General features: G+C 61.9%; 54 protein-coding genes and 1 tRNA gene (2 of these 55 only partly in view). 29 read left to right on the top strand and 26 right to left on the bottom strand.

Features of this window, described 5'->3' with window-relative positions; translation table 11 throughout:
• Both AMC88_RS16380 and AMC88_RS16375 read left to right on the top strand, forming a co-directional pair.
• A protein-coding gene (locus AMC88_RS16380; protein WP_012484839.1) for an amino acid ABC transporter permease crosses the window boundary here: on the top strand, window positions 1-80 show its 3' end. The gene continues 628 nt to the left of window position 1, outside the view; only the last 80 of its 708 coding nucleotides appear in the window; its start codon lies off the left edge, out of view; it ends in the stop codon at window positions 78-80.
• A gap of 18 nt (window positions 81-98) precedes the next feature.
• Window positions 99-791 (top strand): amino acid ABC transporter permease, encoded by a 693-nt coding sequence (locus AMC88_RS16375; RefSeq protein ID WP_012484838.1) that lies wholly within the window; start codon window positions 99-101, stop codon window positions 789-791.
• A gap of 59 nt (window positions 792-850) precedes the next feature.
• On the opposite strand, the gene AMC88_RS16370 is transcribed toward AMC88_RS16375, so the two are convergent.
• From AMC88_RS16370 to xylF, 5 genes are all read right to left on the bottom strand, one after another.
• Window positions 851-2,041, bottom strand: coding sequence for an MFS transporter (locus tag AMC88_RS16370; protein WP_012484837.1), 1,191 nt, complete (start codon window positions 2,039-2,041; stop codon window positions 851-853).
• Window positions 2,034-2,110, bottom strand: a tRNA-Arg gene (locus tag AMC88_RS16365). Before AMC88_RS16365 ends, AMC88_RS16370 begins: the two co-directional genes overlap by 8 nt.
• 198 nt (window positions 2,111-2,308) lie before the next feature.
• Complete coding sequence (locus tag AMC88_RS16360; RefSeq protein ID WP_012484836.1) at window positions 2,309-3,091, bottom strand: ATP-binding cassette domain-containing protein; 783 nt, start codon at window positions 3,089-3,091, stop codon at window positions 2,309-2,311.
• 14 nt (window positions 3,092-3,105) lie between these two features.
• On the bottom strand, window positions 3,106-4,419 hold the full coding sequence (locus AMC88_RS16355; protein ID WP_004671313.1) for a sugar ABC transporter permease: 1,314 nt from the start codon (window positions 4,417-4,419) through the stop codon (window positions 3,106-3,108).
• Between the two features lie 259 nt (window positions 4,420-4,678).
• Complete coding sequence (gene xylF / locus AMC88_RS16350; RefSeq protein ID WP_012484835.1) at window positions 4,679-5,719, bottom strand: D-xylose ABC transporter substrate-binding protein; 1,041 nt, start codon at window positions 5,717-5,719, stop codon at window positions 4,679-4,681.
• A gap of 228 nt (window positions 5,720-5,947) precedes the next feature.
• Between xylF and AMC88_RS16345 the strand changes: the two genes are divergently transcribed.
• Window positions 5,948-7,171 (top strand): ROK family transcriptional regulator, encoded by a 1,224-nt coding sequence (locus AMC88_RS16345; protein WP_012484834.1) that lies wholly within the window; start codon window positions 5,948-5,950, stop codon window positions 7,169-7,171.
• 327 nt (window positions 7,172-7,498) lie between these two features.
• Here the strand turns inward: AMC88_RS16345 and iolG are convergent, their stop codons facing one another.
• Window positions 7,499-8,491: an inositol 2-dehydrogenase gene (gene iolG, locus AMC88_RS16340; RefSeq protein WP_012484833.1), complete on the bottom strand. Its 993-nt coding sequence runs from the start codon at window positions 8,489-8,491 to the stop codon at window positions 7,499-7,501.
• 198 nt (window positions 8,492-8,689) lie between these two features.
• Here iolG and AMC88_RS16335 point away from each other — a divergent pair, with 198 nt between their 5' ends.
• Entirely contained in the window at window positions 8,690-8,974 is a 285-nt protein-coding gene (locus tag AMC88_RS16335) for a hypothetical protein (RefSeq protein ID WP_012484832.1), read from the top strand.
• On the opposite strand, the gene AMC88_RS16330 is transcribed toward AMC88_RS16335, so the two are convergent.
• Both AMC88_RS16330 and AMC88_RS16325 read right to left on the bottom strand, forming a co-directional pair.
• Window positions 8,975-9,436, bottom strand: coding sequence for a hypothetical protein (locus tag AMC88_RS16330; RefSeq protein ID WP_012484831.1), 462 nt, complete (start codon window positions 9,434-9,436; stop codon window positions 8,975-8,977).
• Window positions 9,437-9,585: 149 nt separating this feature from the next.
• Window positions 9,586-10,590, bottom strand: coding sequence for a LysR family transcriptional regulator (locus AMC88_RS16325; protein WP_012484830.1), 1,005 nt, complete (start codon window positions 10,588-10,590; stop codon window positions 9,586-9,588).
• A 271-nt stretch (window positions 10,591-10,861) separates the two neighbouring features.
• On the opposite strand from AMC88_RS16325, the gene chvE reads away from it, so the two are divergent.
• The 8 genes from chvE (at window position 10,862) to AMC88_RS16285 (ending at window position 19,948) form a co-directional block, all read left to right on the top strand.
• Complete coding sequence (gene chvE / locus AMC88_RS16320) at window positions 10,862-11,926, top strand: multiple monosaccharide ABC transporter substrate-binding protein (RefSeq protein ID WP_004668889.1); 1,065 nt, start codon at window positions 10,862-10,864, stop codon at window positions 11,924-11,926.
• Window positions 11,927-12,026: 100 nt separating this feature from the next.
• Window positions 12,027-13,565: a multiple monosaccharide ABC transporter ATP-binding protein gene (gene mmsA, locus AMC88_RS16315; RefSeq protein ID WP_004668891.1), complete on the top strand. Its 1,539-nt coding sequence runs from the start codon at window positions 12,027-12,029 to the stop codon at window positions 13,563-13,565.
• Window positions 13,562-14,773, top strand: a complete 1,212-nt coding sequence (gene mmsB / locus AMC88_RS16310) for a multiple monosaccharide ABC transporter permease (protein ID WP_012484828.1) — start codon at window positions 13,562-13,564, stop codon at window positions 14,771-14,773. Before mmsA ends, mmsB begins: the two co-directional genes overlap by 4 nt.
• A 116-nt stretch (window positions 14,774-14,889) precedes the next feature.
• Window positions 14,890-15,885: an AraD1 family protein gene (gene araD1 / locus AMC88_RS16305; RefSeq protein ID WP_012484827.1), complete on the top strand. Its 996-nt coding sequence runs from the start codon at window positions 14,890-14,892 to the stop codon at window positions 15,883-15,885.
• Between the two features lie 68 nt (window positions 15,886-15,953).
• Window positions 15,954-17,387 carry an aldehyde dehydrogenase family protein gene (locus AMC88_RS16300; protein ID WP_004668895.1) on the top strand — a complete coding sequence of 478 codons (1,434 nt, stop codon included), beginning with the start codon at window positions 15,954-15,956 and terminating at the stop codon, window positions 17,385-17,387.
• Window positions 17,388-17,449: 62 nt separating this feature from the next.
• Window positions 17,450-19,189 carry an L-arabinonate dehydratase gene (araD, locus tag AMC88_RS16295; RefSeq protein ID WP_012484826.1) on the top strand — a complete coding sequence of 580 codons (1,740 nt, stop codon included), beginning with the start codon at window positions 17,450-17,452 and terminating at the stop codon, window positions 19,187-19,189.
• A 109-nt stretch (window positions 19,190-19,298) separates the two neighbouring features.
• The gene (locus AMC88_RS16290; protein ID WP_004668898.1) at window positions 19,299-19,541 is read left to right on the top strand and encodes a type II toxin-antitoxin system Phd/YefM family antitoxin; all 243 of its coding nucleotides are present in this window, start codon (window positions 19,299-19,301) and stop codon (window positions 19,539-19,541) included.
• A complete protein-coding gene (locus tag AMC88_RS16285; RefSeq protein ID WP_010012665.1) occupies window positions 19,538-19,948 on the top strand; it encodes a type II toxin-antitoxin system VapC family toxin in 411 nt (136 codons plus the stop codon). Before AMC88_RS16290 ends, AMC88_RS16285 begins: the two co-directional genes overlap by 4 nt.
• 106 nt (window positions 19,949-20,054) lie before the next feature.
• On the opposite strand, the gene AMC88_RS16280 is transcribed toward AMC88_RS16285, so the two are convergent.
• Genes AMC88_RS16280 through AMC88_RS16270 form a run of 3 tightly spaced genes read right to left on the bottom strand, consistent with a single transcriptional unit; the run spans window position 20,055 to window position 23,242 of the window.
• Window positions 20,055-20,879 carry a transglutaminase family protein gene (locus AMC88_RS16280; RefSeq protein ID WP_012484823.1) on the bottom strand — a complete coding sequence of 275 codons (825 nt, stop codon included), beginning with the start codon at window positions 20,877-20,879 and terminating at the stop codon, window positions 20,055-20,057.
• Window positions 20,880-20,891: 12 nt separating this feature from the next.
• Window positions 20,892-21,833 carry an alpha-E domain-containing protein gene (locus AMC88_RS16275; RefSeq protein ID WP_012484822.1) on the bottom strand — a complete coding sequence of 314 codons (942 nt, stop codon included), beginning with the start codon at window positions 21,831-21,833 and terminating at the stop codon, window positions 20,892-20,894.
• Window positions 21,833-23,242 carry a circularly permuted type 2 ATP-grasp protein gene (locus AMC88_RS16270; RefSeq protein WP_041683734.1) on the bottom strand — a complete coding sequence of 470 codons (1,410 nt, stop codon included), beginning with the start codon at window positions 23,240-23,242 and terminating at the stop codon, window positions 21,833-21,835. Before AMC88_RS16270 ends, AMC88_RS16275 begins: the two co-directional genes overlap by 1 nt.
• Before the next feature lie 531 nt (window positions 23,243-23,773).
• Between AMC88_RS16270 and AMC88_RS16265 the strand changes: the two genes are divergently transcribed.
• Entirely contained in the window at window positions 23,774-24,676 is a 903-nt protein-coding gene (locus AMC88_RS16265) for a DMT family transporter (protein ID WP_012484820.1), read from the top strand.
• 54 nt (window positions 24,677-24,730) lie between these two features.
• Here the strand turns inward: AMC88_RS16265 and AMC88_RS16260 are convergent, their stop codons facing one another.
• From AMC88_RS16260 to AMC88_RS16250, 3 genes are all read right to left on the bottom strand, one after another.
• Window positions 24,731-26,413, bottom strand: coding sequence for a DEAD/DEAH box helicase (locus tag AMC88_RS16260; RefSeq protein WP_049772062.1), 1,683 nt, complete (start codon window positions 26,411-26,413; stop codon window positions 24,731-24,733).
• Window positions 26,414-26,658: 245 nt separating this feature from the next.
• Window positions 26,659-27,774: a DNA alkylation repair protein gene (locus AMC88_RS16255; protein ID WP_012484818.1), complete on the bottom strand. Its 1,116-nt coding sequence runs from the start codon at window positions 27,772-27,774 to the stop codon at window positions 26,659-26,661.
• 20 nt (window positions 27,775-27,794) lie between these two features.
• The gene (locus tag AMC88_RS16250) at window positions 27,795-28,823 is read right to left on the bottom strand and encodes a LacI family DNA-binding transcriptional regulator (RefSeq protein ID WP_012484817.1); all 1,029 of its coding nucleotides are present in this window, start codon (window positions 28,821-28,823) and stop codon (window positions 27,795-27,797) included.
• Window positions 28,824-28,985: 162 nt separating this feature from the next.
• Between AMC88_RS16250 and AMC88_RS16245 the strand changes: the two genes are divergently transcribed.
• Both AMC88_RS16245 and AMC88_RS16240 read left to right on the top strand, forming a co-directional pair.
• The gene (locus AMC88_RS16245; protein ID WP_012484816.1) at window positions 28,986-29,933 is read left to right on the top strand and encodes a dihydrodipicolinate synthase family protein; all 948 of its coding nucleotides are present in this window, start codon (window positions 28,986-28,988) and stop codon (window positions 29,931-29,933) included.
• 200 nt (window positions 29,934-30,133) lie between these two features.
• Window positions 30,134-31,519, top strand: a complete 1,386-nt coding sequence (locus tag AMC88_RS16240; RefSeq protein WP_012484815.1) for an MFS transporter — start codon at window positions 30,134-30,136, stop codon at window positions 31,517-31,519.
• A 110-nt stretch (window positions 31,520-31,629) separates the two neighbouring features.
• On the opposite strand, the gene AMC88_RS16235 is transcribed toward AMC88_RS16240, so the two are convergent.
• Window positions 31,630-31,938, bottom strand: a complete 309-nt coding sequence (locus tag AMC88_RS16235) for a hypothetical protein (RefSeq protein WP_012484814.1) — start codon at window positions 31,936-31,938, stop codon at window positions 31,630-31,632.
• A 336-nt stretch (window positions 31,939-32,274) separates the two neighbouring features.
• Here AMC88_RS16235 and AMC88_RS16230 point away from each other — a divergent pair, with 336 nt between their 5' ends.
• On the top strand, window positions 32,275-35,682 hold the full coding sequence (locus tag AMC88_RS16230; RefSeq protein ID WP_064825515.1) for a response regulator: 3,408 nt from the start codon (window positions 32,275-32,277) through the stop codon (window positions 35,680-35,682).
• A 26-nt stretch (window positions 35,683-35,708) separates the two neighbouring features.
• Here AMC88_RS16230 and mnmC2 read toward each other — a convergent pair whose 3' ends face one another.
• The gene (gene mnmC2 / locus AMC88_RS16225; RefSeq protein ID WP_041683732.1) at window positions 35,709-36,437 is read right to left on the bottom strand and encodes a tRNA (5-methylaminomethyl-2-thiouridine)(34)-methyltransferase MnmC2; all 729 of its coding nucleotides are present in this window, start codon (window positions 36,435-36,437) and stop codon (window positions 35,709-35,711) included.
• Here mnmC2 and AMC88_RS16220 point away from each other — a divergent pair.
• From AMC88_RS16220 to AMC88_RS16185, 8 genes are all read left to right on the top strand, one after another.
• On the top strand, window positions 36,436-37,614 hold the full coding sequence (locus AMC88_RS16220; RefSeq protein ID WP_041683731.1) for an NAD(P)/FAD-dependent oxidoreductase: 1,179 nt from the start codon (window positions 36,436-36,438) through the stop codon (window positions 37,612-37,614). The two genes, mnmC2 and AMC88_RS16220, sit on opposite strands and share 2 nt — an antisense overlap.
• A 114-nt stretch (window positions 37,615-37,728) precedes the next feature.
• Complete coding sequence (locus tag AMC88_RS16215; RefSeq protein WP_012484809.1) at window positions 37,729-38,436, top strand: DUF1045 domain-containing protein; 708 nt, start codon at window positions 37,729-37,731, stop codon at window positions 38,434-38,436.
• 112 nt (window positions 38,437-38,548) lie between these two features.
• Window positions 38,549-39,472, top strand: coding sequence for an allantoinase PuuE (puuE, locus tag AMC88_RS16210; RefSeq protein WP_012484808.1), 924 nt, complete (start codon window positions 38,549-38,551; stop codon window positions 39,470-39,472).
• Window positions 39,472-39,972: a 2-oxo-4-hydroxy-4-carboxy-5-ureidoimidazoline decarboxylase gene (gene uraD / locus AMC88_RS16205; protein ID WP_012484807.1), complete on the top strand. Its 501-nt coding sequence runs from the start codon at window positions 39,472-39,474 to the stop codon at window positions 39,970-39,972. The genes puuE and uraD overlap by 1 nt, the downstream gene beginning before the upstream one ends.
• On the top strand, window positions 39,969-40,331 hold the full coding sequence (locus tag AMC88_RS16200; protein WP_012484806.1) for a HepT-like ribonuclease domain-containing protein: 363 nt from the start codon (window positions 39,969-39,971) through the stop codon (window positions 40,329-40,331). The genes uraD and AMC88_RS16200 overlap by 4 nt, the downstream gene beginning before the upstream one ends.
• Before the next feature lie 5 nt (window positions 40,332-40,336).
• Complete coding sequence (locus AMC88_RS16195) at window positions 40,337-40,837, top strand: ureidoglycolate lyase (RefSeq protein ID WP_012484805.1); 501 nt, start codon at window positions 40,337-40,339, stop codon at window positions 40,835-40,837.
• Window positions 40,834-41,190, top strand: a complete 357-nt coding sequence (uraH, locus tag AMC88_RS16190; protein WP_012484804.1) for a hydroxyisourate hydrolase — start codon at window positions 40,834-40,836, stop codon at window positions 41,188-41,190. Before AMC88_RS16195 ends, uraH begins: the two co-directional genes overlap by 4 nt.
• Entirely contained in the window at window positions 41,191-41,931 is a 741-nt protein-coding gene (locus tag AMC88_RS16185) for a metallophosphoesterase family protein (protein ID WP_012484803.1), read from the top strand. It abuts the gene before it with no gap.
• Window positions 41,932-41,939: 8 nt separating this feature from the next.
• Here AMC88_RS16185 and AMC88_RS16180 read toward each other — a convergent pair whose 3' ends face one another.
• The 4 genes from AMC88_RS16180 to AMC88_RS16165 form a co-directional block, all read right to left on the bottom strand.
• Window positions 41,940-43,661 carry a flotillin family protein gene (locus AMC88_RS16180; protein WP_012484802.1) on the bottom strand — a complete coding sequence of 574 codons (1,722 nt, stop codon included), beginning with the start codon at window positions 43,659-43,661 and terminating at the stop codon, window positions 41,940-41,942.
• Complete coding sequence (locus tag AMC88_RS16175; protein WP_064825513.1) at window positions 43,658-44,305, bottom strand: OB-fold-containig protein; 648 nt, start codon at window positions 44,303-44,305, stop codon at window positions 43,658-43,660. The genes AMC88_RS16180 and AMC88_RS16175 overlap by 4 nt, the downstream gene beginning before the upstream one ends.
• Before the next feature lie 5 nt (window positions 44,306-44,310).
• Window positions 44,311-45,450 carry a PspA/IM30 family protein gene (locus tag AMC88_RS16170; RefSeq protein ID WP_225880685.1) on the bottom strand — a complete coding sequence of 380 codons (1,140 nt, stop codon included), beginning with the start codon at window positions 45,448-45,450 and terminating at the stop codon, window positions 44,311-44,313.
• A 159-nt stretch (window positions 45,451-45,609) separates the two neighbouring features.
• On the bottom strand, window positions 45,610-46,218 hold the full coding sequence (locus AMC88_RS16165) for a CDP-alcohol phosphatidyltransferase family protein (protein ID WP_010024661.1): 609 nt from the start codon (window positions 46,216-46,218) through the stop codon (window positions 45,610-45,612).
• 199 nt (window positions 46,219-46,417) lie between these two features.
• On the opposite strand from AMC88_RS16165, the gene AMC88_RS16160 reads away from it, so the two are divergent.
• The 3 genes from AMC88_RS16160 (at window position 46,418) to AMC88_RS16150 (ending at window position 49,978) form a co-directional block, all read left to right on the top strand.
• Window positions 46,418-48,202 carry a bifunctional alpha/beta hydrolase/class I SAM-dependent methyltransferase gene (locus AMC88_RS16160; RefSeq protein ID WP_012484799.1) on the top strand — a complete coding sequence of 595 codons (1,785 nt, stop codon included), beginning with the start codon at window positions 46,418-46,420 and terminating at the stop codon, window positions 48,200-48,202.
• 67 nt (window positions 48,203-48,269) lie between these two features.
• On the top strand, window positions 48,270-49,541 hold the full coding sequence (locus tag AMC88_RS16155) for a phosphatase PAP2/dual specificity phosphatase family protein (RefSeq protein WP_012484798.1): 1,272 nt from the start codon (window positions 48,270-48,272) through the stop codon (window positions 49,539-49,541).
• Window positions 49,538-49,978: a hypothetical protein gene (locus AMC88_RS16150; RefSeq protein WP_012484797.1), complete on the top strand. Its 441-nt coding sequence runs from the start codon at window positions 49,538-49,540 to the stop codon at window positions 49,976-49,978. The genes AMC88_RS16155 and AMC88_RS16150 overlap by 4 nt, the downstream gene beginning before the upstream one ends.
• A gap of 71 nt (window positions 49,979-50,049) precedes the next feature.
• Here the strand turns inward: AMC88_RS16150 and AMC88_RS16145 are convergent, their stop codons facing one another.
• From AMC88_RS16145 to AMC88_RS16125, 5 genes are all read right to left on the bottom strand, one after another.
• Window positions 50,050-51,192 (bottom strand): alpha-hydroxy acid oxidase, encoded by a 1,143-nt coding sequence (locus tag AMC88_RS16145; RefSeq protein ID WP_064825512.1) that lies wholly within the window; start codon window positions 51,190-51,192, stop codon window positions 50,050-50,052.
• 78 nt (window positions 51,193-51,270) lie between these two features.
• Window positions 51,271-51,648 (bottom strand): helix-turn-helix domain-containing protein, encoded by a 378-nt coding sequence (locus AMC88_RS16140; RefSeq protein WP_012484739.1) that lies wholly within the window; start codon window positions 51,646-51,648, stop codon window positions 51,271-51,273.
• Window positions 51,641-51,961: a type II toxin-antitoxin system HigB family toxin gene (locus AMC88_RS16135; protein ID WP_041683720.1), complete on the bottom strand. Its 321-nt coding sequence runs from the start codon at window positions 51,959-51,961 to the stop codon at window positions 51,641-51,643. The genes AMC88_RS16140 and AMC88_RS16135 overlap by 8 nt, the downstream gene beginning before the upstream one ends.
• Window positions 51,962-52,004: 43 nt before the next feature.
• Window positions 52,005-53,315, bottom strand: coding sequence for a guanine deaminase (guaD, locus tag AMC88_RS16130; RefSeq protein WP_064825511.1), 1,311 nt, complete (start codon window positions 53,313-53,315; stop codon window positions 52,005-52,007).
• A complete protein-coding gene (locus AMC88_RS16125) occupies window positions 53,312-54,550 on the bottom strand; it encodes a urate hydroxylase PuuD (protein WP_010019521.1) in 1,239 nt (412 codons plus the stop codon). The genes guaD and AMC88_RS16125 overlap by 4 nt, the downstream gene beginning before the upstream one ends.
• A gap of 124 nt (window positions 54,551-54,674) precedes the next feature.
• Here AMC88_RS16125 and AMC88_RS16120 point away from each other — a divergent pair, with 124 nt between their 5' ends.
• Together AMC88_RS16120 and AMC88_RS16115 are read left to right on the top strand one after the other, a co-directional pair.
• Complete coding sequence (locus tag AMC88_RS16120) at window positions 54,675-55,361, top strand: Type 1 glutamine amidotransferase-like domain-containing protein (RefSeq protein WP_064829996.1); 687 nt, start codon at window positions 54,675-54,677, stop codon at window positions 55,359-55,361.
• A gap of 162 nt (window positions 55,362-55,523) precedes the next feature.
• Complete coding sequence (locus AMC88_RS16115; protein WP_012484734.1) at window positions 55,524-55,856, top strand: hypothetical protein; 333 nt, start codon at window positions 55,524-55,526, stop codon at window positions 55,854-55,856.
• A 55-nt stretch (window positions 55,857-55,911) separates the two neighbouring features.
• On the opposite strand, the gene gcvA is transcribed toward AMC88_RS16115, so the two are convergent.
• A protein-coding gene (gene gcvA, locus AMC88_RS16110) for a transcriptional regulator GcvA (RefSeq protein ID WP_064825509.1) crosses the window boundary here: on the bottom strand, window positions 55,912-55,917 show its 3' portion. 891 nt of this gene lie beyond the right edge of the window; the window shows 6 of its 897 coding nt (coding positions 892-897); its start codon lies beyond the right edge, outside the window — the gene reads right to left on this strand; the stop codon is at window positions 55,912-55,914.

Genomic DNA, 55,917 nt, shown 5'->3' with positions numbered 1-55,917 from the left:
TCCGCTTCTTCGAGCTTCGTTCTGCGAAGTTCGCGCCAAGCGTGACGCCTGCAAGAACCGCACTGATGGCCAGCGTCTGATCGAGGGAAGGAAACATCATGTTCGATATCGAAGTCCTTCTTCCCGATCTCTGGGACATCCTCGGCGCCGTGCCGCTGACGCTTGCCATGGCTCTCGTCATCTTCGTTCTCTCGACGATCATCGGCAGCCTGTTCGCCATGGTCGAATACCGCCGGATACCGGTGCTCCGGCAGCTTGTCGTCGCCTACAAGGTCGCCTTCAAGGGGGTTCCGATGGTGGTGGTGATCTTCCTCGCCTACTACGGTCTTCCTTCGACGCTGCAATTCCTCACGTCGCTTGTTGGCGGGGAGTACAATGGCCATTCGACACCGAACTGGGTGACCCTGATCGTCGCCCTGACCGCCTGTGTCGCTGCCTTCCAGGCCGAAGTAGTGAAAGGCGCTCTAAACTCCTTCGATACCGGGCAAGCCGACGCCGCTTATTCTCTTGGCTACAGGAAGAGCCAGCTTTTCCGCCGGGTCATGCTGCCTCAGGTGGTTGTCGCCGCCATTCCAGACCTTGCGAACTCCTTCATGGTGATCATGAAGGCGCTGTCGCTCGGGTTCGCGATCGAGGTGGTCGATATCTTTGCCCAGTCGCAATTGACCGCGGCGTTGAACTTCTACTACCTCGAGGCCTTCCTCGTCGCAGTCGTGATCTACATGGTGATCGCCTATGCCGTAACCCAGATCGCCGATAGGACGGAGCGAGCCCTTAGGGTACGGACCTAGGGGCGTGCTCATGCCGGGCTCGAGTGAGGTGGAGCGGCGGCCCGGATTGGGTATCTCCCTCAGCGTTCCTCCGGCGGTTTGTGGTGCCGAAACTGCAAAAGCAATAGCAAATCGTAGACGATCTTTAATGTGCCGCAAATAAGGAGCGGCCAAGCGCGAAAAGATGTCGCGAACAGAGCACCAGCAAGCGCGGGGCTCGCCGCCGCGGCAAGGCTACGCGGTACCGACGTGAAACTCGCGGCCGCGGCCCGCTCTGCCTCAGTCACAACCGCCATCACATAGGAGGAGCGCGTCGGCACGTCCATCTGCGAGAGCGCGGCGCGGATCATCAGCAGTATCAGAACCAAAGGCAAGGTGGGCGCGAAAGCCGCCAGCATCAGCGCGATGCTGGAAGGTATGTGGGTGAACACCATGGTGTTGATGAGCCCGATCCGCCGCGATAGCCATGCCGCGATAGGGAACGAGAATGCTGACAACACGCCCGTCCAGAAGAAGAACACCCCAACTTCTGAGAGCGATAGGTCGAATCGCTCGAATAGCCAGAGAGCGAGCAGCGACTGAACGACGAAGCCGCCTGCGAACGCGTCGAGGCTGAATAGGGCTGCGAGTTTCAGGACGATGGCGCGCGAGGGACCGAGCGCCGTGGCGGCTTCGGGGGCCTCCCGGTTTGGCAAACGTGTCGGGATGCGGGAATAAAGAAGGGCACCGGCCACGCCCACGATCGCATAGAGCACGAACATCAGTTTGATAGCGGTCAGTTGTCCAAGTCCGACGAACGCCCTGGCGTCGGGCAGTGCCGCCGCAAGTGCGCCAAGCGTGCTTGCGAGCGCCCCGACGAGGCTGTAGCGCGCGAACATCCGCGTCCGATCGGCATCGCCGACTTCTCGAGCGAGGACTGCGTGCTCCAGCGGCACGAAGATGCTGACGCTGCCGGCGGACGGATTGACCGTGCCGGCGCATGCGACGACCAGCAGAAGCGCGTAGTCGGTGACGACGGACATGGCAGTACCCGTGGCAACCATCAGGCAGGCTGCGGCCAGAAGCAGGCGGCGCAGATCATGGCGCACCCCGAGTATCCCCACGGCGATAGTCAACAGCGCGGAGCCCAAAAGGGACGCCGTCGCGAGCACACCGACCTGCAACGGCGAGAAGCCCAAAGCAAGCAGATAGACCGGCAACAGGATGGTCACAAAACCATCGCCAAAATCCCGCAGGGCGCGGGCAGCAAAGAGATATGACGTTTGGCGCACCCGACAGGATTCGAACCTGTGACCTTTGGAATCGGAATCCAACACTCTATCCAGCTGAGCTACGGGTGCATGCCTGAGGCGGTTTGAATCGCCTGTCCGATGGGTGGTTCTTAGCCTAGCTTGCGGCCGGCTTCAATCGCGAAATTCTCAGAAATACCGATGCTTGCGGTTTGCAGGGTGTTTTTATTCGTCGGCCTCGGGATTGAACGAAAAACTCCGCCGGCCTTGCGGGCGGCGGAGCGGTCGTCGGGCGATGAGCTTGGCGGCTCAGATCTGCATGGCGCCGGGGCCGGGGATGGCCTTCGGCGGTACCTTGCCGAGGATGATCATGCCGAGCACCTCGTCCTTGGTCACGTCCTCGGTGCGGGCGTGGCCCACCACCTGGCCGTTCTTCATCACCGAGACGCGGTCGGCAAGGTCGAAGACGTCGTGGATGTCGTGGCTGATGAGGAAGATGCCGATGCCTTCCTTCTTCAGCTGCTTGATCAGCTCGCCCACCTGCGCCGTCTCCTGGGGCCCGAGCGCTGCCGTCGGCTCGTCCATGATCAGGATGCGGGCGTTGAAGAGGATGGCGCGGGCGATCGCCACCGATTGCCGCTGGCCGCCCGAGAGCGCCTTTACCGGCTCCTTGAAGCGCTTGAAGTTAGGGTTCAAGCGCCCCATCACTTCGCGCGCCGAAGCTTCCATCGCCACGTCGTCGAGCGTGCCCCAGCGAGTCTTCAGCTCGCGGCCGAGATAGAGGTTGGCGGCGGCGTCGACATTGTCGGCGACGGCGAGCGTCTGGTAGATCGTCTCGATCCCGTATTTCTTGGCATCGCGCGGATTGCGAATGTCGGCCGGCTCGCCGTTGATCAGGATCTCGCCGGAGTCGCGCTTGTAGGCGCCGGAGAGGATCTTGATCAGGGTCGACTTGCCGGCGCCGTTGTGGCCGAGAAGGGCGACGACTTCGCCGGGGTAGAGATCGACCGAGGCATTGTCCACGGCGTGGATGCCGCCGAAGGAGATCGAGATGTTTTTCAGTTCCACGAGGGGAGTGCGGTGATCAGTCATGTTTGAGGCTCCTCTCACTTGGCACGGGCGCGATAGACGGTGTCGAGCCAGACCGCCACGACGAGGACGGTGCCGACGACGACGCTCTGCAGCGGCGTGTCGACATGGGCGAGAACCATGCCGGATTGCAGCGATTGCATGACGAGCGCGCCGAGCATGGCGCCGGCGATCGTGCCGGTGCCGCCCGCCAGCGAGGTCCCGCCGATCACGGCAGCGGCGATGGTGTAAAGCTCGTCGAGCGTGCCCTGCGAATTGGTCGCCGCGTTGAGGCGGGCGGTGGAAATCGCCGCCGCGATGGCTGCGAGAACGCCCATCAGCGCGAAGATACGCACCGTCACCCAGCGGGTCTTGATGCCGGCAAGCTCGGCAGCCTCAGGGTTGCCGCCGATCGCGAAGACATAGCGGCCGAAGCGCAGGCGGGTGGCGATGAAGGTCATGATGATGCCGACGACGATCGCTATCAGCACCGGCACGGCGATGCCGTAGGGAATATCGAGGCCGGTTTCGGGCCAGGGGATGTTGTTGGTCTCGGCATATTTCTTGGCGATGTTGATCGGCCAGTAATAGCTGTTGGCGATCGAGACGGCGCCGAGGATCAGCACGCAGCTCAGAATGGCGAGGAAATATTCCGCCCACATCGGCCGGCGCGGAAAGCCGAAGCGGCGGCGCTGGCGGCGCGAGCCGACGATGCTGGCGATAACGAAGAGGCAGGCGGCGATGCCGACGATCCAGCTCCAGGTGGCGCCGATCGAGCCCTCCGCGCCGCCGCCCATGATGCGGAAGGTCTGGTCCATGGGGGCAACCGTCTGGCCGCTGGTGACGAGCCAGGTCGCGCCGCGCCAGACGAGCAGGCCGCCGAGGGTGACGATGAATGAGGGAACGTTGAGGAAGGCGATGATCATGCCCTGGAAGGTGCCGATCAGGCCGCCGGCGATCAGGCCGATCATCAGCGTGATCACCCAGGTGAAGGGGCTGTCGAAGCCGATATACTCAGGCAGGATCTTCGCCTGGGTCACGCCCATGATCATGCCGCAGAGGCCGAGCACGGAACCGACCGACAGGTCGATATTGCGGGTGACGATGATCAGCACCATGCCCGTCGTCATGATCGCGATATCGGTCGTCTGGACCGAGAGGTTCCAGAGATTGCGCGGGGTCAGGAACAGGCCGCCGGTGATGATGTGGAAACCGATCCAGATGATGATGAGCGCGCCGATCATACCGAGCAGGCGCGTGTCGATCTCGGTTGCGCGGAAGAAGCGGGTCACCGGATTGGCTTCCGCCGTTCGCGGCCCGCTTGATGTGGTGGATTTTACCATTTCGGCCATGGGTTTGCCGTTCCCCCATTGTGTTTGGACGGCTGCGCCGGCGTGCCCGGGTTGTGGGCGGCGTCATCGTCCGTTCTTCAACTGACCATCGTGATGCTTCCGGAAACCGGTCGCCTGGCGTCGCGACACCCTTCCGGCAGGGAATGCAAGTCCGCGATGGTGCGGCGAAGCGGAGGAACTGCATCCTTGGAGTTCTCTTCCGCATCCGGCGCCGCAACGGTGGTGCGTTGCGGCGCCGGCATTTCAGTTTCGAGCTTGCTTACTTGCAGGCGGCGACCGTGCCGGCCTTCACACCCTGGCAGGCTTCAGCCTTGGAGATCCAGCCGGCGTCGATGACGACGTTCAGATTGTCTTTGGTGATCGCGAGCGGCTTCAGGAAGACCGACTGCATTTCGACGCCCTTCGGGCCGCCCTTGAAGGCCTGTGCGCCGTCGATCTTGCTCATGTCCTTGCCGCCGGCGAGGTCGAGAGCGATTTCGGCTGCGCGCTTGCCGAGTTCGCGGCTGTCCTTCCAGACGGAAACCGTCTGCGTGCCGAGAGCGATGCGGTTCAAGGCCGCCTTGTCGCCATCCTGCCCGGAAACCGGAACGGAGCCGGCGAGGCCCTGGGCGTCGAGTGCTGCAATCGCGCCGCCGGCCGTGCCGTCGTTGGAGGCGACGACGGCGTCAACCTTGTTGTTGTTGGCGGTCAGGAACTGCTCCATGTTGCGCTGGGCGTTCTCCGGCAGCCAGCCGTCCGTATAGGCTTCGCCGACATTCTTGATCTTGCCGGCGTCGATCGCGGCCTTCAGCACTTCCTGCTGGCCCGAGAACAGGAAATCGGCGTTCGGGTCGGAGGACGAGCCCTTGATGAAGACGTAATTGCCTTCCGGCTTCGCCTTGAAGACGCCCTGAGCCTGCAGGCGGCCGACTTCCTTGTTGTCGAAGGTGATGTAGAAGGCGGCCGGATTTTCGATCAGGCGGTCGTAACCGACGACCGGGATGCCTTCAGCGGCGGCCTTTTCGATTGCCGGGCCGATCGCGTCGGAGTCCTGGGCGAGGATGATCAGCGCGTTGGCGCCCTGCGAGATCAGCGATTCGACGTCGGTCAGCTGCTTGGCGGCAGAAGACTGCGCGTCAGCGGAAATATACTTGGCGCCCTTGGCTTCGAGAGCCTTCTTGATGGCGGCTTCATCCGTCTTCCAGCGCTCTTCCTGGAAATTCGACCAGGAAACGCCGACGACGAGGTCTTTAGCCATGGCAACGGTATGCACGGAAACGAGGATGGCGGCGCCTGCCATCAATTTCAAAATAGACTTCATAATGTCCTCCCGAGTGAGTTGCGACCGGCCCAGCCCATGCTTCCTCCGGCCACCGCGATAAGCCTGTCGAGGAAAGTTCGGATTATTTTCTCGACAGTCGAGAAATTTGATGTCAGAGATTTTTTCAGCTGTCAACACTGGACTACCGGCTTCCGCCCCTTGCGCAGCGACCGCCGGAGATGCAGTGGAAATCAGGGATAGGGCAAGCAGGAGGAGAGGGCGGCATTCATGCTGACCAAGTCGAGCACGGAGCTGGTCCGGCAGAGAAACAGCGTGCTCGTGCTGTCCGTGCTGCGCCGTCACGGCGCGCTCGCCCATACCGAAATATCCGATTTCACCGGCCTTTCCTCGGCCACCATTTCGGCGATCACGGCGGATCTGGAACGCGCCCAGATCATCGAAAAATCCGAGCAGCAGGCGGCGAGCGGCCGCGGCCGGCCGCGGGTGCTTTTGCGCCAGCGGCGCGATTGCGGCTATCTCATCGTCGTCATCATCTCCTCGGATGCCGTGCAATATTCGCTGGTCGACTATGCCGGCAAGCTGATCGACCGCTTCAGCGAGGAGCGCTCGCATGATCCCTCGGGGGCGGGCCGCTTTATGGAAGGCGTGCGCGCGGGGCTGTCGCGCATTCTCGACCGCTCCCGCATTTCCCAGGAAAAAGTGCTGTTGATCTCGATCAGCAGCAAGGGCCTGGTCGATTCCACCGAGCCGGTGCTCCTCTGGTCGCCGATCTTCGGCGGCGACCGGATCGATTTCGAATCGGCGCTCCGGCCGGATTGGCAGGCCAAGGTCATTCTCGATAACGAGACTCTGCTGGTCGCCGCCGCTCTCGGGGCGCGCGAGGAGGTCGTCAAGGGCGCCGATTTCCGCTCGCTCGCGGCGCTGTCGCTCGGCCACAGCATCGGCCTCGGCATCGTCCGGCGGGGAGGGCAGACGGGACAGGAGGTCTCGGCGCCGAATTTCGGGCATATGCTGCACATGGCGGGTGGCGGCCTCTGTCGCTGCGGCACGCGCGGCTGTATCGAGGCCTATGCCGGTTTCTACGCCATCCTGCGCAGCGCCTTCGAAGTGCCGCTCGATACGATCCCCGCCAAATTCGTGCCCGTTGCTGAACTCGACAAGATCGCCGCCAAGGCTCGCCAGGGCCACCGCACCTCCGCCTTCGCCTTCCGCCAGGCGGGCCTGGCGCTCGGCAACGGCCTGTCGCGTATGCTCAGCCTCACCGAACGCATGCCGATTGCCATCACCGGCCCCGGCACGCGCTATTACGACCTGCTGCGCCAGGGCATCGAAGAGGGCCTCGGCCAGTCGCATATCGTGCGCATGGAAGGCATGGCGGAAATCCGCATCGTCCCCGAAGAACCCATCCTCGTCTTCGAAGGTCATCTCAACCGGGCGCTCTCGGTGATCGACCAGGACATAGTGGTCTCGGGCGTTCAGGGCGGGGAGTAGCGGTTCCCCCTTCGCCCCAGCGGGGGGAAGGTGTCCGAAGGGTGGATGGGGGGCCACAACCGCCGACAGAGATTTCTTTAAGTCTCTGTCATAATACTGTTTTAGGCCTTGGAGCAGCTGGTAGCTTGGACCGGCCGGCCTTGTATCCGCGGCCCCCTCATCCGACCCTTCGGGCCCCTTCTCCCCACTGGGACGAAGGGGCCAGGCTCCGTCGAATTCTCCCTTTTCCCTGTGAGGAGGGGTCTTTTTGAGCCTACCCCACAAACGCAAAACGGCCGGGCGTCTGCCCGGCCATCTCATGCATGGCTGCCGGTCGGGAGAGGACCGTCAGCCAATCTTGATCAACCTGCCTTCCTTGACCGACTGCACCGCGGCGTCGGCGAGCGCCAGCGCTGCGAGACCATCGGCGCCCGACGGCGAGATCTTCGAGCCCTTCTCGATCGCGGCGATGAAGGCGGCGATCTCGTTGGCGTAGGCTTCGGTGTAGCGGGTCATGAAGAAGTCATGCAGCGGCGGGCGGGTGTAGCCGTCGCCGTTCGCCACTTCGATCGAGACCGGGCGCTGGTTTTCGGCCGCCGCCATGCCCTTGGCGCCGTGCACTTCGATGCGCTGGTCGTAGCCATAGGTGGCGCGGCGCGAGTTGGAGATGACGGCCTGCTTGCCGGAGGCGGTCTGCAGGATCACCGAGACGCTGTCATAGTCGCCGGCTTCGCCGATCGCCTTGTCGACGAGGACGGCGGCGGTCGCCAGCACCGAGACCGGCTCTTCGCCGAGCAGGAAGCGAGCCATGTCGAAATCGTGGATCGTCATATCGCGGAAGATGCCGCCCGAGCGCTTGATATAATCGACCGGCGGGGCGCCGGGATCGCGCGAGGTGATCGTCACCATTTCGACATCGCCGATCTTGCCGTCGTCGATCACCTTGCGGACCGCCATGAAATGCGGGTCGAAGCGGCGGTTGAAGCCGACCATCAGCTTGGCGCCGGTCTCTTCCACCACCTTGATGCAGGCCTTGACGCGGGCGACGTCGAGATCGATCGGCTTTTCGCAGAAGATCGCCTTGCCGGCGCGGGCGAAGCGCTCGATCAGGTCGGCATGGGTGTCCGTCGGCGTGCAGATGACGACGGCGTCGATATCCTTGGCGGCCTCGATCGCCTCGATGGTGCGGACCTCGCAGCCATAGGCCGAAGCGATCGCTTCCGCCGCTTGCGGAAAGGCGTCCGCGACCGCAACCAGCCTCGCATTGGCGTCGCCGCTGACGGCCTTGGCGTGAACCTTGCCGATACGGCCGGCGCCGAGAAGACCGAATCTCACTGTCATTTCAACCTCCCTTGAATTCGGAACAAATAAACCGAATTACCAAAAAACTGGAATTTTCATTCCATCTTCTCTGCGTCGCGTCAAGCCCGCGGCTCTTTCACATTTGCAAGATTCGAACTAAAGACAAACGCGACACAGGCCATGGGCCATGCGATGCATGCCGGGGGCATGCGTGACTTATCCGACCGCGGAGCAGGAATGCAACTCATCGATCCGAAACATCCGGCATACCAGCGCCTCTGGGTGCGAATTGCCATTGTCGCCGTCTGCTTCGGCTGGGCCGCGGTCGAGATCGTCGGCGGCGATCCTTTCTGGGCGGTGCTTTCTGCCGCGGCAGGCGCCTATGCCTTCTATATGCTGTTCTGGACCTTCAAGCCCCAGCCGGAGGCCGCATCGCCGGCGGCAGCACCCGACGCCGACGACGAGGAAGAGCCTGCAGCGCCGGCCGCGGAAACGCCTTCGAAGGACGGGCATGCGAAGTAATCAGCGCAATCGGCGCAGCGCTTCGTCGATCAGGAGATTGGCGAGCATCATCCGCTTCGTCGCGTTGTCGCGGAAGGGCAGGGCGACGCCGTCGGGGTGGTTCAGGCGGGCAAAGGCGCGGCGCTTGTCGCTCAGCGTCATCGGCGTATCGGCCGCCGAGATCGCCAGTTCGGCGGCAACGTCCTGCGGCGTCGTGCGGCTGAGATGATCCGGCATGACCGGTGCGGGCGCAGCGACCGGCTTTTCCGTAAGGTGCGCGGCGGCAGCGAGATCGAGATGGTCGAAATAGGCCTCGCCGACGCGGTGTGCGGCGACCGAGATACCCTGCATCACGTCGAAGGCGAGCCCGGTGCTGAGGCCGGAGACGCGGTGGACGGCTGGCGCTTCGGCGTCTTCCACCGTCTCATCCTCCGCCTTCAGCCGCTCGAGGACTGATTGAAACACCGACTGTCCGAACAGCATCCCGTTCCCTCAAGAGCCATCGGCCGTCTTCGAATGACGGAAGTGCTCTATTTTTTTACGCAATTTCCGGACGCAGAAACGCGGCGCATTCTGCTGGAATTGCTCCAGCGCCTATTAAGGCCGGCCAAGATGGCGCCGGCCTTGCGTGGCTATCGCGCCTGCTTCAGGCTTTCCTCCAGGATGATATCGTAGAGCAGCCTCGCGCTCGGGGGCAGTGCCCGCTCCCTCGCCGCGATCAGGCTGTAGGGCTTGACGTTGATGTCGAAATTGATCGGCAGCACGCGCACGTCGGAGGCCTTGGCGCCCTGGCTGGCCAGGAAATGGGCGACGTCGACGGCGACGGGGGCGATCGCATCGGTCTCGCAGATGATGGCGCAAGTGAGCAGCAGCGAGGAGGTGTTGACGATATTCTCCGGCAGCGCCACGCCTTGCGACAGGAAATAGTCCTCGATCGTCCGGCGCAGGAGCGTGCCCGGCGGCTGGAACACCCAGTCGTAATCCCTGACGTCTGCAAGGCTACTCACCTTCTGCTTTAACAGCGGATGGCTCTTGCGCACGATCAGGCATGCCCGCTCGATGCCGATCTCCGTCACCTCGAACAGGCGCGGGTTGAGGTCATCGGGGATGCGGCCGATGATGAAGTCGTGGCGGGCCGCGAGCAGTTCACGGGCGAGCACGTTGCTGGTCTCCACCTGGATGTTGATCTCGATGCCGGGATAGGCCTTGCGCACCTTGTTGATCGCCGGCACGACGAGGCTCATGGCCGGCGCCGTTACCGCGCCGATAAAGACCGAGCCGCCCTTGCCGCTCTTCAATTCACCGATCTCGCGGCTCGCCTCGCGCAGTTCCAGAAGGATCTTGCGGGCGCGTCTCGCGAGGGCCGCGCCGAAGGCCGTCAGCACCACGCCGCGAGCCACCCGCTCGTAGAGCTGAGTCTTGGTGATTGATTCCATTTCGGACAGCATGCGCGACGCGGCGGGCTGCGAGATGTTGAGGACTTCCGCGGCTGCGGAAATCTGTCCGCTATCTTCGATTGCGACGATCATGCGCAGGTGATTCAGCTTAAGTCCTGCCCGTAAAAGGCTGTCGTCGCCGAAATTGTCGCTATGGATATCGACGTGATCCATGGAAATGGGCTCTGAAACGATCGTCATGGTTGCAGCCTCCCCGCTGCGCTCCATCAAAAGTAATACTTTTTAACGATATACCAAAATTGTTATGCACTTTACCACTTATTCTATTTGACAGTTATAGGAATCCATACCAGTTTGCCGCCGTGTGCTGGTTGGCACTCAACACGTGTGAGATCGTGGAGGAGACCTACTTCGTTTCTCACCATCTGAAGTAACTATCCAATACGGAACCTGCCACAGTTTCGGGGCGGGCGGTTTTCCGTCCGCTGCTCTATTAACAAGGGAGAGAGAAATGAAATCCATTATCTCATTGATGGCTGCGGCTGCCTTCGGCGTCGCTTCGTTCGTTGCACCGGCTATGGCCGCCGACAAGGGCACTGTCGGTATTGCCATGCCGACCAAGGCTTCGGCCCGCTGGATCGACGACGGCAACAACATCGTCAAGCAGCTCCAGGCTGCCGGTTACGGCACGGACCTGCAGTATGGCGACGACGACATTCCGAACCAGCTTTCGCAGATCGAAAACATGGTCACGAAGGGCGTCAAGGTTCTCGTCATCGCTTCGATCGACGGCACCACGCTTTCCGACGTTCTCCAGAAGGCTCACGATGCCGGCATCAAGGTCATCGCTTATGACCGTCTGATCCGCGATTCGGGCAACGTCGACTACTACGCCACCTTCGACAACTTCCAGGTCGGCGTTCTCCAGGCCAACTCCATCGTTGACGGCCTCGGCCTCAAGGACGGCAAGGGCCCGTTCAACATCGAACTCTTCGGCGGTTCGCCGGACGACAACAATGCCTTCTTCTTCTATGACGGCGCAATGTCCGTCCTGCAGCCCTACATCGACTCGGGCAAGCTCGTCGTGAAGTCCGGCCAGACCGGCATGGACAAGGTCGGCACCCTGCGTTGGGATCCGGCAACGGCCCAGGCCCGCATGGACAACCTGCTCTCGGCTAACTACACCGACGCCAAGGTCGACGCCGTCCTGTCTCCCTATGACGGCCTCTCGATCGGCATCATCTCCTCGCTGAAGGGCGTTGGTTACGGTACGGCTGCCCAGCCGCTCCCGATCGTCACCGGTCAGGACGCTGAAATCCCGTCGGTCAAGTCGATCATCGCTGGCGAACAGCACTCCACGATCTTCAAGGACACCCGCGAACTCGCCAAGGTCACGGTTGCCATGGTCGATGCGGTCATGTCCGGCAAGGAGCCTGAGGTCAACGACACCAAGACCTACGACAACGGCGTCAAGGTCGTTCCGTCCTATCTGCTGAAGCCGGTTGCCGTCGACAAGACCAACTACAAGCAGATCCTCGTCGACAGCGGTTACTACACCGAAGACAAGCTGAAGTAAGAAGTTAAGCAGGAGGCCGGAGCCCGCGCTTGCGGGTTCCGGTCTTCGATTTTATGATCGCCAGGCCGCTCGGCGGCTGAAGGCGCTGGAACTTTTGACTATGGACAATACCATCCTCGAAATGCGGAGCATCACCAAGACGTTCCCGGGCGTCAAGGCGCTGGAGAACGTGAACCTCAAGGTTCGCAAGGGTGAAATTCACGCATTGGTCGGCGAAAACGGGGCCGGCAAATCGACCCTGATGAAAGTCCTATCGGGCGTCTATCCGACCGGAAGTTATGAAGGCGACATCGTCTATGAAGGCGAGACGCGCAACTTTAGGGTCCTGAAGGACTCCGAAGAAATCGGCATCGTCATCATTCATCAGGAACTGGCGCTGGTGCCGTTGCTGTCGATTGGAGAAAATATCTTCCTCGGCAACGAAAATGCCAAGAGCGGCGTCATCAGCTGGGACGAGACGTTCAACCGCACCAAGCAGCTGCTCAAGAAAGTGGGCCTGTCGGAATCTCCGAACACGCTGGTCACCGACATCGGCGTCGGCAAGCAGCAGCTCGTCGAGATCGCCAAGGCGCTGTCGAAGAGCGTCAAGCTGCTCATCCTCGACGAACCCACTGCTTCGCTCAACGAAAGCGATTCCGACGCGCTGCTCAATCTGCTGATGGAATTCCGCAACCAGGGCATCACGTCGATCATCATCTCGCACAAGCTGAACGAGATCCGCAAGGTCGCCGACCAGATCACCGTGCTGCGTGACGGCATGACGGTCAAGACGCTCGACTGTCATGCGGACGAGATCAGCGAAGACATCATCATCCGCAACATGGTCGGCCGCGATCTCGAGGATCGTTACCCCCCGCGTTCGGTGCCGATCGGCGAAACCATTCTCGAAGTGAAGAACTGGAACGCCTATCATCAGCAGCACCGCGACCGTCAGGTTCTGCACAATATCAACGTCACCGTCCGCAAGGGCGAAGTCGTCGGCATCGCCGGCCTGATGGGGGCAGGGCGCACCGAATTCGCCATGAGCCTGTTCGGCAAATCCTACGGCCACAAGGTGTCGGGCGAAGTGCTGATGCACGGCAAGCATGTCGATGTCAGCACCGTGCGCAGGGCGATCGATGCCGGTCTTGCCTATGTCACCGAAGACCGCAAGCAGCTCGGCCTCGTGCTCAACGACACGATCCTGCACAATACGACGCTCGTCAATCTGAAGGCGGTGTCGAATGCGTCGGTCATCGACAGCGTCAAGGAATCGCGGGTCGCGACCGACTATCGCTCGAAGCTGCGCATCCGCTCTTCCAGCATCTTCCAGGAAACGGTCAACCTGTCCGGCGGCAACCAGCAGAAGGTGGTGCTGTCGAAGTGGCTGTTCTCCAATCCCGATGTTTTGATCCTCGACGAGCCGACGCGCGGCATCGACGTTGGCGCAAAATACGAAATCTATACTATCATCAACCAGCTCGCGGCAGACGGCAAAGCCGTTCTGATGATCTCGTCGGAAATGCCGGAACTGCTCGGCACGTGCGACCGCATCTACGTCATGAATGAAGGACGGATCGTTGCGGAACTGCCGAAGGGAGAAGCGAGCCAGGAAACCATCATGCGCGCCATCATGCGCTCAGGAGAGAAGAAACAATGACGCCGATCAATCAACCCATCACTGAGCAGGGGCGTGTCGTCTCCATCGGCGACTATGTTCGCGGCAACATCCGGGAATACGGCATGTTCATCGCGTTGATCGCGATCATGGTGTTCTTCCAGATTTCGACCGGTGGCGTTCTCTTCCGTCCGCTCAACCTGACCAACATCATTCTGCAGAACTCGTTCATCGTCATCATGGCGCTCGGCATGCTGCTGGTCATCGTCGCCGGCCATATCGATCTTTCGGTCGGCTCGGTCGTCGGCTTCATCGGCGCCATCGCCGGCGTGATGACGGTGCAGTGGCACATGAATTACGTGCTGGCGGGTGTCGTCTGTCTGGCTCTCGGCGCGCTGGTCGGCGGCCTGCAGGGCTATTTCGTCGCCTATCACAAGATCCCTTCCTTCATCGTCACGCTCGCCGGCATGCTCGTCTTCCGCGGCCTGACGCTGTTCGTCATGACAGCGTCGGGAACCGGCACCAGCATCGGTCCCTTTCCGCCGGAATTCCAGCTGATCAGCATCGGCTTCCTGCCGAATCTGTTCGATATGGGCGGCATCAACTCGACCTCGATCATTCTGACCGTGATCGGCGCCCTCGCCCTCTTCTACATGGCATGGCGCAAGCGGCTGTCGAACGAGCGGCATGGCAACGACGTCGAGCCCATGGGCTTCTTCCTCGCCCAGAACATCATTGTCGCCCTCGCCATTCTGGGGCTCGGCCTCCAGCTGTCGATCTATCGCGGCTTCCCGAACGTGCTTGTCGTCATGCTGGCCCTGGTTGCCGCCTACGCCTTCATCACCCGTCGCACGACGATCGGCCGGCGTATCTACGCCATGGGCGGCAATGAGAAGGCGACTAAGCTTTCCGGTATCAACACCGAGCGGCTGACCTTCCTGACCTTCGCCAATATGGGTCTGCTCGCCGGTCTCGCGGGCCTGATCGTCGCGCTGCGCCTCAACTCGGCGACGGCCAAGGGCGGTTTCGGCCTCGAGCTCGACGTCATCGCCGCCTGCTTCATCGGCGGCGCGTCGGCCCAGGGCGGCGTCGGCAAGGTGACGGGTGCAGTCATCGGCGCGCTGATCATGGGCATCATGAACAACGGCATGTCGATCCACGGTCTCGGCACCGACTCGCAGCAGATGGTCAAGGGTGCGGTGCTTCTCGCTGCCGTGTTCTTCGACGTCTACAACAAGAACAAGGGCTGAGCGCTCAAGCGCAGCCCCGGCATTCGCAGTCATATGAATGATGGATTCCGGCTCCTGATGGAGCCGGACAGGCGGAGCTTTTCCTGAAGCTCGCCGGAACGAGAAGGATCGAAGTCGTGCTTATTTCCCAGATCAAGGATGCCAACGGAGAGATCGTCGTCGCCGTGCGCGAGCCGGGCGGCGCAGCCAGGTCGGTCAAGAATGCCGGCAGCGTCTATGCGCTGGCGATGGAAGCCGCCGATGGCGGCAAGTCGCTGGCCGCAGTCATCGAGGCGCATGGCTACGGCGAAACCGTCGATCTCGAACAGGCTTATGCGGACGGCCGCTTCCTGCCGCCGATCACCCATCCGGATGCTGCCCACCTGCATCTGACCGGCACCGGCCTGACGCATCTGGGTTCGGCCGCCACTCGCGATTCCATGCACAAGAAAACCACCGAGGCGGCCGAGGAAACGCTGACCGACTCGATGAAGATGTTCAAGATGGGCCTCGAGAACGGCAAGCCGAAATCAGGCGAAAAGGGCGTGCAGCCGGAATGGTTCTACAAGGGCAACGGCTATGGTGCGGCCGCCCCCGGCGCGCCGCTCGTTTCGCCCTCCTTCGCGCTCGACGGCGGCGAAGAGCCTGAAATGGCTGGCATCTACGTCATCGCCAAAGACGGAACGCCGTTCCGCATCGGCTTTGCCCTGTCGAACGAGTTTTCGGACCACGTCACCGAACGGATGAACTACCTCTATCTGGCCCACTCGAAATTGCGCCCGGCCGCCTATGGTCCGGAAATCCGCATCGGCGCCGCCCCCGACGATATCCGCGGCACATCGCGCATCAAGCGCGGCGACAAGGTGATCTTCGAAAAGCCGTTCCTGTCGGGGGAGGCGAACATGTCGCATACCTTCGCCAATCTGGAATACCACCATTTCAAATACGGCCTTTTCCGGGTTCCAGGCGATGTGCATGTCCATATGTTCGGCACGGCGACCCTTTCTTTCGCCGAGGGCGTCAAGACCGATGAAGGGGACGTCTTCGAGATCGAAGTCGCCGAATTCGGCCTGCCGCTGCGCAACCCGCTGAAGGTGGCCGCCGAGGAAGAGATTTCCGTCAAGCAGCTCTAATTTTCGAGGCCTGGCTGCGTCCGCGACCGGGCCGTGTTTGTAAACGGTAAAGGAGGCTTGTTCAGCCCATGACCATTTATCAAAACCTGATCGCCGGCGAATGGGTCGGCACGAACGCGACGAAGAACATCAACCCGTCCGATACGAACGAAGTCGTCGGCCTCTATGCCGACGGCAGCGCCGAAGACACCAAAAACGCCATCGCCGCCGCCAAGGCCGCCTTCCCGGCCTGGTCGCGCTCGGGGATCTGGGAACGCCATGTCATCCTGAAGAAGACCGGCGACGAGATCATGGCGCGCAAGGACGAGCTCGGCGCGCTGCTCGCCCGCGAGGAGGGCAAGACCCTGCCGGAAGCGACCGGCGAAGTCATCCGCGCTTCGCAGATCTTCGAATTCTTCGCAGGCGAAGCGCTGCGGCTTGCCGGCGAGGTCATCCCGTCGGTGCGCCCGAACATCGGCGTCGAGATCACCCGCGAGGCGCTCGGCGTCATCGGCATCATCACGCCCTGGAACTTCCCGATCGCCATTCCGGCCTGGAAGATCGCGCCGGCGCTCTGCTACGGCAACACCATCGTCTTCAAGCCGGCCGAACTGGTGCCGGCCTGCTCCTGGGCGATCGTCGACATCCTCAACCGCGCAGGCCTGCCGAAGGGCGTGCTGAACCTCGTCATGGGCAAGGGCTCGGTCGTCGGTCAGGCGATGCTGGAAAGCCCCGATGTTGCCGGCATCACCTTCACCGGCTCCACCGGCACCGGCCGGCGTGTCGCCGCCGCCTCCATCGAGCATAACCGCAAGTTCCAGCTGGAGATGGGCGGCAAGAACCCGATGGTCGTGCTCGACGATGCCGATCTTTCCGTCGCTGTCGAAGCCGCCGCCAATTCCGGCTTCTTCTCCACCGGCCAGCGCTGCACCGCGTCCTCGCGGCTGATTGTCACCGAAGGCATTCACGACAAGTTCGTCGCCGCATTGACCGAGAAGCTGAAGACGCTGGTGGTCGACAACGCGCTGAAGGCCGGCACCCATATCGGCCCGGTTGTCGACGAGCGGCAGCTGAAGACCGATACCGACTATATCGAGATCGGCAAGAACGAGGGCGCCAAGCTCGCCTTCGGCGGCGAGGTGATTTCCCGCGAGACGCCCGGCTTCTACCTGCAGCCGACGCTGTTTACCGAAGCGACCAACCAGATGCGGATTTCGCGCGAAGAGATCTTCGGACCTGTCGTCTCGGTGATCCGGGTCAAGGATTACGACGAGGCGCTGGCCACCGCCAACGACACGCCGTTCGGCCTTTCGGCCGGTATCGCCACGACCAGCCTGAAGCATGCGACGCATTTCAAGCGGAATGCCGAGGCCGGCATGGTCATGGTCAACCTACCGACGGCAGGCGTCGACTTCCATGTGCCATTCGGCGGCCGCAAGGGTTCGTCCTATGGTCCGCGCGAGCAGGGCAAATATGCGAGCGAATTCTTTACCGTGGTCAAGACGGCCTACACCCTGGCTTGAGACATAGCCGATGACCCGGGCCGTACGAGGCGGCCCGGCAATTCACCTGAAGGACAGAGAAAATGAAAAAGAAAGCGGAATGGCCGCGCAGGCTGAGGTCGCAGGAATGGTATGGCGGCACGAGCCGCGACGTGATCTATCATCGCGGCTGGCTTAAGAACCAGGGTTATCCGCACGACCTGTTCGACGGCCGGCCGGTGATCGGCATCCTCAACACCTGGTCGGACATGACCCCGTGCAACGGTCATCTCAGGGAACTCGCCGAGAAGGTGAAGGCGGGTGTCTGGGAGGCCGGCGGCTTCCCACTTGAGGTGCCGGTGTTCTCGGCCTCCGAAAACACCTTCCGCCCGACCGCGATGATGTACCGCAACCTCGCCGCACTCGCCGTCGAAGAAGCGATCCGCGGCCAGCCGATGGACGGCTGCGTGCTGCTGGTCGGCTGCGACAAGACCACGCCGTCGCTGCTCATGGGTGCCGCCTCTTGCGATCTGCCGTCGATCGTCGTCACCGGCGGGCCGATGCTAAACGGCTATTTCCGCGGCGAACGCGTCGGCTCCGGCACGCATCTGTGGAAATTCTCCGAAATGGTGAAGGCCGGCGAGATGACGCAGGCCGAATTCCTCGAAGCTGAAGCTTCGATGAGCCGCTCGTCGGGCACCTGCAACACGATGGGCACCGCTTCGACGATGGCGTCAATGGCCGAAGCGCTCGGCATGGCGCTGTCCGGCAATGCTGCCATCCCCGGCGTCGATTCCCGCCGCAAGGTCATGGCGCAGCTCACCGGCCGGCGGATCGTGCAGATGGTCAAGGACGATCTGAAGCCTTCCGAGATCATGACGAAGCAGGCTTTCGAGAACGCCATCCGCACCAATGCGGCGATCGGCGGATCGACCAATGCCGTCATCCACCTTCTCGCCATCGCCGGCCGCGTCGGCATCGATCTTTCGCTCGACGATTGGGACCGGTGTGGTCGCGACGTCCCGACGATCGTCAACCTGATGCCGTCGGGCAAGTACCTGATGGAAGAGTTCTTCTATGCCGGTGGTCTGCCTGTGGTGCTGAAGCGCCTCGGCGAGGCCGGCCTCCTGCACAAGGACGCGTTGACGGTCTCCGGCGAAACCGTCTGGGACGAAGTCAAGGACGTCGTCAACTGGAACGAAGACGTCATCCTGCCCGCCGAAAAGGCGCTGACCTCGTCGGGCGGCATCGTCGTGCTGCGCGGCAATCTCGCGCCGAAGGGCGCGGTGCTGAAGCCTTCGGCCGCCTCGCCGCATCTCCTGGTGCACAAGGGCAGGGCAGTCGTGTTCGAGGATATCGACGACTACAAGGCCAAGATCAACGACGACAATCTCGACATCGACGAAAACTGCGTCATGGTCATGAAGAACTGTGGGCCGAAGGGCTATCCCGGCATGGCCGAAGTCGGCAACATGGGACTGCCGCCGAAGGTGCTGAAGAAGGGCATCCTCGACATGGTGCGCATTTCCGACGCCCGCATGTCCGGCACGGCCTATGGTACCGTCGTGCTGCACACCTCGCCGGAAGCGGCGGTCGGCGGCCCGCTCGCGGTCGTGAAGACCGGCGACATGATCGAGCTCGACGTGCCGAACCGTCGTCTGCATCTCGACATTTCCGACGAGGAACTGGCGCGGCGGCTTGCCGAATGGCAGCCGAACCACGATCTGCCGACGTCGGGCTATGCCTACCTGCACCAGCAGCACGTCGAAGGCGCCGACACCGGCGCCGACCTCGACTTCCTCAAGGGATGTCGCGGAAACGCAGTCGGCAAGGACAGCCACTGACGAGGCGAACTTTGAAATTGAAGGCGGGGCATTGCCCCGCCTTCTTCTTTTGAGCTTGAACGATGGGGAATGGCTATATATTTTGTATATGTGTACAGGAGATATGGCCATGTATAAGACGGTCGGCGCAGCCGAGTTCAAGGCGAAATGCCTGAACCTTATCGACCAAATGCAGAACGACGACGAAGCCATTGTGATCACCAAGCGTGGCAGGCCGGTTGCCGTTCTTTCACCGGCACGCGATCCGAACCAGCGGAGGAGTATTATCGGTGCGATGAAGGGCAGCGTCCTGCGTTATGACGATCCGCTGTCCCCGGCCGCCGAGCCGGAGGATTGGGACGCCATCCGTTGATCGTCATCGATACCCATATCCTGGTCTGGGCGATGCAGGACGATCCACGCCTGGGGGCGCAGGCCCGGCGCGTCATTGATGAGATAACGGAGAAAAGCCGGATTCTGATTTCGGCGATTACGCCTTGGGAAATCGCGATGCTTGTGCAGAAAGGACGTCTGGCGCTCGGCGATGATGTCGGGCGATGGATCGATAGTGCGCTGGCTCTGCCGGGGCTTGACCTCGCACCGATTGAGCCTTCCATCGCCGTAGATAGCGTTAGATTGCCAGGTGCGTTTCATGCCGACCCCGCCGACCGCCTCATCGTCGCCACGGCTCGGCATCATCGCGTGCCGTTAATGACGGCCGATCAGGCGATCCTCGGCTATGGTGCGCGCGGCCATCTCCAGGTTCTCTCAGCAGATTGATTGCTGCCTGGGTGTGGAGTTTAACGTGCCGGAGCATGTCGAAAAGCCGGATGCGCCGATCGCCGGCTCCCCAGCCGGTCACGGATTCACAGTAGGCCGATGTCGCTCAGCTCTGGCTCTGGCTTTGCATCTGTCCGCCATTCTCGACCTTGACGGTCACCGAGAGAGTCTCACCCGGCGTGCCGATGCGCATGCCGGAGATCGGCGCGGCGTCGCGGTAGCAGAGGCCGGAGGCGACCCTGACGTAGCGGGCATCCGGGCAAATCTCATTGGCCGGATCGAAGCCGACCCAGCCGAGGCCGGGAATATGGGCCTCGGCCCAGGCGTGGGTCGCCGCCTGTTCGATCTTTTCCTCCATCATCAGATAGCCGGAGACGTAACGGGCCGGGACCTGCAGGGCGCGGGCGGCGGAAACGAAGATGTGCGCGTGATCCTGGCAGACGCCGCTCTTCTTCTCCAGCGCCTGTTCGGCCGTCGTCGCGGCATTGCTGGTGCCGGGCTTATAGTCGACCGTCTCATGGATTGCCGCCATCAGCGCATGCATGCGGGCAAGCGCGTTGTCGCCGCCGACGCTCTTGACGAGTTCCTTGATGAGCTTGCCGCCTTTGGTCAGCGGCGTCTCGCGCAGGAAGAGCCAAAGCGGGCAGAAGCCGGTGTGCGGGCCGGTGACGCCGTTATTGTCCACCGTCTCGACCTCGCCCTCTGCCAGGATGCGCGTCATGTGCTGCGCGCCCTCCAGCGAGACCAGATTAACGTGGTTGCCGTACTGGTCGTCATACTCCACCTCGGGCGTGGCGCCCTCGACGTTCAGCGACCATCCAAGCACCTTCTGGGCAGCGGTTGTCGGCGGCGTCAGCCTGAGGCGCTGCAGCGAGAACTGCGCCGGTTCGTCGTAGCGGTATTCGGTGAGGTGGCTGATCTTCAGTCTCATGGTCTGATCCGCTTATACGTAAAACCGGTAGCCGTCGGAAATCTCCGCGCCGAGCTGGTTGTTGCGCGAGACGAAGTCTTCCAGGAATTCGTGCAGACCCTGATCCATGATGTCGCGGATCGCCCGCGTCTGCAGCGTGGTGCGGATGGCATCGGCCGTGTCGTGGGCAGGCAGCCGCGCCTCGTAATCCTGGGCGAGATAGCCAAGATTGCTGACGATCTTCTCGTAGCAATAGGCAAGCGAACGCGGCATCTGGACGTTCAGCGTCAGGAAGTCGGCGATGTTCATCGCCCGGTATTCGCCGTCATAGGCCCAGCTATAGGCGCGGTGGGCGGAGACCGAGCGCAGGATCGATTCCCACTGCACGTTGTCGAGGGAGGAGCCGACCGCCGAGACGGAAGGCAGCAGCACGTAATATTTCACGTCGAGGATGCGACTGGTATTATCAGCCCGCTCGATGAAGGTGCCAATGCGGGCAAAATTATAAAGCTCGTTGCGCAGCGTCGAGCCATGGAAGGCGCCGCGGATGAGGCCGGCGCGACGCTTGATGACGTCGATCACTTCAGGCAGGTCGGCTGCTTTCACGCGTTTTTCGAGCAGGGCTTTCAGTTCGATCCAACATTCGTTGGTCGCTTCCCAGGTCTCCCGCGTCAGCGCGGTGCGCACCATGCGGGCGTTGTTGCGGCCGGACTCGATGCAGGACATCACGCTTGACGGGTTGGCGCGATCCCGCAGCAGATAGTCGATCGCTTCGGCGTTCGTCAGTTTCGTGCGGCTTTCGTCATAAGCCTCGCGCACGCCGGCACTTTGCAGCACGCCGTCCCAGTTGTCGTCGCCAGCGCTGCTGCGGGTCAGCGACATGCGCAGTCCGGCGTCGACCAGGCGGGCGATATTTTCGGCACGCTCGATGTAACGGAACATCCAATAGAGGCCGTTTGCAGTTCTTCCGAGCATCAGTCCTCCAATACCCAGGTGTCTTTGGTGCCGCCGCCCTGGCTGGAATTGACCACCAGAGAGCCCTGCTTCAGCGCCACGCGGGTGAGCCCGCCCGGAATGATTTGAACCTTGTCGGACACGAGCACATAGGGGCGCAGGTCGACATGGCGCGGCGCAATGCCCTTGTTGACGAGGATCGGCACGGTGGAGAGCGACAGCGTCGGCTGGGCGATGTAATTGTTCGGCTTGGCTTTCAGTTTCTCGGCGAAATCGGCGCGTTCCTTCTTCGACGCCGTCGGGCCGACCAGCATGCCGTAGCCGCCGGAGCCGTGCACTTCCTTGACGACCAGCTCCTCCAGATGCTCCAGCACGTATCTCAGGCTTGATGCCTCCGAGCAGCGCCAGGTCGGCACGTTTTCGAGCAGCGCCTTGCTACCGGTGTAGAATTCGACGATCTCCGGCATGTAGGAGTAGATCGCCTTGTCGTCGCAAATGCCGGTGCCCGGCGCATTGGCGATGGTGATGTTGCCGGAGCGGTAAACGTCCATGATTCCAGGAATGCCGAGAGCCGAATCGGCCCGGAAGGTCAGCGGATCCAGGAAGTCGTCGTCGACGCGGCGGTAGAGCACGTCGATCGCTTCGTAACCGCGGGTCGTGCGCATTTTCACCTTGCCATCGATGACCCGCAGATCGGAACCTTCGACCAGTTCGACGCCCATCATGTCGGCTAGGAAGGAATGCTCGTAATAGGCGGAATTGTAGATGCCGGGCGTCAGCACCGCGACGCGCGGCTTGCCGCTGCAGCCGGGAGGCGCGAGCGAGGCGAGGCTCTGGCGCAGCAGATAGGGATAATCCTCGACGCGCTGCACCTTGTTCTCATGGAAGAGTTCCGGGAACATCTGCATCATCGTTTCCCGGTTTTCCAGCATGTAGCTGACGCCGGACGGCGTGCGGGCATTGTCCTCCAGCACATAGAACTGGTCCTCACCGGTGCGCACGATGTCGGTGCCGACGATATGGGTGTAGACGCCGCCGGGCGGGCGGAAGCCGATCATTTCGGACAGGAAGGCGACATTGTTTTCGATCAGCTCGCGCGGAACGCGGCCGGCACGGATGATCTCCTGCTTATGGTAGATATCGTCGAGGAAGGCGTTGAGCGCGATCACCCGCTGTTCGATGCCCTGGGCGAGCTTGCGCCATTCGCGGGCGGAGATGATGCGGGGAATGATATCGAAGGGGATGAGTTTTTCGGAACTATCGGCGTGGCCGTAGACTGCGAAGGTGATGCCGGTCTTTCGGAAGATGTTTTCCGCATCGCGGGACTTGGCAATCAGATGCGACCGGTCTTGGCTGTTGTACCACTCGAAATATTTTTCATAAGGCGGGCGAGGACTTTCGTCCCCGGTAATCATTTCATCAAATGCCAAAGGTGCGGCTCCCCTTTTTTGTTCATTTGAATACAACGCAAATTGCAATGCAAGAACCATGCACAGTTCGGAGAAAAGATTTTGCGTTGCGGGAAAGAGGGGATTTTCGGGTGTTTGCGGGGATGGGGCAGCGGATGGGACTGGTTGTTCCGTAAAAATTGCTCAAAATATGAGCAGTCGGTGGTTTTTCGCTCAGCCGATATGAGGAGGCGCGGCCTTTCCGCTTGCTCCCTCATTCCTGTGCCTGTCACAGGAATCCAGCCACGGCGCGTCTGCGCCGTGATAACTTCTATGGTTAAGAGAGTCTCTCGCTTCCAAGGACTTGGGCGCGCTGGATCCCTGTGACGAGCACAGGGATGAGGGTGGGAGGGGATGCGTCGGCGACCCTTCCGGCCCGTATGCATAGTGTCGAGGTGCCGACGGTTGTCCCAACCATCAGCCAAATTTCAAATAAGCATCAACGCTTCGCCTTTGACTGCGACCGTCGGCTGCAGGTATCAGCACGGCGAACTCTTTCCGCCGAGCAGCCCCATGTCCCTCGACCGCTTCGCCCCCGCCGTCTTCGTTTTCCTCTGGTCCACGGGCTGGGTGGTGGCGAAATATGCGGCGCTGCATTCCGAGCCTTTCACCTTCCTTTCGATACGTTACGCGCTGTCGGCCCTGGCGTTCCTGGCCTTCTGCCTGGCGAGTAGGGCGCAATGGCCGAAAAGCCGGACGACGTGGCTTCGCGCCGTCTATTCCGGTTTCTTCCTGCATGGTTTCTATCTCGCCGGCCTCTGGTGGGCGATTGCCAATGGCGTGCCGGCCGGCATATCGGGCATCATCGCGGCGCTGCAGCCGTTGTTGACGGCAATGGCGGCTCCGTTTCTCGTCGGCGAACGGTTGCAGCAGACGCAGAAACTCGGCCTTGTTTTCGGCTTCATCGGCATTGCCATCGCCATTTCGCCGAAACTCCTCGATCCGGCGACATCGGATCTCACACATGCGGCGCTGCCGCTGGCGATCAACCTCATCGCCATGGGGTCGGTCACCTACGGCACGCTCTATCAAAAGAAACACCTGCAGTCCGGCGATCTCAGGTCGATCGCAACGCTGCAATATGTCGGGGCGTTGTTTCTCACCCTGCCGCTTTCGCTGATCTTCGAACATCAGCAATTCGACGGCACCGCGCAGGCCTTTGCCGCGCTGATCTGGTCGGTCTTCGGACTGTCGATGGGCGGCGTCGGGCTGCTGCTTTATCTGATCCGCCGGGGGCAGGTTTCCCGCGCCGCCTCGCTGATCTATCTGATGCCGCCAGCCGTCGCGTTCGAAGCCTTCATAGCTTTCGGGGAACCGCTGACCGTGCCGTTGATTCTGGGCACAGTGATCGTGGTCGTCGGTGTCTATCTGACCAACCGCAAGGCGGTCGAACGCCGCAGGCCGGTGGAAGCCTAGAAGACAAAAAGGCCGGGTTTCCCCGGCCTTTCCACTTTTCAATCAACCCGCTGATCAGGCGCGTTCGCGGCGCTGGCCGCCATTGCGGGAGCCAGAGCCGCCGCGGCGGTTGCCGCCATTGCCCTCGCGGCGCGGTTCGCCGCCCTGGGCCTGGTGCTGACCGCGATCTTCACCGTGCTTGCGGGCCGGGCGGCCGTGCGCATGGCGGCCGTTGCCGCGGTGATGACCGCTCGGCTCGCCATTGGCATGATGGCCATTGGGGCCGCCATGCGCAGGCCGCTGCGGCTTTGCCGAGGGGCGGAAGTCGGAGGTCGAGACCAGATCGTTGTCGGGGCCGAGGTCCGGCGTGGTTTCGCCGCGGCGCTGGCCGCGGAAATCCTCGTTGCGGCCGGTCCGCTCGGGACGCGGGCGGCGTTCCTGGCGGCTGCCGCGATGTTCAGAGCGGTTGGCGTCGCCACGGCCTTCGCCGCGACCCTCACCACGACCCTGGCCGCCACCGCGATTGCGGTTGTTGCCATTGCCGTTGCCGCGGCGGGGGCCGCTGTTGCTGATGTTGGCCGGCGGTTCGCCGCTTGCAACTGCGATGTCGATGCCCATTAGGCGCTCGATGTCACGCAGCAGCTTGGCTTCGTCGGGGGCGCAGAAGGCGATCGCGATGCCGTCGCGGCCGGCGCGCGCGGTGCGGCCGATGCGATGGACATAGGCGTCGGGCACTTCAGGCAGATCGTAGTTGTAGACGTGGCTGACGGCCGGGATGTCGATGCCGCGGGCGGCAACGTCGGTGGCAATCAGCGTCTTGATGCTGCCATCACGGAAGGCTTTGAGCGCCCGCTCGCGCTGGCCCTGGCTCTTGTTGCCGTGGATCGAGGCGACGGAATAGCCGATATTGTCGAGGTGCTTCATCAGCTTCTCGGCACCGTGCTTGGTGCGCAGGAAAACGATGGCGCGGCCGTCCGGGTTTTCGGTCAGCGACTTGCGCAGCAGTTCGGTCTTGTCGTTCTTGCCGGCGACGAAATGGACATACTGCTCGACCTTGTCGGCAGCCTTGCCCGGAGGCGTGACTTCGACCTTGACGGGATCGACGAGATATTCGCCGGCGAGATCGGCGATCGCCTTCGGCATGGTGGCCGAAAACAGCATGGTCTGGCGCTTCTTCGGCACCAGCTTGGCGATCTTGCGCAGATCGTGCACGAAGCCGAGGTCGAGCATCTGGTCGGCTTCATCAAGGACGAGATAGCGTACTGTGGTTAGGGTGATGGCGCGACGATTGACGAGGTCAAGCAGGCGGCCGGGCGTGGCGACCAGAACATCGGTGCCTTTTTCCAGCTGCAGCTGCTGCTTGTTGATCGAGACGCCGCCGACGACGACGTTGATGCGCAGCGGCGACTTGCGGATGAATTTCTTCAGGTTGTCGGCGATCTGGTTCACCAGTTCGCGAGTCGGCGCCAGGATCAGCGTCCGCGTCGTGCGGTTGTCGGGGCGGCGCTCATCGGCAAGCAGTTTTTCGATGAGCGGCAGGCCGAAGGCGGCGGTCTTGCCGGTCCCGGTCTGGGCAAGACCGATCAGGTCTCGGCCCTGGAGGAGAAGAGGGATGGCCTGCTCCTGGATCGGCGTCGGCGTTTCGATGCCGAGCTGGAACAAGGTGGCGACGATCGGCTTGGAGACACCAAGCGATTCAAAATTAGTCAAGGCATAACCTTTCGGGGCGCCACAACGACTATGGCCGGAACGCACCATGCGATCCGGTTTCATTCTGGCGTCAAGAACCCCGCGTGAAGTGGGAACTTGCAAGTTGGAAAAAGCTTTCCAGCGCTTCTGGCCGCTGATGGGAGTGCGGCCTCTATCGAAATGCGCTTTTGTCCCTTCTTCCTGCGTTTCGTATTTTTTAGCAGGGGCACGCTCACGCGGCGGCCGGAAGGGTGAAAGCTGAGCCGCATTTGGGCTAATTCGCGTGGAAAGTCAAGTGCAGCGCACAAAAAGCCTCAACCCGGGTCGGGCGAGGGCATTTTGAGGATGAAGCTTTCCGACGCGCTTTCGGCGCCGTTGACGAGGATGGCGATGCGGTGCTGGCCGGGATAATAGCGCCGTGTCGTGATCGGCCGCATGGCGTGGCGGCGCTCGATTGCCTGGCTCTGCCCGGGCGCCAGCATGATCGTCTTGCACTTGAAGACCTTCGGCGACAGCGAGCCGTCAGCCTTCACATGGTGGATGGCGTAGTCGATCATCACTGATTGCGTGGCTTCACCGCCATTGGTCACCCGGATCGCGAAATCCAGCCCTTCGCCGAACATCACTTCGCCGTTGATGAGGCGAAGTTCGCATTGGAGCGATGCGGCCGCGCCGAAGCCGAAATTGGCGAGCGCCTGCGCATGGCCCTTCTTCAGGAGTGTGCGCGAGGCATGTTTCAGCAGGCGGCGGCGCTCGGGCGAAGCACCCTGGATATGGCCGGCGATGAAGGCGGCGACCATATCCGGATTATCCTTGGCGATATCGTTCAGGCTGTTGGCGACGGAGCGGCGCACATATTCTTCCGGATCGTCCATCAACGCGGTCAGGATGGGCAGGATCGGCGTTGGATCCTTGACCAGTTGCGGCAGGCGCATGGCCCAGGGCAGGCGCGGCCGCGTTCCCTCGCTCGCCAGCCTGCGCACATGCTGGTCGGGATCACCGATCCAGCCGGAGATGATGGCAAGTGCGCGCTGCTGGTCGCGATGGATGAAGGGACGGATACCGAATTCGGCGGTGAAATGCGGCGTCAGCGCCTTGAGGAGATCGAGGCCGAGTTCGAAATGATCCGGGCCGCGGGCGGCGATGAACTGGTTGACCGGCAGCAGCATCCAGCCGGTCAGACCAGGCCTCGCCGATGTCGGCAGGCTTGCCTTCAGGATGGCGGCTGCTTCGGGAAAACCGTCGGGAAGCGTGGCAAACAGCGCGTCGCGGATCAGCGCCGAGCGCTCCATCAGCTCCAGCGCGCCAAGGCCATCGGTCGCGAGCTTGACGAAACGGGTCTTGTCGAAGGAGGGCGCATTGGCGGCGATGCGGTCGGCCATGTCGCCGACCAGCGCGTTGCGCAGCAGGTTCTTGAGCGGTTCCGACATGCTGATTTTCTCGCGATCTTTCAGCGCAGCGGCGCTGTCGATTTCCTGGGAATGAGTGTCGGAGCCGAAATCCGGATGCGGTCGTCGACGGAAACGCCATCACCCGCAAGGAGATCAAGGGCATTTGCAGCGATCTGCTCGAACGGGACGCGCAACGTCGTGAGCGGCGTAGGAAGGTGGCTGACGATCGGAATGTCGTTGTAACCGACGATCGAGATATCCTGCGGTACGGAAAGGCCAAGTTTGGTCAACCCCGACAAGGCGCCGATGGAGGTATTGTCGTTGACGGCAAAAATAGCGGTGGGGCGTGGGCTGAGGTTCATCAGCGTCTCGACGGCGACGGCGCCGGACTCGATGCCGAATGTCGAGGGGATGATACAGGAGGGATCCACTGCCAGTCCCGCTTCTTTGAGTGCTTGGCTGAAACCCTCCACGCGGCCTCGCGAACTGGAGGCATAGGACGGGCCGGCAATGACGCCAATCCTCCGATGGCCGAGGTCGAGCAGGTGGCGCGCCGCGAGGTAGCCGCCCAGCCTGTCATCGCCGACGGAGGAGAGGCTGTGGCCGTCGGTTCGCAGCGCCAGCACATAGGGAACACCGCGTCTCGCCAGCTCGTCCGGAAAGTCGTCATCTTCCCGCGCCGTGGAAAGGATCAATCCATCGACGCCGCGTCTCAGCAGAGACTCGGCGGCAAGCCGGTCGGCCTTCGGCTTGTCGTCGGTGGTCGCGACAATAGCGAAGCGGCCGGTACGGCTGCAGGCTTTCGCCAGCGCTTCGTAAAGCATGGCCATGACCGTATCCGTCAGCCTCGGCACGATCACGCCGACCGTCATGGTGTTGCCGCGCCTGAGGCTCGCTGCCGAAACGTCTCTAACGTAGCCAAGCTCTTCAGCCACCTTGCGAACGCGCCGGGCGGTCTCGCTGTCGGAGCGGGGAAGCCGCTCGTCCAGGATGCGGGATACGGTGGATTTGGAAACGCCGGCTGCGGCAGCCACGTCAAGAATGGTGACGCGGCTTGGTCCGGTAATTTCGTCCGCCTTTGAATTCATTGAAGCTTTTCCATTCGAGTCGCGGCAGTCCGGCGCCGTGTGCGAACATGCACCAAAAAAAGAATTGACTCCAGAGAATTCGAGAACGATAGTGGGAACGTTCCCAATAACGATCCCGTCGCTGATCGTGAATGAACAGCGATCGCAAAGGAGGAGATCAAGATGCAACCGATGGATCTGCGCGGGCTCAGCCCGGCGCCCGTTACCGCCTTCACTCGCGACGGCGAAGTCGATCACAAGGTCAACGCAAAGATCGCCAAATGGCTGATGTCGATAGAAGGCGTCAAAAGCCTCGTCATTCTCGGCCATGCCGGCGAAGGCACTTTCCTTACCGAGGAGGAGCGCCTCGCTCTTATCCGCACCTATGTTGAGGCGGTCGACGGCGCCGTGCCGATCATTGCCGGGATCACCGGCGAAGGCACCAAGGTTGCTGCCGAAGAGGCGAAAAAGTGCAAGGCCGCCGGCGCCACCGGCGCGCTTGTCTATCCGAACCATGGCTGGCTGCGCTTCGGCTTTCAGAAGGGCGCTCCCCAGGATCGCTACAAGGCGATCTGGCAGGAATCCGGCCTGCAGTGCATCCTGTTCCAATATCCAGACGCCACTAAGGCCTCCTATGATCTCGAGACGCAGGTGGCGATCGCCACGCAGGAAGGCGTCGTCGCCACCAAGAACGGCGTGCGCAATATGAAGCGTTGGTACGTCGAAGTTCCGGAACTGAAGAAGGCCAACCCCCATCTTCAGATTCTGAGCTGCCACGACGAATGGCTGCTGCCGACCATGTTCGACGTCGACGGCCTGCTGGTCGGCTACGGCAATATCGCGCCGGAACTGCTGATCGACTTGATCAAGGCAGGCAAGGCGCAGAACTATCCAGAAGCCCGGAAGATTTTCGAACGCCTTCTGCCGGTGACTCGGGCCGTCTACCATCGCGGCTCCCACATGGAGGGCACCGTCGCGCTCAAACTCGGTCTCGTGCATCGCGGCATGCTTGATCATGCGACGATCCGCGAGCCGCTGAAGAATCTTGGCGAAAAGGCCGAGGCGGATATTTTTGCCGCCTTCGACGCCGCCGGTATCGGCCGCGTCGACCAGCTCCTGGCTGCCGAGTGATGCATTCGATGCTCCTGCGCATGCCGCGGGAGCGTCGTTCCGATGGAGGGAAGAAGCCGTGGAAGCAGCCTCTGCCGAAGATGGCATGTCCTTTTGAAGCCCATTGCACTGACAGGACAAGCTGACACGCAGCAATAAACATTGAACAGGAGCGTCCCTGGCCGGGAGAGTGGTAGCCACGGGGCGAGAAGGAGGAACCAATGAATGTCATGCAGCCTATGCCGGCCGAGGCGGTGAATGCCGCTGATCAACAGGCCGAAATCAGCGCTCGCCTGGAGCGTCTTCCAATCACCCGCGAGGTTTTCTGGGCCCGCAATATCATCGGTGCAGCCACGTTTTTCGACGGCTATACGGTGATCGCTATCGCTTATGCCATGCCCGTGCTGGTGCGCGAGTGGGGGCTCAGCCCCTCACAGACCGGCATGATCCTGTCGATGGGCTATCTCGGCCAATTGATTGGCGCCGTCCTGTTCGGTTGGCTCGCCGAGAAGATCGGCCGGCTGAAAGTTCTTCTGTTCACCATCCTGCTCTTCGTCAGCATGGATGTCGCCTGCCTGTTTGCCGCCGGCGCCGGCATGATGATGGCCTTCCGGTTCGTCCAGGGGATCGGCACGGGCGGCGAGGTGCCTGTCGCCAGCGCCTATATCAATGAGCTGATCGGATCGAAGGGGCGCGGCAAATTCTTCCTTCTCTACGAGGTCATGTTCCTGCTCGGCCTGGTCGGCGCCGGGCTGATCGGCTACTTCATGGTGCCGGTCTACGGCTGGAAGGCGATGTTCGTCGTCGGCCTCGTTCCCGCAATCCTGATGATCCCGTTGCGCTGGTTCCTGAAGGAGTCACCGCGCTGGCTGGCCGCAAACGGTCGCTACGAGGAAGCCGACGCCATCGTCACCCGTATGGAAGAGAGTGCTCGCGCAGCCGGCAAGGAGCTGCCCGAGCCGAAGCGCGTCCAGGCGCCGGTCCGCCGTACATCCGACTGGCGGGAGCTCTTCCAGGGCATTTACCTGAAGCGAACGCTCTCCATCTGGGCCATGTGGTTCACCGCCTATACGGTCGCCAACGGTACGATTACATGGCTGCCGACGCTCTATCGGCAGGTCTTCAACCTTCCGCTGCAAACAAGCATCTTTTATGGGTTCCTGACCTCGCTCGGAGGCGTGATCGCCGCCGTCATCTGCGCGCTGCTCATCGACAAGGTGGGGCGCAAGCGCTGGTACACCGGCGCGCTGCTTCTGGCTCCGCTGCCGCTACTGGCGCTTGCATGGCTCGGCGCAACTTCCGCCATTCAGGTTCTGGTGCTTGGCGGTCTTGCCTATGCCATTGTCCAGACCGTCACTTTCTCGCTCTATCTCTATTCGGCGGAAATCTACCCCACGCGCCTCAGGGCGCTCGGAACAGGAACCGGCAGCGCCTGGCTTCGCCTGGGCTCGTCGACCGGCCCGATCATCGTCGGCACGCTGATGTCTTCCCTGGGCATCCAATATGTCTTCGCGGGTTTCGCAGCCATTCTGATCGTCGGGGCGATTGTGACGATGCTGTTTGCCGTGGAAACCAAGGGCCGCGCTCTCGAGGAGCTTTCTCCGTAACGGATGCAGCACTGGTGAAAGCAATCGATCTGGCGAGCGAAAGCCCGCCAGATCGGCTCGTTGTGGTGGCCAGCGCCGCCGGGAGGTCAAGCGGCGCCGGGTGGTTTGCTCTATTCCGGGCATACCTTGACGCGATATGGCTCGCCCCAGCGATCGTGCCGCCATTCGATATGGCAATAGTGCGGCCGGTAATAGGTCCGGTAGACGGGATAGGGACGATAAACAGGGTAAGCCGGATACACTGGGTAGGCAGGACGGGCGGCTTCCGACAACAGGGCGCCGCCGACGACGCCGGCGGCAAGGCCTCCCCAAAAGGCATCGCGTGGACGGGCATCGGCGGTGGTGGCAGTGGCGAGCGAGGCGCCGGCAAGGGTCAGCGCGATCAGGCCCGTCGCCATGGTCTTATGAAGAACGGACATGTTAACTTCCTTATCTAGGCTGGCTTCTATAAAGCCGTGTGCAGACTCCGCCCCGATCGCGGCGGCGCGATGGCTGCGCAAGCGCTTGCCGCATTAAATTTTCGTCATGATTTCAACGGCCGTGACATGGCGGGCCGTCCGTCCAAGGCGGCAGATTGCCGACTGCGCCACGGTCCTTCATTCTCGTGCCGCCCGGCCAGTCAATCCCGGGATGTTTGGCTCGGTGAAGCGGCCCTAAAAATCCGCTGCTGAAATATATGGTTAAAACCTTGTTAAAAGCCTTGGCGTTATAGTCTTTGTCGTCGATATTTCATTTATTGCGGGAGCGACAATTTCTTGAAATCAGCCGGGGACATATTGGAGTTGGCTTGTCGCCGGATCGCTGATCTGGATACCCCGGCCTATGTCAAGAACAGCGAGCTGCGCTATGTCGCCGTCAACCAAGCCTATGCCCGTTTCCTTGGCTGCGAGATCTCCGATTTCATCGGCAGGCGCAGCCGCGAGCTCTTCGACCGTCCCGAAGAGGAGGAGCGTGAGGACAAGGAACGTCGCGCGCTGGTATTCGGCACCGAGGAAAACGCAATCTGCTTCGACGCGGCGAGCCTCAACCATGAGCGCATCCAGATCGAAAGTTTCTCGCCGTCGCCGGAGCGGATCTATGTACTCGGCATCTTCGAAGCCCGCGACCGCCGCGCCGTCGGCAACAAGGGGATCGGCGGCAGCCCTCAGACTGTAAACGATAACGGGATCGCAAGCGACCCTGGCTCAGCCGCTGATCTTGCCCAGGTGCGTGAGGCGCTGGAAAAGCTCGATCAACCGATCGGCATCTTCGCCGCGGACGGCCGCCCGCTGGTTGTCAACGCCGCCCATCGCAAGGGCGCAGGTCCTGCGCCCGCCGGCGATTCGGCCTGGGGTGACAGCGTCAGCGAACTCGACGCGCTGCGCACCGTGCTGGAAGATCTGCCGGTTGCCGTCTTCGTACGCGATGATCAGCATCGCCTGATCTATGCCAACAAATATTACGAGACCTTCAGCGGCCGCGCCCGCTCCGAGTATCTCGGAATGACCGAACACGAAATGTTCGGGCCGGAAGGCGCTGAGCCGATCTACCAGGAAAACCTGCTGGCGCTCAGGGACGGCATTTCGGTGGAACTCGAGAGCGAGATGCCGAGCAAAGGCGGTCACGTCTATCCCGTCATCTCGCGCGTCAACCGCGTCATCACGGCGGATGGGCGAACCTATGTCGTCGGCTCCTTTTCCGACATCTCGCCGCTCAAGGAGCGCGAGAAGGCGCTGATCGCCTCGCGCAAACAGGAAGAGGTGCTGCACCGGGATATCGAGAGCATCCTGCGTTCGCTGCCGATCGGCGTGCTGATCCTCGATAACGACCACCGGATTCTCTACGTCAACGACGAATTCTACAGCATCTGGGAGCTGCCGCGCGAGGACGGTTTCGACGGGCGCCCCTTCATCGATGTCATCCGCCGCAACCATGAGCTTGGCCGCTATGACGGGACGCGAACGCCGGAAGAGCTCTATGCTTTTCGCAAGCACCTGTTCGAAGCTGCAGAGCCGGAGCCGATCGAGGTCGGCTGGGCAGGCGGCAAATCCGTCATCTTCGACAGCCGGCGCATCTCCAACGACCGGATTCTGCTGACCTACGCCGATATTTCGGCGGTGCGCGAGCGGGAAAAGGAAATTCACGAGACGCGCGCCGCGCTGGAGCGGGTCGGGGAAATGATGCGTGATGCCACGCACGCCATGTCGCAGGGACTTGCCATCGTTCAGGACGGCATCATCAAGATGTCCAACGAGGCAATGGCCGATATTCTGCAGATCCCGCCGCATTATATCGAGGCCGGGCAGGGCTGGCTCGGCATGTTCGAATTCTGCGCGGCGCGCGGAGATTTTCATGATGCGGCGGCCGACATCCTGGAGGGCTGGCGCGCCAATATCGCCGCAAGGCAGCCGATCTCCACCGTCTTCCATGTCGGCGGCGAGCGCTGGGTGAATATGGACGCGACGGTCAGCACGGGACAGCATTGGGTGGCGCTGTTTACCGATGTAACGGAACTCAAGAGCCGCGAGGAGGAATTGCGCGAGCTGCTGTCGCGCGCCGAAGCCGCCGACCGCGCCAAGTCCGAATTCCTCGCCAATATGAGCCACGAGATCCGCACGCCGATGAACGGCGTGCTCGGCATGGCGGAGCTGCTGGCGAAGACCAATCTCGACACGCGCCAGAAAACCTTCATCGACATCATCGTCAAATCGGGCAATGCGCTGCTGACGATCATCAACGACATTCTCGACTTCTCGAAGATCGATGCCGGGCAGATGAAGCTGCGCAAAGCCGCTTTCGATATCACCGAAGCGGTGGAGGATGTGGCGACCCTTCTCTCCTCGCATGCCGCCGAGAAGAATATCGAGCTTCTGGTGCGGGCCGCCCCCGACCTGCCGGCCGCCGTGATCGGCGATGCGGGCCGTTTCCGCCAGATCGTCACCAATCTCGTCGGCAATGCCGTCAAATTTACCGAGCGTGGCCATGTCTTCGTCGACGTCGGCTTCGAGACCGTCGCCGGCGGCGAAATCATGGCGAATATCCGTATCGAGGATACGGGCATCGGTATCCCTGAGGAAAAGCTGGAATCGGTATTCGACAAGTTCTCGCAGGTCGATGCCTCCTCGACCCGGCGGCATGAGGGAACAGGCCTCGGACTTGCGATCACGGCCGGGCTCGTCGACCTCTTTGGCGGATATATCAAGGTCGAGAGCCAATGGGGCGAGGGCTCGGTCTTCACCGTCAATTTGCCTTTTGCGGTGGCGGCCGCCCACCTCGAGCCGAAGCCGCTGCCGATCAACGTGCAGGGCGCGCGCATCCTCGTCATCGACGACAATGAGGTCAACCGGCGCATCCTCACCGAGCAGCTTTCGCTCTGGGGCTTCGACGGCGTCGCTGCCGAAGGCGGCGGCACCGGCCTTGCGATCCTGGAGGCGGCGGCCGATCTCGGCGTCACCGTCGATGCCGTCATACTCGACTATCACATGCCCGACATGAACGGCGCCGATGTCGCTCGCCGGCTGCGCGCCGATCCCCGCTTCGTCGAGCTGCCGATCATCTTCCTGACCTCGATGGATATCTCAGGCACGGAAAAGGAATTTGCGGCGCTGAACGGCCAGGCGCATCTGATGAAGCCGGCGCGCGCCAATGTGCTGCGCAACACCGTCGTCGAGGTGGTTCGCGCCCGGCGCGTGAAGCAGGCTTCGCAGGCCGAAATTGCCCGGCTGCAGGCCGAAACATCCGTGCCGGCACCGGTGCCTGCGCCGCAGAAGCGGGCAGCTGATTTCGTCGACGTGCTCGTCGCTGAAGACAACGAGGTCAACCAGATCGTCTTCACCCAAATCCTGCAGGGAACGGGGCTTTCCTTCCTGGTTGTCAATAACGGGGAGCAGGCTGTCGCGGCCTGGGAGAGCCACACGCCACGCATCATCATGATGGATGTCTCGATGCCCGTCATGAACGGTCATGAGGCGACCCGGACAATCCGCGAAAAGGAAAAGGGGCAGAGCCAGCGGGTGCCGATCATCGGCGTCACCGCCCATGCGCTGGAAAGCGACCGCGAGGCTTGCCTCGACGCCGGCATGGACGACTACATGTCGAAGCCGATCAGCCCGGAGCTGCTGGAAGAAAAGATCCGGCAGTGGCTCGGCAAGGACGACCAGCAGCCGGGACGTACGAGCTACTGATCCTAACCGACGAATGCCGACAAAATCTAGCTGGAAGGCGCCTTGACACCGCAGAGCATTTCTCGCTTGCCGGCGAACCCTTTGCGGCGTTCCACGGCAAAACCGGCGGCGATGAGGTTGCGGCGCACGAAGCCGGCCGCGGCATAGGTGGCGAAGGTGCCGCCGGCGACGGTCTTTTCGCAGACCTCGCGCATCAGCTCCTCCGACCACATGTCGCCGTTGCGCGACGGGGCGAAGCCATCGAGATACCAGGCGTCGAATCCGGGTTTTGCCGCGGTGACGCCATCGAGCGCCGAGCCGCAAACGACGCTGAGCCGCGTCTGATCGTCGAGGTCGAGTGAGACGGTCCCATCAGGCGTTTGCGGCCAGGCGGCCGTCAGCGCCTTGCGCTCGGCATCGAGCTCCGGCCAGTGCGACAGCGCCCGGCCGATCTCTTCGCCGCGCATCGGATGGAGTTCGAAGGAGATGAAATGCAGATGCTGGCCGGCTGCGCGATGCTGCTTCCATTGCCGCCAGGTCTCAGCGAAGTTCAGGCCGGTGCCGAAGCCGAGTTCGCCGATCACGAATGTCTGCCGCCCGTTCCAGCGCTTCGGCAGGCCGTTGCCGGCGAGGAAGACGTGGCCGCATTCCAGCCGGCCATCCGTCTGGCAATAAAAATGATCGCCAAAGGCTGTGGAATAGGGCATATCGCCGTCGCGCCATTCGAGCGGCTGCGGCGCTCCCGCGCCAATCTGATCTGGGTTCACGTCTGTCATGGAAAAAGCCGATAGTCCTGCGCCGGCGTCCGGTCAATCTTCTTGCGACCTGCTGATCGTCGGCGGCGGCATCATGGGCCTCTGGGCGGCCGTCCATGCCGAGCGGCGCGGGATCAGCACCCTTCTTGCCGATGCCGGCAGGCTGGGCAGAGGTGCGAGCGGTGGCCTGCTCGGGGCGCTGATGCCGCATATGCCGGACCGCTGGTCTGAGAAGAAGCAGTTCCAGTTCGATGCTCTGGTCTCGCTCGAAGCCGAAATCGCCGCGCTTGAAGCGGCAACCGGGCTTTCTGCCTGCTATAACAGGTCCGGACGGCTGATCCCGCTGCCGAAACCGCATCTCAATCGTATAGCCCGCGGCCATTCCGAGGACGCCGAGCGCCACTGGCGGGCAGGCGAGCGCCGGTTCCACTGGCATGTGCTCGCCAGGCCCGATGTAGACGGCTGGGTCGAGGCCTCTGCCGGCGAAAGCGGTTTCGTCCATGATACGCTTGCTGGCCGCGTCGCCCCCCGCTCGCTGATCTCAGTGCTGATCGCCTTCCTGCAGCAAGCAAAACATGTGCGCATTATGGAAAACGCCGGTGTTGCCGATCTCGATCCGGACCGAGGCACAGCCGCGATAGGCAGCGAAACCGTCACCTTCGGCCGCTGCATCCTGGCCGCCGGCCATCGATCCTTTCCCCTGCTGCAGGATCTGACGCTAGGGCTGAAACAGCCGCTCGGCCAGCCGGTGAAGGGGCAGGCGGCGCTGTTGAAGGCGGAGATCGACCCGGCGCTGCCGACGATCTTCCTCGACGGTCTTTACATCGTCGCGCATGAGGGCGGACATGCGGCGATCGGCAGCACCAGCGAGAACCGTTTCGACGATCCCGTTTCAACCGATGCCCAGCTCGACGCGCTGATCGAGGCGGCGCGCGCCATCGTTCCGATCCTTCGCGGCGCGCCGATCGTCGAACGCTGGGCGGGGCTTCGCCCGAAGGCCGTCGACCGCGATCCGATGATCGGTCGCCATCCCGACCACCCGCGGCTCATCGCATTGACCGGCGGTTTCAAGGTCAGCTTCGGCCTTGCCCACCGGCTGGCAGAGGCGGCAGTTTGTATCGCAGGCGATACAGACTGCGAATTTCTCCTGCCGGAAAGCTTTGCGATTTCAGGCCATATCGCTGTGGCTTCCCGTTAAACGCGAATTAGATGCAGCTGCGTTTCGTTATTCTGTCATGCAAATCACCTATCTGCTTGCGCATCGGCAGCGCCCAATTTCATCGGCGCTCACTTCCTTGATGGAGGAAATTGCATGCGCTATGCCATTTGCTTCACGCCTCCGGCGAGCGACCCGCTGTCGCTCGTAGCCGCCAATTGGCTTGGTCGAAACGTCTATTCGGGCGATATGCTGGAGCCTCCGGCCGTCCGCGGCCTCAGCATTCACGAGATCGCCTTTCATACCGCGGTGCCGCGGCGTTATGGTTTCCACGGCGTTATGAAAGCGCCGTTCCATCTGTCTGCCGATATGTCCGAATCGCAACTCCTGCGCGATCTCATGCGTTTTGCCGGGACATTTGCTCCCTTCCAGATTTCACGTCTGGAAATTGCCCGGCTCGGCAGTTTCTATAGCCTGATGCCGAGCGCTCCTTGTGAGCAGATCCAGTATCTGGCTTCGGCGATCGTCCAGGAGTTCGATCGCTACCGCGCGCCGCTGAGCGAAGCCGACATCGAGCGCAGCGATCCGGATGGGTTGTCGGCGGCGCAATTCGCCAATCTGCATCGTTGGGGCAATCCTTATGTCATGGACGAGTTCCGCTTCCATATGCCGGTGACAGGCTCCATCAACGCGGTCGACATGCCCCGCATCGAATCGGCGCTGCGAAAGATCTTCGAGCCCGTTCTGAAGGAGCCGGTGATGGTTTCGAACGTGGCATTGATGATCGAAGAGGGTACCGGCGGTCCCTTCCGCGTCCACTCGCTGCACCCCATGGGCAAGGTCAGCGCGCGCAGGATCGCCTGAGTAGCGTTGAGCTAAGTGATTGTGCCGGAAGGATAAATTCTGCCACGCAGTTTCCGTCTCGACATTCCGGCTGCGGATGATACCGTTCCCCGTCTTTTCAGAAGGTGATTTGATGGTATCCGAGAGTTATCCGCGCAATCTCGTCGGTTATGGGCGCCAGACGCCCGACCCGAAGTGGCCTGAAGAGGCATGCGTCGCCGTGCAGTTCGTCATCAATTACGAGGAGGGCGGCGAGAGCTCGATCCTCGACGGCGATCCCGCGTCCGAAAACCTGCTGTCGGAGATCGTCGGCGCGGCTGCCTGGCCGGGGCAGCGCAATCTCAATATGGAATCGATCTACGAATATGGCTCGCGGGCCGGCTTCTGGCGGCTCTGGCGGATGTTCACCGACCTCAAGGTGCAGGCGACCGTCTACGGCGTGACGCTGGCGATGGCTCGCAACCCCGAGGCCGTCGCAGCGATGAAGGAGGCCGGCTGGGAGATTGCCAGCCACGGCTATCGCTGGCTGGAATACAAGGATTTTCCAGAGGATCTCGAGCGCAAGCATATTCTCGAAGCGGTGCGCCTGCACACCGAACTGACCGGCGAACGGCCTTACGGCATGTATCAGGGCAAGCCCTCCGACAACACGCTTCGGCTGGTCCAGGAGGAGGGCGGTTTCCTCTACTCCTCCGATTCCTATGCGGACGATCTGCCTTACTGGGTGAAGGGCGTCGACGGGAAACCGTTCCTGATCATTCCCTATACGCTCGAAACCAATGATATGCGTTTTGCGACGCCACAGGGTTTCAACGCGGGCGATCAGTTCTTCACCTATCTGAAGGATGCCTTCGATACGCTTTATGAGGAAGGCCAGGCGGGCAGCCCGAAGATGATGTCTGTCGGCCTGCATTGCCGTCTCGTCGGGCGTCCCGGCCGGGCGGCGGCGCTGAAGCGCTTCATCGAATATGTGCTGAAGCACGACAAGGTCTGGATCCCGCGCCGTATCGAGATTGCCGAACATTGGCACCAGCACCATCAGCCGGGCGCGCTCTGATGCTGTCGCGCAAGGATTTCGTTTCCCGCTTCGGCGGCGTCTTCGAGCATTCGCCTTTCATCGCCGAGCGTGCCTTTGACAACGGGAGCGTCACAGAGCCGTTGACGGCATCAGGCGTGCATGCGGCGCTTGCCGCCGTCTTCCGGGCGGCAAGCAAGGAAGAGCGTCTCGGCGTGCTCCGAGCCCATCCGGATCTCGCCGGGCGCCTGGCGGTCGCAGGAGAACTCACCGAGGATAGCCGCAAGGAGCAGTCGGGAGCCGGTCTCGACCGGCTGAGCCCGGTCGAGCATGCCCGCTTCAGCGAACTCAATGCGGCCTATGTCGAAAAATTCGGCTTCCCCTTCATCATCGCCGTCAAGGGGCTCGTCAAGGAGGACATCCTTTCGGCCTTCGAGAGGAGGATCGGCAATGGCCCGGATGAAGAATTCGCGACCGCAACGGCGCAGGTCGAACGGATCGCCCTGCTACGCCTGACATCGATGTTGCCGGAGGGTGAATGAGCGAGCATCGTGCTATCGACTACCTGAATGAAATGCAGAAGGCGGCAGCCGAAGCGCTGTATTTTGTCGGCGGAATGGATGAAGCTGCCTTCGCCGAGGACAATCTCACTTTCAAGGCGGTTGCCTTCTGCCACTTCACCATCGGCGCGGCTGCATCCCGCCTGCTCGTAACCCATCCAGAATTTGCCACCGAGCATCCCACTTTGCCGTGGACGAAAATCTGCGGCACCGGCAACCGCATTCTCGAAGACGTCTTCGCCCTTGATCCCTCCGAAATCTGGGAGGCAACCTATCGTACGCTGCCGGAACTTCTTGTCGAAATCGATGCCATTCGTCACTGGCATGCCGAAGGCGAGTGAAGCCGTTGCCCGAATTTCTCGACATCCGTCCATTGACCAGATTGGCCTTCGCGCCTTTCGGCGAAGTCATCGAAGCCGATCCAGCCTCGATGCGGCTGATCAATGGCGGCACCACCGAGCGTTTTCACGCCTTGGCGGCGGCCGAGGCGGCGGGTGAGGGCGCGCGCGTCATCATCAACCTCTTTCGCGGGCAGCCGCGCAGCTTCCCCTATGCTGTCGATATGATGGAACGTCATCCTTTCGGCAGCCAGAGCTTCTCGCCGGTTTCCGGCCGGCCCTTTCTCGTCGTCGTTTCAGAGGATGAAGGCGGGCGCCCCGGCCGGCCGCAGGTGTTTCTGGCGCGCGGGGACCAGGGGGTGAATTACCGCCGCAACGTCTGGCATCATCCGCTAATGGCGCTTGGCCAAGCCTCCGATTTCCTGGTCGTCGATCGCGACGGACCAGGCAATAATCTGGAGGAGTTCTTCTTCGAAACCCCCTTTGTCATCAAAGAGCCAGCCTCATGACCGGATTGACCACGCATGTTCTCGACACCGCCCTCGGCAAGCCGGCTGCAGGCCTCAGGATCGACCTTTTCCAGCTCGAGGGCGAGATCCGCAGGCATTTGAAGACGGTCAAGACCAATGCTGACGGCCGGGTCGACGGCGGCCCGATTCTATCAGGCGAAAATATCCACGTGGGAACCTACGAACTGGTCTTCCACGCCGGCGATTATCTCAGAGCCTGCGGCACGCCGCTGCCGCATCCGGCTTTCCTCGATCTCGTGCCGATTCGTTTCGGCATTGCCGACGTCACGGCCCATTACCATGTTCCGCTGCTGATCTCGCCTTACGGCTATTCCACTTATCGAGGCAGTTAAATGCGCTTTGCCGCCATCGCCGATATCCACGGCAACCACCTGGCGCTCGAGGCGGTGCTGGCCGATATTCGCGCGGAAGGCATTGAGGAGATCGTCAATCTCGGCGATGTCTTCAGCGGGCCGCTGGAGGCCGGCCGGACGGCGGATCTCCTGATACCGCTCGGCCTGACTTCGGTGCGCGGCAATCACGACCGTTATCTGATTGAGCAGGACCCGGCTTCCATGCATGCCTCAGATGCCGCTGCCTATCGGCAATTGTCGCCATCCCAGCTCGACTGGCTGCGCAGCCTGCCATTCGATGCCGTCTATCGCGGCGAGGCCTATCTCTGCCATGCAACGCCGAAAGACGACAATCTCTACTGGCTGGAGTGCGTCTCGCCGGAGGGCATCGTTTCTCCGAAGCCGATCGAAGCGATCGAAGCGTTGGCTGAAGGCATAGACCTGCCGCTGATCCTTTGCGGGCACACGCATATTCCCCGCGCCGTCCGTCTCTCCGACGGCCGGCTGATCGTCAATCCCGGTAGCGTCGGCTGCCCGGCCTATGACGACGCTCTGCCCTGTTATCACAAGGTCGAAGCCGGCCATCCGCTGGCCGGCTATGCCATTCTGGAAAAGACGTCTGCGGGATGGACGTGGCAGTTCCGGAACGTCGCCTATGACAATCTTGCGATGTCGAGGCTGGCGGCGGAAAACCGCCGGCCCGACTGGGCGAGTGCGCTGGCGACCGGCTGGCTGCGATAGCCGGAAAATTACTCCTTCGGAGGTGCAGCGGCGATAACCGCCTGTGCCGGTGCGGCGGCTGCGGCCGGAACGACGTGTGGGGCCGCGGGCTTGGCGCCATCAAGATTGCCAAGCAGGGATGAGATCGCATTATCGCCTTCGAAGCCGGCCTCCTTTAACAGCTTGTCGAGGATCGGCTTGTTGGCCTGGTAGGCGAGCAGCTGACCGGCCAGCCCGTCGCCCATGCCGATACCGCTGTCGCCGTTCGCGCCGCCGCGGCCGAGCATGCCACCGGTGTCGAAGATCCTGATGTCGGAGATCTTTTCGATCGGCTTGACCGCCTCGGCAAGCGCTTCGGGAATGATGCGAATGCGCTCGCGGGTGATTTCGAACTCGATGATGGTCTGGCTGAGCTTGTTGCGGGCCTCGTTGAGCAGGGCCTCGCTTTCAGCTTGAGCCCGGCCGGTTTCGAGAATGCCCTTTGCCTTGATGATCGCCGCATCCGCTTCGGCGGTCGCGAGCGTCTTAATGGCTTCTGCCTGGTCGATTGCAGCCTGCTTCTCGGCCTCGGCGCCGACCGTTACGGCAGTCGCTTCGGTTTCGGCTTTCTTGCGCGCGTCGATCACGGCGATCTGCTTTTCGCGTTCGGCGATCTCGATCGCCTTGGCGGTGCCGACCTTTTCCTCTGCCGCGATCGCGGTAGCGCGGGCCGTTTCGGCAGCCGCCTTCGCCTCGGACTCTTCGCGGCTCTTGTTGGCAACGGCGATGGCGCTTTCCTGGGCGACGATTTGAAGGTCGCGCTTGGCTTCGGTATCACGCTGCTGGACGGCGCGGGCCGCATCGATGTTTGCGCTTTCGCGGGCTTGCTTGGCAGCTGCCTCGCGTTCGGCGATCGCCTGCTCTGAGGCGATGCGGGCCTCTTCCTCGGCGCGTTTTGCCGCCTGCTCCTGCTGAGCGGTTTCGGCGCGCGTCGCGGCGGATTTATTGGCGATGTCGCGTTCCTGGCTGAGCTCGGCTTCCCGCTTCGTCCGCTCGATGGCGAGCGACTGCTGGCGGGCCTCGAGATCCTTCTGGGCAATCGCGACTTCGGTGTCGCGGACGATCTCGTTGCGCTCCTTCTTGCGGCTCTCGGTGATGCGGGTCAGTGCCGCCAGACCCTGTGCATCGAAGAAGTTATTGGCGTTGAAATGCTTGATATCGGTCTGGTCGAGGCGCGTCAGCGACACGGATTCGAGTTCGAGACCGTTCGACTGGAGATCGGCGCCGACGGCTTCCTGCACGGCCTTGACGAAATCCATGCGCTGCTCCTGCAACGCGTCGAGGTTCATCGTCGCCGCGACCGAGCGAAGGCCGTCGACGAATTTCGCCTCGATCAGGATGCGCAGCGCCTCGGCGTCATTGGTGCGGCTGCCGAGCGTCTGGGCGGCAAGCGCGATCGAGGAGGCGTCCGGCTTCACACGCACATAGAATTCGGCGCCGATATCGACCCGCATGCGGTCCTTGGTGATGAGCGCATCGCCTTCGCCGCGGCGGACTTCGAGGCGCAGCGTCTTCAGGTTTACCCTGGCGATCGAGTGGAAGATCGGCAGGACGACAGAGCCGCCGTCGAGCACGACTTTCTGACCGCCGAGACCGGTGCGGACATAGGCCTCGTCACGACTGGAGCGCGTGTAAAGCGAGGCGAGAACAAAGCCGATGCCGAAGATCAGAACGATGCTAATGCCGGCCGGTAGAAGAATGTCGTACATCATGGCTGCTCCCTGAAAGATTGATTGTTTGCACCGATGGGATCCATCAGTGCTGGAATAGCGATAAACACATCTGCCTTGCGATCGACGAGGAGAACCTGCGTGCCGATCTTCAGCGGCTCATGGCCCTTGGCCGCCTTGGCTCTCAGAACATGCCAGTTCCCGTGCTGGTCCTTGACCCGGACGCGGCCGGGCAGTCCCTGGTCGAGCGGCCCAAGCGACACTTCTCCGGTCCGGCCGATGAGGGTATCGAGATCGACGGCATAGGTCTCGTCGTGCGGGACGATCCGCGCCACCGTGCGGCTCGATGCCCTGACCATGGGGAAGGTGACCGTCAAGGCGGGAACGACGGCGACAGGGGCGGGCAGCGGGGCCCAGAATGCGCCGGCGACCGCCTGTACGGCAAAACCGGCAATAGCGAAGAAGCCGAGCGCCATCATCAGGAGAATGAGCAGGGGGACGCCGCCGACATTGAGCCAGGAGAGGTAACCGGCAAAACCGTCATGGCCGTTGAAATCCGGTTTTCCGAGAAGCTCCGTGATCGAAAAACCCATGACGGTCGCGAGCATCTCGATCACGGTCAGGCCGGCAAGCACGGCGGCGGCGATCGCGAAGGGAAGGCATTCAGGAGCGAGGAAAAGTCCCATCGGCGTTACCGGTTATCCGCCTTGAAACGCGCAAGGCGAGCTTCGATCGCCTGCTCGCGGTGCAATCGGTCGAGTTCGTCCAGTTCGGAACTTTGGGCGTTTTCGGCCGATGGAACGCCGGTCAGCCGCGAGACAGCTGCGGCGGCGCGGGCAGCACCTGCACCGGGGCTCGGCCTGCTGTGGCCGGCCAGAGCCTCTTCGGGATGCCTGGCGATGCTGCGCTTGAAATCGGCAAGGCGGGCGTCGGCCTCGCGGCGGGTGGCGAGCACGGCCTGCAGGGCTTTCTGGCCCTCATCCAGCTGCTCGCTCACATCGGCGAGCGCCTTGTCGAGCGCTGCGATCTGGGATTCGAGATCGATCTGACGAGCAACGCCGGCCTTTGCGAGGTCATCCCGATGCGAGGCGATGGCCAGGCGGATCTTCTCATCGAGGGCATTCATGTCTTCAACGATTTCATCCTTGCGGCTCTGGATGCGGTATTCCTCGGCGCGTGCCTTGCCGAGATCGGCGCGGGCTTCCTCCGCAGCCGCATCGATTTCGCGGATCGCCTGTTCGATGACGGCGATCTTGTTGACGCCTTCCGCTTTGTCGATCGCCGCGTTCGCAATACCCGCGATCAGGCGACCCATGCGTGACAGAATGCCTTCATTCGTCATGTTTTCCTCCATCCGAGCGGAATTCGGCGTGACGCCGATGTTAATCTCGTAGCGATCGTGGTCCGCTACAAGGTATGCGGGAAAAATACTCTCCCATCCCCTAAAATAACCGGCGACATCGAAGGGCACGGCAACGCGTCCGTGCACTGTGGCGATGGTCAGGTCCGAGGGGCCCTTGATGGCGAAGAGCTTATCGTCGAGCGGCAGCTGCAGCGGCTCGGGGATGACGCCCCGATTGGCGGCGAAATCGCGAAGGCCGAGCGTCACCAGTCGCGCCGGCAAGCCCGTCTGCTCGCGGACGGTTTCATAGGCAAGATCATGCAGGACGACGAGATTGGCGCCGGCTTTGTCGTCGATGAGTTCGGTCAGGACGCCGGTCATCCTGCGATAGGCGGCAATGGTGTCATCAAGCGCTTGGCGGGCCTGATCGTCAGGCGCCAGCATGTAGCGCAGCAGCGATGGATGCGGTGTCTTGCTCGTGGTTGCCATGGATAAAAACATAAAGCACCACTTTTGTGCTTTCAAGATAGGTGCGCAAAAAAATACAACCTTTATTTAAGGTGTCGTTGGTAGCGGGAGGGATCAGAAGATGTGCATGCCCCGGACGACGCTCCCGGGCGGAAGGTAGCGGATCGGTTCCGCTTCCTATCAAGCCGCTGTGCGGGCCTCGCGAATGCCGGCGCTGATACGGTTGACGATCGTCCAGACGAGAAGGAGCGCCACCACTGCCCAAAGCCAGGCAGCCCATACCGAGAACGCACCGCCAACGGCGACAAAGATTCCGAGCGCACCGAAAAGCACTGCACGGTCGCTCTTGCCCAGTGGCCCGTCGTAACGCCGGCTTGCGCCGACCGTTTGACCCAATACGCCGGCGAATTCCGTCAACGCCGAGAGGAATATCACAGCCATTGCCGGCATCGGGCCGTTCGGATCGATCAGCGCAAACGGCAAATACAAAGCGGCATCCGACACGACATCGCCGATCTCGTTGAGATACGCGCCCAAAATGCTCTTCTGCCCGTGTTCGCGCGCGAGCATGCCGTCAATCGCATTGAGGCCCATGCGCAGGAGAAACCAGATTGGCACCAGCAGGAACCACTGCGGCAGCGGAACAACGCTCAAGAAAACGCCAAGTGCAACCGAGACGGCCGCGGCAACTGATGTCACCTGATTGGCCGTGACGCCTCGCGCCGCCAACGCGCGCACCAGAGGGCGAAGGATATTCTGAAACCGGGACTTCAATTGATAAACAGACATGCTACCTCGGTGGAGTTTCGTGGCGTCAGAAAATCTATCCCAGTTCCGGCAATGCAGAACGTCATCCTTGTGGGGAAGCCGATACTTCACATCGGTTCTCGTACAGGGCTTACATTTGCGACTAGACTTTTGCAATGAATGTAAATCATTGTTTCCGCCAGTAGTTGCAACCCATCATCGATCAGAATTGGAGTAGACCGTGCTGGAAGCCGCCGACAGTTGGCAACCGTCCCCGAGCGTGAGGCCGATGCGTGAATCCGAATTCGTGTCGCATGATGGCACGCGACTATTTTATCGGACATGGCCTGCGACCAGTGCGGCACCGAAGGGTGCAATCATTCTTCTCCATCGCGGTCACGAGCACAGCGGCCGCGTCGCCCATCTTGCCACCGAGCTCGGTCTCGATGATTTTGCCTTCTACGCCTGGGACGCACGCGGCCATGGGCGCTCGCCGGGCGAGCGCGGCTACTCGCCATCCTTCGCGGCGTCGGTACGTGACCTCGATTGCTTCGTCCGCCATGTCAGCGAGACGAGCGGCACTGCCATTGAAAACATGGCCGTCATCGCGCAGAGCGTCGGCGCGGTCCTCGCCACCACCTGGGTGCACGATTATGCGCCGCAAATCCGCGCGCTGGTGCTCGCCTCACCGGCTTTCAGCGTCAAGCTCTACGTGCCTTTTGCCAGGGAAGGCATTGCACTCTGGGAAAAGCTCAAAGGGACGTTCTTCGTCAATTCGTATGTCAAGGCGCGGTTTCTGACGCATGATCCCGAGCGCATCGCCTCCTTTGAAGCCGACCCGCTGATCACCCGCCCGATTGCCTCCAACATTCTGTTGCAGCTTTATGAAGCGGCAGCCCGGGTCGTCGAAGACGCCCGCGCCATCACCGTTCCGACCCAACTGCTGATCTCCGGCAGTGACTGGGTGGTGCGACACGCGCCGCAGCACCGCTTCTACGAAAATCTCGGCAGCCGCATCAAGGAGCGGCATGTGCTTGCCGGCTTCTATCATGACACACTCGGTGAGAAGGATCGTGCGATTGCGCTCGCCGAGGTCCGCCGTTTTATCGATGCGCGGTTTTCCGAGCCCCGGGCGCCTGCCGATCTTAGCGCTGCCCATGTCCAGGGCTATACCAAGGATGAGGCTGACCGGCTCGCGAGCCCTCTCGACGCCACGTCTCCCCGCGGCATCTACTGGGCGCTCAGCCGTCTCAACATCAGGCTCGGCGCGCTGGTGTCGGAAGGCATAAAGACTGGGGTCAAGACCGGTTTCGATTCCGGCTCGACGCTCGATTACGTCTATGAGAACCAGCCGCGAGGGCTCGGTCCCAGCGGGCGGTTGATCGACAAGGTGTTTCTCGAGGCGATCGGCTGGCGCGGCATCAGGCAGCGCAAGCTGCACTTGCAGGAACTGATCGGGTATGGGCTGCAGCGCCTGAAAGCAGCGGGCCGCAGCACCCACATGCTCGACATAGCGGCCGGGCACGGACGTTACGTCCTTGATGCGATCGAGGCGGCTGGCGTGCGCCCCGATAGTGCGCGATTGCAGGATTATTCCCCCATCAACGTCGACGCCGGCCGCAACAGCATCGCCACGCGCGGCCTCGATGATTTCGTCAGCTTTCGCCAGCAGGATGCCTTTGACGGCGAGGGGCTGGCTGCAATCACGCCGGCTCCGGATCTCGCAATCGTCTCCGGCCTTTACGAGCTTTTCTCCGACAATAGGATGATCGCAACGTCGCTCAACGGGATCGCCCGCGCGATGCAGCCGGGCGGTCTGCTCATCTACACCAACCAGCCATGGCATCCACAGCTGGAGATGATCGCCCGCGCCCTGACCTCCCACCGCGGCGGCCAAGCATGGGTGATGCGGCGGCGGACGCAAGAAGAAATGGACCAACTGGTCGCCGCAGCCGGTTTCCGCAAGCTCGAACAGCGCATCGACCAGTGGGGCATTTTCACCGTCTCGCTGGCGGAAAGAATTTGAGGGCAAGCCGTTGGGGCAGGCAGGTTCTCCTCTTTCCCGATCAGCGCCGGTCCTGAAGCGGGCGGCGATGTGGCTCGCCTTCCTGGCGCCGTTCTTCTATCTGACCTATGGCGGCGCCAACTGGATGGCTTCGCAACGCGCTCACGTGCCGAACATCGCCTTCGCATGGGAAAGCGCCATTCCATTCCTGGCGTGGACGATCATTCCATACTGGTCGATCAACCTGTTCTACGGACTCTGCCTGTTGATCAACACGACGCCGCGCGATGTGGATATGCTCGCAAGGCGTTATCTGACGATCCAGATAATCGCGATTGTCTGCTTCATCGCGTTTCCGCTCGAAGCAACCTTCTTACGGCCGGCCACGAGCGGCCTGCCCGGTTTCATGTTCGCCGTCCTCGGTGGTTTCGACAAGCCGTTCAACCAGGCGCCGTCGCTGCATGTCGCGCTGCTGGTGGTGATCTGGGACCATCTGCGCTGCCGGTTGCCGCGCCAAGCGCGGCTTCTCTGGCACGTCTGGTGTTTCCTGATTGGAGCCTCCGTGCTGACGACGTGGCAGCATCACGTCATGGACATACCGACCGGTATTTTGCTTGGTCTGTTCGCCGCCTGGCTTTTTCCGCGCGATGCTGCTTCCCCTCTTGCAAATTTCACTTTGAACGGCGATCCAAAGTCGCGCCGACTTGGCATCTGCTATCTGGCTTGTGCTGTCGTATTTCTCGTCCTTGCGGCGCTCTGCATCTCTCTGACCGCCGCGGCACTTCTGTTGCTCTGGCCGGCCGTTGCGCTGGCGATCGTCGCAGTCGGATATTTCGGCGCCGGCCCGCAGATATTCCAGAAACGCGCCGATGGCCGGGCCGCGCTTGCCAGCCGCTGGCTGCTCGCACCATACCGGCTCGGCGCGACCATCAACGTTTGGCTCTGGACGCGCAAAATGCCGGCATCCGTGGCGATCGCCGATGGCGTCCATCTCGGTCGTTTTCCCCGTCGCGACGAGGCTGACCGTTTTGCCACGGTGATCGACATGACAGGTGAATTTCAGCGCCCGAGCGGGACGCTTGCGCGATGGTGCAGCTTTCCCGCCCTCGATCTCACCGGCCTCGACAAGATCCAGGCGCGAGCCGCGGCCGATGTCATCGAGGCTGCGCGCCACCAGGGACCGGTCCTCGTCTGCTGCGCGCTCGGTTTCCAGCGGAGCGCCTGCGTCATCGTCAGTTGGCTGGTCGGCAGCCGACGTTGCGAAAACTCAGCCGAGGCGTTGCAGCTGATCGAACGCGCGGGGCGGCGTGTTTATCTGCCCGTGGAAGGTATCCACGCTGCGAAGGAGGGCGTGCAATGACGCCGTGGCAAACCGCGGCCTCCGCGGCGGCGCGAAATCTCGGCCGCGATGCAATATTCTGCGGGCTGACGGCGCTGTTGCCACTGATTGCCGGTCCGATCACCGTGGGATATCGAGGCTTCGCCCCAACGCTCGGCTGGCTCTTGATGCTGGTTTTCTGCGGGATCGTGCTGGCGCTGGCGGTCCATCTTCTCTTCGATGCGCTGTTGTTTCGCCTCGCGTCGAGCCACGAGACGGAGGCTGCTGGCCTTGCCGCCGTGGACGACCTGCTGTTCCGGATGCAGCTTCGCAAGCCTGACAGGACGCCGCGTGGCCTCGAGAAGCGGATTGCTGGATCGCGCCGCATCGTCTGGCAGCAGCGTTTGGCGCTCGTTCTCTATCTCGTGATTTTCGCGATCCTTCAGCTCAATGCGAGCGGCGGCCAGCCGCCAGGCTGATTAGCATGCCGTTGCATGTCGGCACGGCCTGCCCGCCATCGGCGCGTTCAGCCGGTGCCGATTTCTCTGTTTCAGCCTTGCCCCGATATGATCGACGCGTTCACGTCGTTGATATCGCGTTTGCCGCAGAGCGCCATGGTGATGTCCATCTCCTTGCGGATGATGCCGAGCGCCAGCGTGACGCCCTCCTTGCCCATGGCGCCGAGCCCGTAGAGGAAGGGGCGGCCGATATAGGTGCCTTTGGCGCCGAGCGCGACGGCTTTCAGCACGTCCTGACCGGATCGGATGCCGCCGTCGAGGTGGATCTCGATGCGGTCGCCGACGGCATCGACGATGGCGGGCAGCATGCTGATCGAGGAGGGGGCGCCGTCAAGCTGGCGGCCGCCGTGATTGGAGACGACGATCGCATCGGCGCCGGTATCGGCGGCTGCCCGGGCGTCCTCCGGGTCGAGCACGCCCTTGATGATCAACGGCCCGCCCCATTGCTCCTTGATCCAGGCGACATCGGCCCAGGAAAGCCGCGGGTCGAACTGCTCGTGCGTCCATGCGGCAAGCGAGGTGATGTTGGAGACATTTTTCGCGTGGCCGATGATGTTGCCGAAGGTGCGGCGTCTGGTCTGCAGCATATCCAGGCACCAGAACGGCCTGCTCGCCATCTGCCAGAGATGTTTCGGCGTGAATCTCGGCGGCGCCGACAGGCCGTTGCGCAGGTCCTTGTGACGCTGGCCGAGGATCTGCAGATCGGCCGTCAGCACCAGCGCCGAACATTTGGCGGCCTTGGCGCGGTTGATCAGCCCGAGGACGAAATCCTTGTCCCTCATGACGTAAAGCTGGAACCAGAAGGGACGCGTCGTCACCGATGCGACGTCCTCGATCGAGCAAATGCTCATCGTCGAGAGCGTGAAGGGGACGCCGAATTCCTCGGCGGCGCGCGCCGCCAGCATCTCGCCATCGGCATGCTGCATGCCGGTCAGGCCGGTCGGCGCGAGACCCACCGGCATCGACACCTTCTGGCCGACCATCGTCGTTTCCAGCGTCCGATCACTCATGTCGACCAGTACCCGCTGCCGCAGCTTGATCCGGCTGAAATCGCTCTCATTCGCCCGATATGTGGATTCCGTCCAGGCGCCGGAATCCGCGTAGTCGAAAAACATCTTCGGCACGCGGTGCTGGGCTAGCTGTTTCAGATCGGCGATGGTGAGCGGAGTGGCCATGAATTGAACCTTCACATCTGAATGCGGCTATCTCGCGTAACATGAAATCTTGGAGGGCGTTGCGGGAAATCTGCCGTATCAGGCAGCCTTTTGGCCGCGGATCGGTTGAATGAGAATATCCAACGGAATGTCGAGATGTTCGTGCAATCGCCGGATCATATCGAGTGAAAGTGCACGCTTTCTGTTGAGGATTTCCGCGACACGCCCGCGGCTGCCCAGAATTGGTTCCAGATCCTTCCGCGTCAGTCCCTGCTGCTCCATCCGGAAGATGATCGCATCGATCGGATCAGGCAGGTCGATCGGGTATCGCCCTGCTTCATAGGCGTCGAGCAGCGTCGCCAGAATGTCGAGTTTATCGGCTTCGGGCGAACCGTCTTTCGCTCCCCAGAGCTGCTTCAGCAGCAGGAGCGCGTCTTCGTAATCATCGTCATTGCGGATGGGTTTCAGATCATTCATGTTCCACCGTCGCTGCGTCGATCCTGTCATAGTTGCGATGCGTGCCGATCCATTTGATCCAGACGATCGACCGTTCGAAATCGACGGCAACGATCAGCCTGTAGTCATTTCCCTTGATATTGAAGACGATACGTTCGGCATTGACGACGCTTGCATGAGCATACCGCTTTTTCACATCGGACATGGATTTCCAGTCCGCCTTGCTGACTTCGTGAAACCACGTATCGAGAGCAGCCTTCAAGGCGGTCTGGCCTTTTTGACCATCCGGGCTTTCGACAAATTGCGTCAGGGTGCGCCGGGCGATCACTCTCATCGTGGCACCATAGCACGCTCCCATTTTGGGAGCAATGGCGGCATTATCGAAGTCCGGCTTTCATAGCCACACCCGCCACATAGGTTTCGGCGACCGTCCGATCGTCGCCCATCGTCTGCAAGAGGAAAAGTTCCTCGGGCAAGGTCTTCACCGTTTCCAGCTTCAGCGCCATGGCCGGGGTCGCGGCCGCGTCGAGGACGACGAGATCGGCTTCGGTGCCGGGATCCAGCGTGCCGATCCGGTCGGTGAGCGACAGCGCCTCCGCATTGCCGCGGGTCATCAGGTAATAGCTTTCCAGCGGGTTCAGCCGTTCTCCGAGCAGCTGTTGGATCTTGTAGGCCTCGTCCATGGTTTTCAGCATCGAATAGCTGGAGCCGCCGCCGATATCGGTTGCGACGCCGATGCGCACCGGCTTTTCACGGCGCGCCAGCGCCTTCAACGGGAAGAGGCCGGAGCCGAGGAAGAGGTTCGAGGTCGGGCAATGGATGGCGACCGAACCCGTCTCGCTCATCACATCGGCTTCACGCTCCGAGAGGTGGATGGCATGGCCGAAGAGGCTTTTTGGCCCGAGCAGGCCGTAGCGGGCGTAGATGTCGGTATAGTCGATCGCGTCGGGATAGAGCTCGCAGGTGTATTTGATCTCGTCGTGATTTTCCGACAGATGCGTCTGGATATGCAGGTCGGGAAATTCGCGGGCAAGCGCTGCCGTCGCTTCCATCTGCGCCGGCGTCGAGGTGATGGCGAAGCGCGGGGTGATGGCGACGTGGTTGCGGCCCTTGCCGTGCCAATCGGCTATCACGTGGCGGGTCTCGTCATAACCCATCTCGGGCGTGTCGAGCAGGCCCTGCGGGGCGTTGCGGTCCATCATCACCTTGCCACCGACCATGCGCATGTTGCGCTTCATCGCCTCGGCGAAGAAGGCGTCGGCGGAGGTCTTGTGCACGGAGCAATAGGCGACAGCCGTGGTCGTGCCGTGGCGGATCAGTTCGTCGTAGAAATGCGTGGCGATCCTCTCGGCATGCGCGCTTTCGACAAAACGGCATTCCTCGGGAAAGGTGTAGGTGTTCAGCCATTCGAGCAGGTTGGCGGCATAGGAGGCGATCACCTGCATCTGCGGAAAATGCAGATGCATGTCGATGAGCCCGGGCAGGATCAGATGCGGCCGGTGATCGATCTCGGCCGTGCCTTCGGCGGCCTTCGTCTTGACGTCGGCATAGGGGCCGGCTGCTGCGATCAGCCCGTCTTCGATCAGCAGGCCGCCATCCTCCTCGTAGAGATAGCTCTGGCTGTCGGCCAGGCTCAGCGGCGCTCGGTGAAAGGACAGCAGGCGGCCGCGCAGGAGTGTTGTCGTCATTGTTTATTGCCTTCGACTGCGCTTTCGAACCAGGCGACGAGCAGCTTGCGTTCGTCCGGCGTGATATCGGTGATATTGCCGGGCGGCATGGCATGGCTGCGGCCCGCCTGTATATAGATCTCGCGGGCATGGGCGGCAATTTCCGCGTCGGTTTCCAGCATCACCTCTTTCGGCGGCCGCACGATGCCTTCATAGGCGGGGTCGGCGGCGTGGCACATGGAACAGCGCGTCGCGAGCAGTTGCTTGACGGCGGGAAAATGCGGATCGCCGGCGAATTGCTGGAAGGCAGGCGCTACAGCCGCCGTATCCTTTTCACCGGTCAGCAGCTTCGGCACCGTGGAAAGCCACATGATCAGGATGAAGAGAATGACGGTGACGATCCAGGTCCAGGTCGGCCGGCCCTTCCTGGCATGGGTGGTGTTGAACCAATGGCGGATGGTGACGCCCAGCAGAAAGACCAAAGCGGCGATCACCCAATTGAACTGTGTTCCGAAGGAGAGCGGATAGTGGTTCGACAGCATGAAGAAGATGACGGGCAGCGTCAGGTAGTTGTTGTGCAGCGAGCGCTGCTTGGCGACCTGGCCGTAGTTCGGATCGGGCGTGCGGCCGGCGATCAGGTCGGCAACGACGATCTTCTGGTTGGGGATGATGATCATGAAGACGTTGGCCGACATGATCGTCGCGGTGAAGGCGCCGAGATGCAGGAAGGCGGCGCGGCCGGTGAAAAGCTGCGTATAGCCCCAAGCCATCAAGACGAGCACGACATAGAGCACCGCCATCAGCCCCCAGGTGTTGCGCCCAAGCGGGGACTTGCAGAGCAGGTCATAGACCAGCCAGCCGAAAGCCAGGGACGCCAGCGAGATCGCGATGGCGACGGGTGGGCTGATATCGAGCACATGCCGGTCGATGAGGAATAGGTCGGCACCGCCGTAATAGACGATGCAGAGCATGAGAAAGCCGGAGATCCAGGTGAAATAGCTTTCGTATTTGAACCAGGTCAGGTGCTCCGGCATTTGTGCGGGCGCCACCAGATATTTCTGGATATGATAGAAGCCGCCGCCATGGACCTGCCATTCCTCGCCATAGGCGCCGGGCGGCAGGTGCGGCCGTTTCACTAGGCCGAGATCGAGCGCGATGAAATAAAAGGACGATCCGATCCAGGCGATCGCGGTGATGACATGGAACCAGCGTGCCGCGAAGGCCAGCCATTCCCATGCTATGGCATATTCATACATCGAATTCCCCTAACTTCCTCCGACTCGCGACATTGCGGAAATTTTGACGGGGAGGGAAGAGGAGATTGAAGAACCGCACAGGACGCCAATTTCGGCAACGGTGGTGAACCCGGGGAGGAATGGCATGATTACCGCGCTTTACAGCGATCAGCTCATCGCCGAAAACGCGCCGATGGACCGGCGGCTTGCCGCGCTCATTCTGTCACGCGGCAACCGCATCGGCTATATCGCCTCCGCTCCTGAGCCGCAGCGCGAGTTCTTCGACGAAAAACGGCAGTATTATCTCAACTATGGGCTTTCTCTCGATCCCTTCGTCGATCTCGACGCGCTTGCCGGCGACGACGAGATCGGCCGGCTGTTTTCCTGTAAGGCCATTCATCTGACCGGCGGCCACACCGGCGATTTCCTGAAACGGCTGCGCCAGAGCGGCATGCTGGAGAGGCTGCGCGCATGGGCGCTGGATGACGGCATTCTCGTCGGTACCAGCGCCGGGGCGATTTTGATGACGCCGACGATCGCAGCCGACGCGCTGTTTTCCGGCGGTTCGCCGGAGGCTGTGCGGGATGGCGCGGCTCTCGATCTGGTGCCTTTCGAGTTCTTTCCGCATCTGAACGATGATCCCGGCTATCTCCCCGCGCTGCTGCGCTACAGTGAGACTATGGCAAATCCCATTGTCGCGTGCCGGGACGGCGAAGGACTGATCGTCGGCAACGGGCTCGTCGAAGTCTTCGGCGCGCCGCTGATGATTTCCGGAGGTTTTGTCGAAGCTGCCGATCGTCGCCGCATCGTCGATATGCTGTCCCGTGCCTAAAAGCTGCCGAGAAGGCTGTGCATTATCTCCGGCTTATACTCGGCCTGCTATTACAGCAGGTCTTGAAACCATGACGATTCGGTTACAGTTATGTTTAAGGCCGCCGGAATGAAATAAGAACAGTGGATCAGCGGCGGCGCATTCATCGACGGAGAAGATGCCATGCGCAGCATTCTGACGTGTGTGATGATTGCATTTGCGTCGGTGGCGACGGCTCACGACGCACCCTCGGGGTGGAGTTATGACCCCTATTGTTGCAACGGCGACAGCCATAATGGCGACTGCCAGATGATCCCTTCGAAAAGCGTGGCGGTGACGCCGGGCGGATATCGTGTGACGCTACTGCCGGGCGACCACCGGCTGGTCACGCATGCACATGTCTTCCTGCTGCCGATGACGAAGGCGATGCAATCCGGCGACAACGACTATCATCTCTGTCTGTTTCCGAACGAGGATACGCCGCGCTGTTTTTATGCGCCGGAGATGGGGTTTTGACACGCATATCACAATAGTGGACCCGGCTGATGAACCGGGTCCAATCCATGATGAACTAATG

The organism is Rhizobium phaseoli (assembly GCF_001664385.1).
Taxonomy (GTDB): domain Bacteria; phylum Pseudomonadota; class Alphaproteobacteria; order Rhizobiales; family Rhizobiaceae; genus Rhizobium; species Rhizobium phaseoli.
The sequence above is the reverse complement of the archived record's forward strand: the minus strand, read 5'-3'. Positions and strand labels throughout refer to the sequence as shown.

Excerpts from the sequence above, each read along its gene's own strand:
- AMC88_RS16375 (WP_012484838.1), top strand. The coding sequence starts at position 99 with ATGTTCGATATCGAAGTCCTTCTTCCCGATCTCTGGGACATCCTCGGC.
- AMC88_RS16360 (WP_012484836.1), bottom strand. The coding sequence starts at position 3,091 with ATGACTGATCACCGCACTCCCCTCGTGGAACTGAAAAACATCTCGATC.
- AMC88_RS16355 (WP_004671313.1), bottom strand. The coding sequence starts at position 4,419 with ATGGCCGAAATGGTAAAATCCACCACATCAAGCGGGCCGCGAACGGCG.
- xylF (WP_012484835.1), bottom strand. The coding sequence starts at position 5,719 with ATGAAGTCTATTTTGAAATTGATGGCAGGCGCCGCCATCCTCGTTTCC.
- AMC88_RS16345 (WP_012484834.1), top strand. The coding sequence starts at position 5,948 with ATGCTGACCAAGTCGAGCACGGAGCTGGTCCGGCAGAGAAACAGCGTG.
- iolG (WP_012484833.1), bottom strand. The coding sequence starts at position 8,491 with ATGACAGTGAGATTCGGTCTTCTCGGCGCCGGCCGTATCGGCAAGGTT.
- AMC88_RS16335 (WP_012484832.1), top strand. The coding sequence starts at position 8,690 with ATGCAACTCATCGATCCGAAACATCCGGCATACCAGCGCCTCTGGGTG.
- AMC88_RS16330 (WP_012484831.1), bottom strand. The coding sequence starts at position 9,436 with ATGCTGTTCGGACAGTCGGTGTTTCAATCAGTCCTCGAGCGGCTGAAG.
- AMC88_RS16325 (WP_012484830.1), bottom strand. The coding sequence starts at position 10,590 with ATGACGATCGTTTCAGAGCCCATTTCCATGGATCACGTCGATATCCAT.
- chvE (WP_004668889.1), top strand. The coding sequence starts at position 10,862 with ATGAAATCCATTATCTCATTGATGGCTGCGGCTGCCTTCGGCGTCGCT.
- mmsA (WP_004668891.1), top strand. The coding sequence starts at position 12,027 with ATGGACAATACCATCCTCGAAATGCGGAGCATCACCAAGACGTTCCCG.
- mmsB (WP_012484828.1), top strand. The coding sequence starts at position 13,562 with ATGACGCCGATCAATCAACCCATCACTGAGCAGGGGCGTGTCGTCTCC.
- AMC88_RS16300 (WP_004668895.1), top strand. The coding sequence starts at position 15,954 with ATGACCATTTATCAAAACCTGATCGCCGGCGAATGGGTCGGCACGAAC.
- araD (WP_012484826.1), top strand. The coding sequence starts at position 17,450 with ATGAAAAAGAAAGCGGAATGGCCGCGCAGGCTGAGGTCGCAGGAATGG.
- AMC88_RS16290 (WP_004668898.1), top strand. The coding sequence starts at position 19,299 with ATGTATAAGACGGTCGGCGCAGCCGAGTTCAAGGCGAAATGCCTGAAC.
- AMC88_RS16280 (WP_012484823.1), bottom strand. The coding sequence starts at position 20,879 with ATGAGACTGAAGATCAGCCACCTCACCGAATACCGCTACGACGAACCG.
- AMC88_RS16275 (WP_012484822.1), bottom strand. The coding sequence starts at position 21,833 with ATGCTCGGAAGAACTGCAAACGGCCTCTATTGGATGTTCCGTTACATC.
- AMC88_RS16265 (WP_012484820.1), top strand. The coding sequence starts at position 23,774 with ATGTCCCTCGACCGCTTCGCCCCCGCCGTCTTCGTTTTCCTCTGGTCC.
- AMC88_RS16260 (WP_049772062.1), bottom strand. The coding sequence starts at position 26,413 with ATGGTGCGTTCCGGCCATAGTCGTTGTGGCGCCCCGAAAGGTTATGCC.
- AMC88_RS16255 (WP_012484818.1), bottom strand. The coding sequence starts at position 27,774 with ATGTCGGAACCGCTCAAGAACCTGCTGCGCAACGCGCTGGTCGGCGAC.
- AMC88_RS16250 (WP_012484817.1), bottom strand. The coding sequence starts at position 28,823 with ATGAATTCAAAGGCGGACGAAATTACCGGACCAAGCCGCGTCACCATT.
- AMC88_RS16245 (WP_012484816.1), top strand. The coding sequence starts at position 28,986 with ATGCAACCGATGGATCTGCGCGGGCTCAGCCCGGCGCCCGTTACCGCC.
- AMC88_RS16240 (WP_012484815.1), top strand. The coding sequence starts at position 30,134 with ATGAATGTCATGCAGCCTATGCCGGCCGAGGCGGTGAATGCCGCTGAT.
- AMC88_RS16235 (WP_012484814.1), bottom strand. The coding sequence starts at position 31,938 with ATGTCCGTTCTTCATAAGACCATGGCGACGGGCCTGATCGCGCTGACC.
- AMC88_RS16220 (WP_041683731.1), top strand. The coding sequence starts at position 36,436 with ATGGAAAAAGCCGATAGTCCTGCGCCGGCGTCCGGTCAATCTTCTTGC.
- mnmC2 (WP_041683732.1), bottom strand. The coding sequence starts at position 36,437 with ATGACAGACGTGAACCCAGATCAGATTGGCGCGGGAGCGCCGCAGCCG.
- AMC88_RS16215 (WP_012484809.1), top strand. The coding sequence starts at position 37,729 with ATGCGCTATGCCATTTGCTTCACGCCTCCGGCGAGCGACCCGCTGTCG.
- puuE (WP_012484808.1), top strand. The coding sequence starts at position 38,549 with ATGGTATCCGAGAGTTATCCGCGCAATCTCGTCGGTTATGGGCGCCAG.
- uraD (WP_012484807.1), top strand. The coding sequence starts at position 39,472 with ATGCTGTCGCGCAAGGATTTCGTTTCCCGCTTCGGCGGCGTCTTCGAG.
- AMC88_RS16200 (WP_012484806.1), top strand. The coding sequence starts at position 39,969 with ATGAGCGAGCATCGTGCTATCGACTACCTGAATGAAATGCAGAAGGCG.
- uraH (WP_012484804.1), top strand. The coding sequence starts at position 40,834 with ATGACCGGATTGACCACGCATGTTCTCGACACCGCCCTCGGCAAGCCG.
- AMC88_RS16185 (WP_012484803.1), top strand. The coding sequence starts at position 41,191 with ATGCGCTTTGCCGCCATCGCCGATATCCACGGCAACCACCTGGCGCTC.
- AMC88_RS16180 (WP_012484802.1), bottom strand. The coding sequence starts at position 43,661 with ATGATGTACGACATTCTTCTACCGGCCGGCATTAGCATCGTTCTGATC.
- AMC88_RS16175 (WP_064825513.1), bottom strand. The coding sequence starts at position 44,305 with ATGGGACTTTTCCTCGCTCCTGAATGCCTTCCCTTCGCGATCGCCGCC.
- AMC88_RS16170 (WP_225880685.1), bottom strand. The coding sequence starts at position 45,450 with ATGGCAACCACGAGCAAGACACCGCATCCATCGCTGCTGCGCTACATG.
- AMC88_RS16165 (WP_010024661.1), bottom strand. The coding sequence starts at position 46,218 with ATGTCTGTTTATCAATTGAAGTCCCGGTTTCAGAATATCCTTCGCCCT.
- AMC88_RS16155 (WP_012484798.1), top strand. The coding sequence starts at position 48,270 with ATGTGGCTCGCCTTCCTGGCGCCGTTCTTCTATCTGACCTATGGCGGC.
- AMC88_RS16150 (WP_012484797.1), top strand. The coding sequence starts at position 49,538 with ATGACGCCGTGGCAAACCGCGGCCTCCGCGGCGGCGCGAAATCTCGGC.
- AMC88_RS16145 (WP_064825512.1), bottom strand. The coding sequence starts at position 51,192 with ATGGCCACTCCGCTCACCATCGCCGATCTGAAACAGCTAGCCCAGCAC.
- AMC88_RS16140 (WP_012484739.1), bottom strand. The coding sequence starts at position 51,648 with ATGAATGATCTGAAACCCATCCGCAATGACGATGATTACGAAGACGCG.
- AMC88_RS16135 (WP_041683720.1), bottom strand. The coding sequence starts at position 51,961 with ATGAGAGTGATCGCCCGGCGCACCCTGACGCAATTTGTCGAAAGCCCG.
- guaD (WP_064825511.1), bottom strand. The coding sequence starts at position 53,315 with ATGACGACAACACTCCTGCGCGGCCGCCTGCTGTCCTTTCACCGAGCG.
- AMC88_RS16125 (WP_010019521.1), bottom strand. The coding sequence starts at position 54,550 with ATGTATGAATATGCCATAGCATGGGAATGGCTGGCCTTCGCGGCACGC.
- AMC88_RS16120 (WP_064829996.1), top strand. The coding sequence starts at position 54,675 with ATGATTACCGCGCTTTACAGCGATCAGCTCATCGCCGAAAACGCGCCG.
- AMC88_RS16115 (WP_012484734.1), top strand. The coding sequence starts at position 55,524 with ATGCGCAGCATTCTGACGTGTGTGATGATTGCATTTGCGTCGGTGGCG.